This is a genomic window from Streptomyces smyrnaeus (assembly GCF_017676345.1).
Taxonomy (GTDB): Bacteria; Actinomycetota; Actinomycetes; order Streptomycetales; family Streptomycetaceae; genus Streptomyces; species Streptomyces smyrnaeus.
The window spans coordinates 1-56,615 of record NZ_JAFFZM010000035.1 but is presented as its reverse complement, the minus strand read 5'-3'; the positions used below and the strand labels follow the sequence as shown (position 1 = coordinate 56,615).

Here is a 56,615-nt window from a genome sequence, read left to right as displayed (position 1 = left end):
GTGGATTGAGGACGTACTGTGGGGCGGAGCAGGGACGCTCGTGTACGGGGCAACCCGTGTCGTACAACGATCACGTCCACGCGGTCCGGAGGCAGAACACCGACCGCCAGGTCCAGGAGCTCCGTCACCGCATGCCCGGGCCGCCAGCGGAGGGCCTCATCCCCCGGGCAGGCTGACCGAGGCAGCGATCGGTCCTCTCGATCAAGGAGGGGCCGCTACAACCCGCGCGCCTGTTCCCAACCTTCGAGTTCGAAGAGTTGCGCGATGTCGGCAGCCATCTGTGCCGGCATGTGGACTCGGCTAGCGATGCCCTTGGTGAAGAGTGCCGCAGGGGGAGCGGGAGCTTTCGCCATGCTCCGTCAACGACGATGCCGAGGCCTGCGAGTCATCCTGATGTGAGGTTCACTCATCCAGCCCATTCAGCTCTGGCGTGCCAAGGCACGCCCCTCAGGCGGTGGCAGTGACGGGAGGTGTGGGCGGCACCGCTCTCATCCGGGAACTCCGCGCCTACCACCGAGGGAGTCATGAGACACACCTCCGCCTCGCCCTCTCGGCGAACTGCTCCCGCTCTGTCACTGGCCGACGGCCCTGCTCGCTGTCGCCGCAGCCGGCCTTGGCCAAGTCCTGTCGTGTCGCTTCGGCACGGGTTACGCCGCGGCTTCCACCAGGTAGTAGCCGAGCTGAGCGGTGCCCTCCCGCCTCACTGCCTGCTGCCCAGGGCTTGCGGAGCACACCAGCCTCTCTTTACCCCGGACGAGCAACGAGCCCTCCTCGACGGCGAGCGGCTTTGGCTTAGGGGGCGTTGAGCTTGTTGACCTGGGCAGTCACCAGGTCTGGTGGGATGTGGTTGTCTTCGGGCTGGTCCGATCCCACGCGGACGACGGTGGCGACGACGTTCCCTACACGGACGTAGATGTGGAGGAAGGGGAACTCGCGGCGGCTGCCGTCGTCGGCTACCGCCTGCAGGTCGTAGGCGAGGGCCTGGTCTCCCTGCTGCGGAGCGGGCTTGCTCTTCACTCCCTTGTAGGGGTCGTTGTAGTGGGCCTTCTTGTTGGCGATACGGAAGGAAGAGGTGCAGGCTGCGGCCGCTGACTTCAGCTTGCCGACGGCGGCGGCCGCTTCCTTCTCCGAGGTGTAGGAGGCCAGTGACACGGTGAAGCGGTCATTCGGGGCCTTCGCGTAGCGCTGCTTCGCCCAGGCATGGGCGTGCTCTGGCATCCCGATGTCGAGAGCGTCGGCCAGTGGCTGGCAGCTTCCCCTGGATGCCTCCAGCTTCCCTTCGAGTGTGAGGGGTACGGGGAAGATCTTGTCATGCTGCTTGAGTGAGGGGGGAAGGTCACCCTTGGACAGCAGCATCTTCTTCAACTGCTTCCGGGACGGTGGTGGGGGAGCGGTCGAGGACTTCTCCGGGCTGTTCTGCTTATCGGGCGTCTTCTCTTCTCCGGACGAGCATGCCCCCGCCGTGACCGCCAGGACCCCTGCTGCTGCCGCAGCCACTGCGCTGCGTACCGTGCTTCTCACTGACCCCCCTTGTGACGCCTAACTCTGCCTACGCAGAGTAGGACATTGGCTACTGTTGCGTATGGCCGGGTTCGGTGCTTCCGGGACGACCACGGGCGTCGAGGCGCCGGGGCCGTCCATAGCATCGGACCATCACCGTGTCCGCCCTGTCTGACAGGAGTCCTTACACCGTGCTCGTCTACCCGCACCGCGCAGGTGCTTCGCTCGCCCTGGCCGCCGCCTGCCTGCTTGCCGCAGGCTGCGGAAGCAACGATGCCCCGGGCAGCAGCGACGACTCCAAGCAGACAGCTCTCCCTGAGTCGTCCCCCAAGCCGAAGGACTGGACCGAGCCGAAGAAGTCGGCCGCTCTGCCCCATGGCAAGCGCACCGTGGGCGGGGATCCGGTGAACTTTCCCCACACCACCAAGGGTGCGGTCGCGATGCTGAAAGAAGCTGCCGAAGTCCGCGTCGAGAAGGACCACTACTTCACCGATGTCCAGCTGCGCCTGCTGCACCGCTACCAGGTCGAGGGCGAGCAGACTGCGGAGAACGCCAGGAAGATCAAGACCAAGACGGAGAAGAAGGACGCGAAGCTGCGCCGCAAGGCGGGGGTGAAGAAGGGCGAGCCGCTGCCGCGCGAAGTGTCGTTGCACGTCGACGTCGTCGGCTACAAGATCGTCTCCGCCTCTCCGGACAGTGTCAGTGCCTGGCTGCTGACCCGTGAGGCAGCCAAGGACAAAGACCACAAGAAGGCGGTGACCTCCTGGAGCCGGCAGCTGTCGGTGGCCCGCTGGGAAAAGGGGGACTGGAAGGTCAGCATCGCCGACACCTTCCACGCGATGCAGAACCAGAAGGAGGAAGACACCCCGGCCGCCGTCGCCCTGGGCAAGCCCGGTTTCAACAAGGCAGGCTGGACCGCCATCCGCGGCGCCGCGTAACCCCACGGGTGGTGCCGGAGGCCCGATCAGGTCGACCGGGATTCGCCGCGGCCTCCACCAGGTCGTAGCAGGGTCGAGCGGTGTCCTCTGTCCGTGGCCGACGAGAGCTGCGGCTGCGGCCTCAGTTGTGCGTCCGGCTCGTACCGGAGGTGGGATTGCCGCTACGGTCGGATACATCCGCCGCGTCCGGAGCACAGGAGGAACACGATGAGTGCCCAGCCCGAGTACCCGGTGGACCCTCGGGTCCGCCCCATCCCGTGCACCATCGACGCTGTAGCAAGCGCGCTGACCGGTGCCAACCGCATGGCCTTCTTCGCAGAGGTGGGATCGGCCGAGCGCGGACAGCAGCTCGATGACGCACTGCGGAAGTGGTGGATGGAAGCCCTGTTCGAGGCGCAGCCCGGGCGCACCCGGCGTCTTGCCGACGTCGCTGCGGGGCACCGTCTCGTGGCGCTGCCCGACGAGGTCGGCGAGGGGTGAACTCTCCGGGCGGCTGGACGGTGCGCGTCACTGAGGAAGCCGCGCATGTCCTGAAGATGATGCGGGCCGGTGGCGAGTCCGAGCTGCATGACCAGCTGGTGAGGTTTCTCCGGGCTCTCGCGATCGAGGCCGGCGCCGCGATCGAGGCGGACAAGCCGTTGCCGGGCCTGCCCATGGGCGGCGGGGACCGCCGGTACAACGTCGACGTGCACCGATTGCCCGTCCTGATCAGCTACACCCCGGAAGCAGAACTGCGGGAAATACGCATCACGGATCTGCTCTGGCTCGGCTGAGCGTTGCCGTACTCCACAGGGACGCGGCGCCTCGCGCTTCAGGCTGCTACACACCTACCCGGCGCACGTCTTCCACCGCCCCGTGAACTGGCCATCCGCCTCGACCGGTTGCCGGCGCGGCGACGGTGGTCATCATGCGTACCCGCGGAGTGCTCGCGATAGTCGAGCACTGCAACCTCGTGCACGCCGCCTGGCCAAGGCCGGTGTCCCGGTGTGCTCCACCCTTCGGGAGGCGCCGACGGCTTCCGTCGGGCCTGTCCCCACCGACCTCCTGCGTGAACGGCTGCGGACCGGAAGCGTTCGCGTGTCAGACCCGGCGACCTGATTCGAAGGCCGGTTCGAGGCGGATTGCCGATGTTGACATTTACTGACCGTTAGAGTGCGTGTCTTGTGGGTGACGCTGTAGCGTGCCCGAACATAGAAGCCCCCGGGACGAATTGGACCCCGGCCCGGGGAACTTCCTCAACATGTTGTCGATCAGGGAGGTCTGATGACCGCTGACCGAAACCCGGCATTCCGCGTGCTCGCGGGACCGGGTCTTGACCGTAGCATCTCGCATTTCCGGCTGGCTCAAACCTCTTGGCGCTGTGCTCTGCGAGTCAACGTGCACCTGGGGGCCGCCTGTGCCCTGGGTGTGCTGCTGGCCGCCGCTCACACGCAGAGACCGGTCGCTGTTGCCGCTGCGCTGGCAGGAACTGCCGCCGCGATGCTGAGCGGCTCGGTCTTCTCCATCGTCGCCTTCCGGCAGGTCAGCGCACCCTGACCAGCATTTCGAGGCTGCCAGGGCCGAGGTGACGGGGACCTCGCCCTGGCCGGCACCGTCTCATGCGAGCGCTCTCACCGCCTGGCCAGATCCTGGCCCAGCGCGAGCGGCCGCGTGGGCGGCTGTAATTGCAAACCCGCCTTCACCGGGTCCGGAAACACCGGACCCGGCCCTCAAGGACATCTCCATGAACAGCAGCATCCGACCCCGGCCTCAGCACTGCGAGAATCCCGACTGCGGCAGGGAGCTCCGCCAGCTGACGCACGGCCGCCCCCGGAAGTATTGCGACGATGCGTGCGGAAAGGCCGCCCGCAGCGCGCTCGGCAGCGCCCGCACCAGCAGCCCGTCCGACGAAGAAGAACACCGCCGCCAGCTGCGTGAGATCGCCGACGACCTGGCCCGCAACGCCACCGCGCTGCGCGACCAACTCGACCACGAGGATCTGAGCTCCTCGGAGTGGATGCGCCTGCTGCACCGCACCCGGGATGTGGGACAAGACCACGAAGACCTGAGCACGGCCATGGTGCAGGTCACCCGCGACCGCGGCATACCCCTGGCTCGGCTCGCCGAGTGCTGGGATGTCACCCCCTCCCACGTCAGCCGGGCCTGGCCAGCAAGCCGGTTCGTCGGCCGCATGCAGCGCCGTGCCGAACGCAAGCGCCAGCGCGCCCGCCGCCTCACCTCACCCCCCGCAGCCGCAAACGCAGCCGACTTTCCAGACCACACCGGCTCGGCCGGGCCCCCCGAACTCCCTCCGCCACGCCCCACCCGGCCCCCCTCTCCACCGAACGCCGCTGCATGTACGCCCCCGGCGGCGAGGCAGACACCCGAGGAGGTGCAGGCACCAGCGGACCAGTTCGCCAGAGCCCTGTCCTTCCTCATGCGGGACGCCGACTGCACCGCGGTCGCCCTCTCGAAGAAGGCCGGAGTCTCCCGCTCCTATGTCTCCCGCATCCTGGCCGGTGACCGCTTCCCCTCCTGGCGGATCACCGAAGCACTCGTGCGTGCCTGCGGCGGCAGCACCGAGGACATCCGCCCGCTGTGGACCGCCGCACACGACAGCGTCTACGCCTCACCGCGCCGCACCGTGGACGGCACCCTCCATACCGTCCTGCGCGGCCTCTACCTGGCCGCCTCCCGGCCACCCACCGACAGCATCCGCTCCGCCAGCCCCGCTTTGACCCCCGCCGACATCACCGGCCTTCTCGAGGGCCAGGACGTTCCCGAGTGGCGCACCGTCGAGAACTTGGTGGTAGCCCTGCGCGGCCAGCCCGAGATGGTCCGCCCGCTGTGGGAAGACGCCGCCACCCATCAACAGCCCACGGCCAGCAGCAGCTCCCACCCGGCGCCACCATCCACCGGCCGCCTGCCGGCGGCCGCATTCGGCTGACCGCCCGGACCGATCCGAGAGGCACCGCCACGATGAACACCGCCGCCGCGCCGGTCTGTCTGGCCCGCGCCGAACCCCGGCGCGGCAGGCGCCTGCCGCCCATCACCCTTCCGCCGGCCTTCGAAGCGTTCTGCCTCCTCCACCACGACACCTACCAGCGCTACGCCCACCTCCACGGCGCCCCCGAAGCCGTTCCGCGCGCGTTCGGCGACCTGGCCACCCAGTGGCAGACCCTGCTGACCCGCCGCGACCTGACCGCACACGCCTGGCAGACCTTCGCCCGCTACATCCCCCGGCCTGTGCCGCCCATAGCCGCATGCCCGGGCCCCTACGACGCCCTGGTCCTCCACCACCAGCTGGGCTGCACCCCCGCGGGCATCGCGGAGACCCTGGGCGTCGGCCTGCACACCGTCCACTGGTGGCTCTCCCACCCCCCGTCACCAGGCACCGCACGCACTGCCCACAGCCCGCGGAGCGGCCGGCCCGTGCACACCGGCGACGCGTAAAGTTCGGCAAGTGCCCACCCCTACTCCGCAACCCCCACGGGGCTCTCTACCGCGTCACCTGCCAGTTCCACTCCGGCAGGTCGCCGCTCCTTGTGAGTGGACCGATGAGGGCACTGCTGAGGACAAGTACATCGAGTGGCTGGGACAGTGGGGCGTGCCTGGGGTGACAGTAGAGCTGACCAGGATGACCCCGGACGGCAGCTCCACCCTGCTGTGGCAATGGCCTGCGCCGACCACCAGCGAAACCAAGCCGGAATGAACTACGTGATTGTCTCCAGGCTGGCGAAAGCCACCACTTTCGGTGTGACGCCTCTGGCCTGCTGACGCAAGGCTCAGAAAGAGGTACTGGCTTGGCCTTGGACGCGTTTTGCCTCCAGTCGTCGCAGCAGTACGTCCACCTTCGGCGGGACGTACTGCTGCGACGACTGTCGCCGGCACTGCTGGCACAGGAACTGGTGCAGACCAGGGCCGGAGTCCTGTACTTCGACGTGGAGGGTGAGTCCGACGTCGGTACCGCAGGTGCCGCACCTGGCCGGCATCGGCGGCAGCTGGCCGGTGTGCACGGCGGTGAGCAGCAGGATGGCTGCCACCAACTGCTCTGCAGGGCTGGTGCGGAGACTCTTGGGGGTGACAAGGAAGGGCTCAGGCGGACTGCTGGGCTGCTCAATCGGCCAAAACCACGCCTCTTGACGTAGCCAAGTCGCAAGACGGCTGCCTGGGGTGGTGGGCGGGTGTGGCGTGTTCGCTGTCCGGGCTTCGGTGGCGAGTGCGGACAGCACTACGGCGCGGTCTTCGGCAGCGGCCTCCGTCCACCGGAACAAGAGCGCATCGGCCCTGGCCTCCGGCTTGTCGATCGCGGCGCTGATCATTCTGATCAGGCTGATATCCGTGGGGTGGGTATGCGTCACGAGTCTGCGCCCATCGCCTGCGTCGCAGGTCGATCCTCGTCTAGGGCAGGGTGGCCCTGCGGGGGGCACTGCGTTCTCGGCTGGTCCCCACGCCTCTTCGCGGTCTCGCGCAGTCGCCAGAGGTTCACCGTTGTGGGCGTACTGCACAGCACGCACCAAGCGGGCGTCGGCTCGTCGTCCCGGGGCGACGAGTCACTCATGGGCACGAACCGGCAGACCTCCAGCAGCCATGTCAACTCCTCAGCCTTCAAATGGCGGGTGATGGTGTGGTTGCACGTCTTTCTCGGCTTCCAGCCCCGGGCCCTCGTGGTGACCCGGAGGGTGTTCCGGGTCACTGTGGTGGGCGTGTTGCACAGCTCGCACAGGGCAGCGAAGCGCTCACGTGCCCGGATCGGCAACGAGCCCAGCGGCTTGTACCGGCTCAGCTCCAGCAGTTTGAGGTAGTCCTGGTCGGGAGCGCCGGCGTGGACTCCCGCTGGAGGGCGCTTGTGGCTACACGGGTTGGGTGTGTACGGGTTGACGCAGCGGATCCGGCCGCAGGTGACGCACCTGCACGGCCATGTTTCTGTGGGGTCGCCTGAGTAGGGGACCGTCGGCTCGTATCCGGCCGCTTGCACTCGCTGCAGGGCCCCCTCTGCAGACAAGCGTGCGCGGTGCTTGCAGCGATACGGCGGGGTCTGGCGCACGCGAGCGGCGGTAATGATCCGTAGCGCACCGCACGTCGGCTCCGTGCAGCGAGCGCGCCACGGTGCCCCCGTGTGCCCGGGGTAAGGCTCCTGCGGCTCGTAGCCAGCCGCGCGTGCGTCCGCTATGGCCTGTTCTGCTGAAATCGGTGTGGGCACCGATCGGTTCCTTCCTTCATCAGGCCCGGACGGGCTTGTGGTCTTCGCAGGCGCGGAGCGGCTGCTCTTGGATCGTCATGCGGCCCAGGGAGACGGGGTGCCGCAGGCGGCGCACACGGAGCCCCCCGCAGCTCAGGCGGCGAGTGCGAGTTCCGCGTCCAGGTCGACGACCGTTACGCGGTGCAGCTGCCGCAGGAGTTGTGACGCAAGGATGAAGCGGGTGGTGAGAAGCCCTCCTGGGGTGCGTGTTCCGTACTGGACGGTGGTTGCGTCCAGGCGCCGGGTCGCGGGGTGGTGCATGCCGGGCGATGCGGGGAGGTGGACGACGCCCAGCACTCCCCACAGCGGGCACTTCCGCGCGCGGACAGCGATGACGTGCTTCAGCCGTGGGCACTGTTCCAGGGCCGTCTTGGCGCATGGCCGGCACAGCGGCGGATGCGTGGTCGGCTGGCCTTCCAGCGTCGCCAGGGCGGTGGGGGTTGCCCGCCCTGGGATGAGGAAGAGCCAGCCCTTCTTCGTCCGGCTGGGGGCTGGGCGCAGACCTGGCACAGCAGGTCCGTCATCGCGTGCCGCTGCCGCAGGGGGCGGATTTGGCGCCACTCGGGGTTGCCGGTGCCGTAGTCGCCCGAGGTGCGTTCGTACAGCACACCGGACCGGTCGCGGTCCTCGGCGTCTTCCTCGATGTAGGAGAGGCGTTCGGAGGATAGGAGGAGCTGCTGGGCAGAGATGTTTCGCTCGCTGTCCCAGCGGGTGATGTACGGCACGGTCCGGCCGTCTCGCTGCACGGGCCGGAACTCAGTGATCACGAAGAGCGCTCCGAGCGGGTGTGGAGGAACATGGACAATCGCCCTGAAGGAGCAACCAGAAGTCGGTGGAGGCATCTTCAGCGGCCTGTGCTGGGGTGCTTTCGCTGATCGTCATGCGGTCCAGCGCCACGGGGCGACGGCAGCGTGCGCAGGTAGGAGCGGCTTGGGCAGGGGCGAAGCCACGGGGTGGCCGAAGAGCGGAACGCATGATGCGCTCGAGATCGGCGGGCATCATCGTCACTGGTCTGCTCCCGGGCCCGCGGTCCCGGCCGGCGGGATGTCCTTCTGCGGGCAGGTGCACAGGCCGCGCTCGTGCAGCCGGGTCACCAGGTGCGCGGGCGTGCGGGCCCCGAGCTTCGCTTGCAGGGAGCGGCAGCTCGCCTTGACGTCGTTGATGCTCCGCCCCACCTGAGGGGCGATGTCCTCGGCTGGTAGCCCCCGCAGCAGCAGGTGCACCAGCGCACCCTCTGACGGGGTGAGACGGGGAGTGGGCCCGGTCCGGGACGGATGCCCGATGGCGCCGCTGGAGAAAGCGGCAGCGACCAGTTGCGCGTCATCCTCCGTGCCCAGCTTGGACGCTGCGCCCGCCCAGGCCCCCCGGCTCATCCGCTGGGCACGTGTTCCAGCGGCGACGCCCGCCACGATGCGCTGCTCTTGCCGGGTCAGCAGACCGCGGACCGGGTCACTCATAGGTAGCCTCCAGCGCCGTCAGCAGTTCCTCTGTGGCGAGTGCCAGCCGCCGCAGGTAGCCGACGGCGGCTTCGGGCTCCTTGGGGCACTGCTCCTGGCTGAACAGGACGCGCCGGGCACGGGTCAGCGCGCCACCATCGACGGTGGAGCCTGGGGCCGATGCCGCGTGCACGACGGTGCGGAAGGCCCTGTGCAGGCGCTCGGCAACGGCCGGCGCGTCTGCAGGGCTCAAGTCGGTGTGAGCGTCCAGGACGCTTTCGAGTGCGTCCAGGATCTCGTCCAAGGTGGGCAGGTCGCTGTTGTGATAGCTGCGCAGCTTGGCCAACGTGCGGGCCATCGTTTCCGTGTCAGTCGCGAAGCCCCGCCGCTGGGGGGCCGCTGGAGTGGGGAAGGTGACGGGGGGATGCCGGAGGGTGGCAACGGGGGGTGGAGCAGACACGGTGTCCTCTTCTCGGGGGAGAAAAAAAAGGGGGAGGGCCGACCGCCACGCCTGGCCTTGGCGGCGGTCGGGGCACTCACTCCCGCGTGCGGCTCTCGCCTGCCGTACGCACGTTGAGCGGCGCCGCTTCCCGGCCCGGGACTCGCCCGCTGCATGCCAGAGCGGGGGTCGCTGCGGGTCCGGAAAGCCCCCCTTCACGGCCGCCTCCCTCATGGGGGTGAAAGCGGAGACGGCCAGCTCTCAAAGTCGGGTGAAGTCGGGCCGCGGCGGTTGAGGAAGACGGTTCCGCAGAGGGGCCAGCCGCCGGGCCAGCGCTCGCGCGTCGGTCGGCACGAAGTCTTTGAGGGCTCGCAGGTCCTCCACGTACGCACGGAGCTCCCGGCACGCCTGGCGGATGGGGGCCCGTTGTGTCTCGGGCCATCCCTCCGACGTCGCCCACAGGGCGGTGATCACACAGGCTGCTTCCGCGGTGAGCACCAGCACGTCGGCCATCGGGTCCTCGGACGGCTCGCCGGCCAGAAGCCGGGCCAGGACATCACCCGGGGCCGGGACGGAGTGCAGGCTGGAGCCGTCACCGGACGCCTCCCACTCCTGCCCGCCGTGCAGGGGCCGCAGATAGTAGAGCGGAGTCGAGGTCACGTCGTCCGGCGTCTGTGTGACGACTCCTACGCGTCGGCGTGCTGTGTCCAGGACAACCGCACCAATCCTGGAGCGTTCCTTCGCCACCACGGCGCTCACCGGATACCCGCCCTGGAGGGAGCCGTCGCCCACAGCAGCGAGCTGGTGGCGGCCGTGGATGCTCGATGCACGGAGAGGGACATGAGTCCTCCGGTAGGACGGTTGCGTCAGGGGATGTGAGGTTGGGCGTGCTCCTGGTCCTCCAGCACGGCGCCGTCTCAGCCGGCCGGAGGAAGGGGCACGCACTCAGGTAACCGAGCAACTGCATACGGGGGACAGGCAATTGTGGGCCCGATCCACTGACGTACGACCGGAAATTTTTACCTTCGAGGTGTCACGCAATGGAGTTGCGCCGCTACCGTTGCCGTATGACGGGGAACCCGCACCTCGCAGCTCGGCTTGAGAGAGCAGGCATGGGCCAGGCCGACCTGGCCGACCGACTCAACCATCGGATCGGTGTGCTGACGGGACAGCCTGGCAAGCTCACCGACCGGCACATCCGGAACTGGCTGACCGGAAAAACTCGCTGGCCGCAGGAGAGACAGCGCAAGGTTCTCGAAGAAGAATTTGGTGCGACGGCAGAGGAGTTGGGCTTCACCCCTCCGGCTGCACGAGAGCGATCACCATCGGAGGACCCAGTGCGGCGTCGGACCATCACCGCGGCTACAGCTTCCCTCACAGCCGCTGCTCTTCTCCCCGTGTCTTCGGCGAACGGCACGGCGCGGGTGGGCATGAGCGACGCGGACCGGCTGGAGCGAAATTTCGCGGAGCTGATTCAAGCTGACAACCAGGGGGCGGGCGGAATCAAGCTGGAGACCCGCGCCCTGGCACACATGCAGCATGCCAAAGACCTGCTGGCCGTGGGGCATGCCACCGAACGCGTCCGCCGACGGCTGTACTACCTGGCCGCGGCGTTCACAGGCACAGCGCTGTGGGCCGCCGTCGAGGCCCAGAAGCCAGAGCGTGCCCAAAGCCACCTGCAATCCGCGATGACACTGGCCGGCTACTCGCGCAGCAGCGAAATGCACCTCCGTCTATGGGGCCACGCAGCGCTGCTGTCCTTCCAGCAACAGAACATGCACGACGCCCTGGCCGCAGCCGAGGCCGGGAAGAGCGCGGCCGTGTGCCGGAAGGACGCCCTCTTTCGATCCCTGGCCAGTGCCCGCTTGGCAGGCGTCCTCTCTGCCGTGGGGGAAGACGCCGCAGCCCTGCGCACCCTGTACCGCGCGGAGAAGGCGTATGAGAGGGCCCAACTGGACGACGAACGGCCGGCATGGATGTCCTTCTTCGACGATGCCGAGCTGGACGGCCTGGCCGCGCTCGTCATGGGGCGTCTCGGACGGCATGACGAATCAGAAGCCCGCCTTCACAGGACGTTGTCCCGGCTGCGGCCCGAGTTCCGGCGCAACCGCGCCTACTACAGCATCCACCTTGCCCTCTCCCAGCTCGCACAGGGCGAGGCTGAGCAAGCTGTCGCCACCGCCTTGCCGCTCCTCCCCGCGAAGGGCGGGCCACCACCGCCCGGCCGCAACCTCAAACTTCTCCGTACGTTCGATCACAGGCTGACCCATCTGGCCGCAGGCAGCCCCGTCGTGATCGAGTGGACCGACCGCTACGTCGAAGGAATGAGGGGCTTGTGAGCACTGTCGATGTGAAGCACTGCGTTGCAGCGGATCTGCCAGAGATCCGACAGCAGATTCTCGACATTCACGTCGAGGTGCGGCACCACGACTTCGGGCTGACCGGCCCCTTCTACGACGTGGAGCGCTTCGATGAACGGCTGTCCGCATACGCGTCCCGCCCTGGCTGGACTGCGGTGCTCGGATACGACAACGGCGAACCGGTCGGCTTCTGCTTCGGCACGGCCCTCGGTCCCGACACCAAGTGGTGGAACAGCATGCTCACGCCGCTCCCCCAAGAGAGGACAGCAGAGGACGGCAAGCGCACGGTCGCGTTGAACGAGATCGTTGTCCGCAAGCCGTGGAGAGGCCGGAGTGTGGCCTGGCAGCTTCATGAGGCATGGCTCAGTTGTCGCAACGAAGAGCGCGTCACGCTCTTGGTGAACCCGGCCAACGGGGATGGCGCGGTCCAAGCCGTCTACGAGGCATGGGGCTACCGCAAGATCGGAGACCAGAAGCCGTTCCCCGACTCACCAGTGTTCTCCGTGATGCTCCGCCCCGTCCGACCGGATAGCAGCACGTAGTAATGGGCGGGGGAGCGCACAGGGGCTGCCACCGTGACGTCGGGAGCAGGACCTACAGCAGTATGGCGCGACGGCCAGTCCGGCCGGGCGCGAAGGCTGAGCATCGCGCCCGGCCGGCCAAGGCGACCATCTGCGGTTGACCTCACTCTGCCGACGGCCCGGAGGCACCAAGGGTCAGAAGCCGTCTTCTCGCTCACAGCCGATGAGGCTGTACTCGCTGCCCAGGAGTGTGGGCTTGCCACTGGCCGGGATGAGCGCGACGGACTGGTGCAGGTAATAGGTCAAAAACCCCTGCGCTCCGGACTCCCCGACATAGACCTGCTCGACCTCGTTCGGGTTCACGGTGTACCCGGGTTCGGTGACGCGGACAGTCCGGTCCACGGGCGTGGCGAAGACAGCGAGCGTCTGCCCCGAGCGGGTCTTCATCGCGTAGGTCTTCGTGTGCCGCGTACCCCCGCTCATCCAGTGCATCCGACCTCCCTCCCCGACTCCGTCGGCAGCGTCCCGGGCCGACTTGTTGATCGCCCGTGCCAGCTTGTTCGGCTTGAACCCCGAAGCGGCCACCTCGCGCTTCGTATACAGCCGAGTGAGCGCCGCTTTGAGCTGATCGGGCGCCATGTCGCCTTGCCGAGCAGAGGCCGGGACAGACCGCAGAAAGCTCTCCTCGTCCGTGGCCGGCGCTAGGTTGCGGCCCTTCGGGGCCTGCACGCTCGCCACGAGCTTCCAGGGCTCCTTCTCTTCCCGGTCAAAGACCAAAAGGACGGGACGCCGGCTCTTTCCGTCGTCATCCTTGATACGCGCCGAGACGGCAAACCAGCTCGCCTTTCCCTTGCGTGGAATGAAATAACGGCGGTCCACGTAGTAGAACGGCTCGCCGTACTCGGCCTTCTCCTTCGTGGACGCCAGGGCGGACTGCTTGTAGTCGGCCTTGCTCTGTTCGAGGAGGGCGCCGCCCTCGACCGTTGAAAGCAGTTTGCCGTCCCGGGACTTGTTCGCCCGGTTGTTGACCGAGACGTACCGGTCCAGGAGCCCTGTCGCATGTTCCCTGCTGACGACGCCCGCCGCGGCATGCCGCGAGGCTTGTTCCTCTCCGGCCTTGGACTCGCTTCCTTCCATGGAGCCGCTGCAGGCCGCCGTGAGGGCAATCAGCGCGAGAGCACAGGAAAGCGGGGCGTAGCGGCGCGGAGCCAAACGAGGGGCCATGTGGTTCTCCGGAGCACATTTGAAGGAAACACGGACGGTGGGAAGCCAGAGCACAGCGCCCTGGATGCGGAAAGGGGAGCTCGGCGGCCCTGGCCTCTTTCGCCGAAAGCAGCCGACCAGCACAGGCGGTTCACACGCGGGTGCAGACCTTGCGGGTGACCAACTTGGCGCACACCAGCGTCTTGTGCGGCACCCGCTTGTCGGTGAACGTGTAGGCGGCGGCGATGCCGCGGTGGTTCCACACCGGAAGGTTCTTGCTCTTGTGCGTGCGGCCGCCGGGCTTGCGGTAGCTCCACCAAGCGCGGCCGTGCACGCGCTTGTGCCGAGGCTTGCGGATATCGATGGCGACGATCCTCGTGCCTGGCCCCCTGTTGTCGACCGAGACGGTCAAACAGGTGCGGTGTTTGCACGCACGGTGATGGCTGCTCTTGGCCTCGGCAGCAGGTGTGCCACCCAGGAGACTGGCCAGGAGCACCCCGGCCATGACAGTGAGGATCCGCGGAGACGTCTTACGCGCCATGGGCTCTGCCTTCCGTCCTTGTCGGCCGCACGGGCCGCTGAACCGGTTGATCAGTGCCTTACTCTTCGGCGCGGTACTTACCGCCTTGCTTTCCAGCAGAGGGCTGGTGGGATCACGACTGCGTCACAGACGCCCGTGGTAAGCGGTGTGGTATGCGAACGGCGTCATGGTGAGTGGGCGGACATGCGGCCTGCACGCCGAGATCGTCTGCCGAGCCTTGGCCGCGCTTGTACGTCCTGGTGTGGCCAGTGGCCGTCTGGTAGGCGCCGGTGCGTTGGCGCGGCTCAGCGGCCCGCTGCGCGGCGAGCGCGCTGCAGGTACAGCAGCGCAGTCAGGTCAGCCAGCAACTGGACGATCTGCTCCTGAGTGAGCCGGTGCTCGGCCGAGCCGACCCGCAGCCGCACTTTCTCAGGGGTGACCGTGTAGCCCACGGGAGCCCCGCGGCCGCACTCGATCAGCCGACCTGCGGCCAGCTGACGGTACGGACGTGCCAGGTGCGGAGACGTGGAGGCGGGGGCCAGCGTGTACCCGGAAGTCGTACGACGGCGCGGCGCACCGATGGCCGCGTAGAAGTCGGTGATGGCCTCCTCCAGCTCGCGTGCACCAGCAGGCGCGGCGCCGACAAACGCCTCGACCAGCGCCCGGTGTGGACCGGGGGCGCCGGGCCCGTAGGGGTGGTCGGCCAGCGGCGGCTCGTCCACCTCCAGACGCACGCAAGCAGGCGGAATCAGAACACGGGTGAAACCGCGGCGCATCAGGTCGGCGTGCACCTGTCGCAGCCGAGCGATCTGAGCATGAACCGGATGCTGTCCAAAGGGCGGCGAGGGCCGGCAGACGGTACCTGGTTTTCCGTACCGGCCGTGCGCGGCGTGCCGCAGGCCGTTGTGCGTCACGATGAGCGTCTGCTGGCGGCCGGTCTCGTCATGACCGAGCCGGAACCCCAGGACTGTCGTCGGCATCCGCCCCTCCCCACTGCGTCGCGCGGCATGAGGCTACTGCTTGCCGCCGCGCAGGGTGAGTGACTTGGGCACGCTGACACCCGTGAAACCGGAACAGCCACCCCGTGCGGGCCCCTCAGCCGCACCGCAGTCACGAGGGCGATTTTTCCGAGCGTGGCGAGCGGCTGAGGTCGGGGGACGGCCGCAGGCGGGGTACTGCTCATCGGCGTATCGTGCCAGGCAGTGGCGCACGGACCGTCAGTTGCCCATGCCGTGATCGGTGATCAGGCGCGGATCCGATCTACGCATTTGTAGTAGGACCCCATGTCCAGGCACGGCTGAAAGTAGGTGATGTATGTGCCCGCGGGGGCGGTCTGAACATCGCAGCCGGGGTCACTACTGTCCCTATTCTTCCCGTTGACACCGTCGCTGCGCGTCCACCTGACCTCGAACACGATACCGTCCCTAGTCATGTCACAGGACGCGACTTTTCGGTGATTCTTGTAGATCCTCGCTTCTCCGCAGTCCTGCACACCGGCGACTCCGCACCCGATGGACCAGTAGTACGTTTTGTCGTGAGCCATGGCGGTGCCTGCGCTGATTGTGAGTCCTCCGGCCGCGATCAACACGACGGCCATCGCGCGTGCAATCACTTTCTTTACCAGCATGCTTTTCCCCTTGTTGTCGGGTGCGGGGCCTGTTGTCCCAATCCTGGGCCCGGCACACGGACCCGGCCCAGGTGTTTCGGACCAGCCCGAAACACCAGACCCGGCTCACGTGGGCATCAAAATCAGCGTCTGAGCTTTTCGTTTATCTGGACCCTGCTGTTCGGGCACGAGCGGTTTGAGGGTTGTTTGAGGCAGGTCATGCAACGAAGGGCTTCCTCAAAAGGACGGCGCGTCACCCGGGTGAAAGCGCAGTTCTGCGGCGGTTTGTCCTCTCCTTGTGATGGGTGGGGCGTGCGTGTGCCTGTCCGGTGGCGAGGACGCGACCCACGCCTTGACGGGCTGCTCCGTGACGGTTCTTTGAGCCCGGCGGTCGTCCGGGGCCGGACCGGGAGGTTGCGGTGCACGCGCCCGCAAGGTGACCTCCGCGTGGAGGTTCCGGGACCCCCTGCGGACGCAAGCCGGGGTGAGCTTGTTTGGCTCCGTCCTTCGCTCCCAGGGCCGACGCAGGTCGATGGCGAGGGGACGCGCCAGCCAGAGCTGGTATGGGTGGCGATGACCAGTCACATCCACCGATCCGCCACGGCCGAGCTGCGCAGACGCGGTTTCACAGCCGAGCGTCTGCTTGAGCATGCGGAAGGTGTGCTCGACGTAGAAGTAGCGGAGGAAGGACTGCCAGCAGCGGGCAGCCGGTGCTGATGTTGTACTCAACGACCTCACCGGCACGGAGGCTCTCCTTCGCCCGATCACTGCTGACAGCCTCGACCCTGCTTAAACGACTCAGCGCATGCGGACGCATCCGTGCGCTCTTGTGGCGCTGTCGCCCTCTTCGCCATCCTCGAACGTGACTGGACAGCTGACGGAAGGAGCACCGTCGTGGACCGGCACAGGGGCGAACCCTCGGACAAGCCCTACGAGCCACCGGACCCCAGCCCGGACGGCTCCGGGCCCAGTCAGCCCGACGACAGCGATGACAGCGACTGATGACCGGAGCCGAACGCAACCGCGCCCTCCTGGACCACCTTCAGCACGCCGGACACCTCTCCAGCCTGTGGCGCCCGCCCCTGGAGGCGCTGCCGCGCCACCGGTTCATCCCCGCCCAGGTGTGGCGTCACGGCGACCGCACCCCCGTGGACAGAGAGACGGACCCGGGCGACTGGTGGGACCTGGTGTACAGCGACGAGCCCGTCATCACCCAACGCGCCCCCGACGGGACGCCCACCTCCTCCAACTCGAAGCCGTCGATGGTCACCGCGATGCTCCACCACCTCGACCCGCAGCTGGGCGACGCGGTACTGGAGATCGGCACCGGCACCGGGTGGAACGCCGCCCTGCTCACCCACCGCGCCGGCCCCGACCGCGTCACCACCCTCGAAGTCGACCCCGCTGTCGCACGCTCCGCCGAGCAGGCGCTGCGCCAGGCCGGCCAGACGGCCCGGGTCGTGTGCGCGGACGGTGAACGCGGCTGGCCGGACGCCGCCCCGTACCAGCGCATCGTCCTCACCTGCTCGGTACGGGCCGTCCCCGCTACGCTCCTTGCGCAGAGCGCACCGGGAGCTGTGATCGTTGCCCCGATCTGGGGTGCGGGCCTGGCCCGGCTCACCGCCAACGGAATGGGAGCTGCGCAGGGCCGGTTCGTGGCAGGTGCCGACTTCATGCCCTCCCGCACACTCGGGAGCGCCTTCGCCCGCCCCACAGGGCCGAGCTGGAAGTCTCCGACCGAGCTGGATACCCGCTGCGTAGCCGATGTCGGCTGCCAGGTACACGTCCATATGCGGATGCCGGGCGTGCATCTGTCCGGCGAACAGCGGGACGGGACCTACCAGGCGTGGCTGGACGACGGCGCCGGGTCGGCCGCGCACGCCGATGGCACGGGTGCGGTGTGGGAGTGGGGTGAGCGGCCTCTGTGGGAGGAGTTGGAGAAGGCCCACGCCGACTGGGAGCGTGAGGGTCGGCCCGGGCCTGACCGCTACTGGGTCACTGCGGACTCGGACGGACACCGCGTGCGGCTGGCGAAGTAGCTGTCAGACAGGCGCCCTACCGTAGCGTCGTGACCCCCCTGTCCTGGGCCCACAGCTCTGGGACGCCGCAGTGAACGAAGCAATCCGACACCTGGTGCAGCAGCCCGCGTACCAGCGGATGGGTGAGACGACCCAGGCGGGCGCGCCCGGCCAGCAAGGGGATCGGCCAGGAGCTCCTTTCTCAGCCCTCACAGCAGCGTCACGGGGACGGTCCCGGCCAGCAGACGGCCTTCGCGCAGTGCTTGTTGGTAGGACGACCACGGCGGCTCGGCTGCGTACAGCGTCTCGAGGTCGAGCTGCCCCATCAGCAGCATCACCTCTCCGGCCGTGGCGACCAGAGACCGCCAGGTCGTCGGTGCGGTCATGCGACCGTCCTCGAGATGCCGGTTTCCGGGCCCGTCGACCTGGAGCGCCTCCCCGGGGCCCTGGCGCACGAGCCATCCGGGACATGGGGGAGGCGTCTTGCCCAGGGCCGAGAGCCGGTGCAGGCCTTGGTTGAGCAGGTACTGGAGCACCGGCGCGGCAGCCTCCCCCTCGGCAGGCAACAGCATGACGGTCTCTTCCCAGGCCAGCAGGAGGCCGGGCCGGGTCCCGTCGGGGGAGGGGATGCCGATGGCGCGGGGGATGAGGTCGGTGCGTGTGGCGGGCTTCAGGTGGCCGCTCGGGTAGTGGCGGATCACCTCCGTGGGTGCGCACCGTTGGTGGGCGATGCCCAAGTGGGAGAGTTCGGGGCTGACGGCGAGTGTGGCGATGGCCGGCTCGCGGCTCGCGTCACCAGCTGTCCCGCATTGAGTGCAGGTGTAGATGCGTGAACGGGCGAACCGGTCGGCCTCGGCCTCGCCGATGTGTTCGCGGATGTCGCTGCTGATGTGAACAGGCATGTCGATTCTTCCTGAAGACGGCTGCCGCGATCCGCCTGCGGCCCGGTGGCCGCAGGGCGGACGTGTCATGCGGTGCGGGCGGGGGAACTGAGGACGTCCTCGATCACCGCCTCGGTCTCGGGCAGCATCTCCACATCCAGGCGGCGGCAGACGGCGTTGATCTGCTCGACGGCCTGGTAGACACCGGCACGGTTGCCCGCGGCAGCTTCTACCCGGATCCAGTCCTGATACAGGACGTCCGCAGTGTCGTCGACGGCGAGTGCGGTGGTAAGCGCCTGCCGGGCCGCATCCAGGTCGGGGCGCGGCCCTGTGCGGTGCCAAGTGGCGATGGTGTGGGCGACGTCGATGATGCGCGAGAGCATCTCCTGGATGAGCGGGGTGGCCCAGGGCAGATCGGCACCGGACGGGCCGGTCAGCGGACGGCCGCGCACCAGCGCCAGCGCCGCCGCCAGGTCCGGCAGTCCCGCCGGAGGCCCGGCTTCCAGACCGCGGCGGGCCAGGCGCTGGAAGTGCGCCCAGTCGCACTGCACCTGGGGGGCGAAGCGGTACGGGCGCTGCCTATCGCGTGGCAGGTAGGCGGTGCCGTCCGGGGCGGTGCCCAGCCGGGCGCGCAGCTCGCTGACCCGGGACTGCAAGGTGGCTTTGCTCCACGGCTTGTTCGGGTCCATGGCCTCACACAGCTCCATGGCACTGCGGCCGGGGCGCAGGTAGAGCAGGGCAGCCAGCGCGGCGATCTTGTATCCGTGGCCGGAGGCCGCCACACCGCTGACCTCCACCGGCCCCAGCACGTTGATCTGCGGTCCGTCTGCGTCCTCCTCCAGGCTTGGCCCGCTGTCGGTGTCCGAGCCGGGCCCGACCGGCTCCTGAGCGGCTTGGCCGGACTGGCGGCCCTGGTGCAGCGGCTGCTCGGCGCCGGCCCCAGCCTCCTCCTCTCCGTGCGTCTGTGCCGTGGCAGGGACGCGCCCGGGATCCTTCACCGCGGCCAACAGAGCGGGGAAGGGTGAGGCCTCGCCCGCGTCACTGTCGCGGGCTGCGGTGGACGTGCTGTTCGCCTGCACCTGGACGGCGACCGCCGGTTCCGGGGCGTGCTGACCGGACACGGCGACGGGGGCCAGGGAGGCGGCGGCCTCGCTTTGTTGCGGGACGGCGGCGGGGACATGCTGCCACTCAGCCCGGGCTGGCTGAGCGGGCCGATCGGCGATCCGAAGGCCGGCGACGAGATCGTCGTACTCGTCGTCGGTGACGCGGCCCAGACGCAGGGACTGCCCGGCCAGCGCGCAGGGCTGGGCCTCGTCCTGGGCGGCGTCCAACCGTTCGGCCTGCGGGAAGACGGCAGCCACCGCCTCGGCGGGCAGCACCAGAGCCACAGGTGCGCTCCGGGCGGCTGCCAGGGCATCGGCCAGGGCCCAGGCCTGGTCGGGCTCGGCTTCGGCCGCACACACCAGCAGCCACGGCAAGAGCGCGTCCGCGTCGTCGTCGGCGGCCTGCTGGTGGGCTTCGAGGAGGATCTCGCCCAAGTCCCGGGCAGCGGCGGCCAGGTGGGGCACGGCACGTACGCGGCCCTTGGGCAGCAGCGCAGGCAGCTCCTGGCCGAGGCCCACGGTGAGGATCTCGGAATGGTCGCTCCACGCGCAGGTGGCCGCATCCAGCGCCACGGCGCGGGCCACCTCCCGCACCCGCTCCGGCGGTCCGTCCAACAACAGCACCTGAGCGTGGGGCAGGTTCAGCAGCACATGCTCCCCTTCAGCGCCGCTGCCGATAGCGACCAGTCCGGGGTAGGGGGCGGGGACCTGCTCCAGCCCCTCGGCCGGCACGTCGGCGCCCACAGCCGCCTCCCACCAGCCTTCCGTCAGCGGAACGAAGGGTGCCATCAGCTCGGCAGCGAGGGACTCGCTGGCGTCGTCGAGGAGGATCTGGACGCTGCGAGCCGTGACCCGGGCTGCGCGCAGCGGCGGCAGGGGCGCCCGTGCGGCGGCGTGGTTGTGGCCCAGCGCCCGCAGGGCGGCATCCAGGCGCTCCACGCTGCCGGGCTCGGCAGCAGCGGTCATGCGCTGCTCGGTCACGGTGGGCTCCTCGACGGCGATCGTCTCGCCCGGGCGACGGCGCCGCTGCTGGAGGATGCGCTTGACGCCGAGCGCACCGCACATCCCCGCGGCCAGCAGTGCACCCGCGCCCAAGACCCGGGGAGCGGTGACCACGGAGTCTGCGACGGGCCCGGCCTCCTTCGCTGCGCCCGGGGTGCTTTCCTGGGGCGGCTGCTTGGAGGGTGTGAGCGTCGCCTGGTCGCCGGGGCGGTCCTCGCGCTTGTTGTCCTCGCGCCCATCAGCGCCGCCGCGGTCGCCTTCGCGCTCCGGATTGCCCGATCCGCCCTTCTGCTCCTGGCCGCCCGCCTCCTTGGGCTTGTCGTTGCTGGTCTCGGCCGGTGAGTGGTCCGGGCGGGTGGGAGAGGGCGTCTTTGCGTCTCCCGCGTGCGGGAGGGTCAGCTTCTGCCCTGGGTAGATCAGGTCCGGGTCGGAGAGCTTGCCCGGATTCGCCCGCACGATCTGCGGATACCTACCGGCGTCGCCGTAGACGTCTTCAGCGATCCGGGAGAGGTTGTCGCCTGGCTGGACGGTGTAGGAGCGGTCAGCCCGTTCTGGCTCGGCTGCGGCGGCCGGACGCATCCCGGAGTCGTCGTCCTCCGAGGCAGCTTCCCTGGCCGCTTCGGGCAGCAGAAGCTTCCAGCCGGGCTGGAGGAAGCGCGCGTCGAAGACTTGCCCGTCGGTCATGACGCGGCCCTCATTGAGATCAGCGATCTCATGCCAGGCATCGAACGATCCCAGTTGCTCTTCTGCGATGCTGCCGAGCGTTTCGGCGGGCCGGGCCTCGCGCACCGTATACGTCCTGGTGCTGTGTGCGGCCTTGTCCTTCTCCTGCGCTGCGGCAGTCTGCTGCCCGCCTGAGCCCTCGTCATGGGCGGTCGCCGGCTGGTGGTGCAGCGAAACCGAAACGGACGTGGCAGTGGCCGGAGTCGCCAGCGCGCTGCTGGTGGGAAGCAGCACCAATACGCTGCCGACCAGAACGGCCGCCAACCGCTGGTTAGGGCCCAGCAGGTGCCGCCGGTGCGCGGCCCGGCCGTGCAACTGGGCAGCGGCTTCCACGATCACCGAGCATGCGAAATGGGCCCAGGCGACCCAGCCGACGGCCAACAGCAGCAGCATGAAAGCCCCGCCCCCATCCGGGCGGTCCAGCAGATGCGCCAGATCCTCCCGGCCCGTCTCCCACACCTGGGGCGTGGCCCAGCCCAGCAGAACGGGCAGGCCCGCCAGGAGAGCGGCCAGCAGCAGGACGCTTGCCAGTGCCCGGGCCACGGCCGCGCCGGAGCGCTGTGCTGGTGGGGGAGGGACCGTGGCGGGTCGGCGTTTGCTCACAGAGGGACCCTTTCGTTCATCAACGACCGTGGCTGGGTGACTAGTTTTCCGGCTCGTCGACGCCGTGCAGCAGGACCGCTTCTCCCTCGCCGGTCACGGTCCGGGAGCCCGGCATGAACCGGAAGGAGTAGGTGTCGCGCACGGTGACGTGGATGGTCTTTCCGTCGCCGGAGACCGTCACCGAGCCGCGTGTGCCCGTCGAACGCAAGTAGGCGTGCGCAGCGGCCGTCGCGTCCGCCGGCTTCACGCGCCAGGCATCGCCCTCGATGGCGGCGCCCCCGTCGATGGCCTGCCCCCCGGCCCGGGCCGCCTCCCGGGCGAGCGCCTCGGCGTTGGAGGCCGCGCGCATCGTGCCTCCGCCATCCACCACCAGGACCCCGAGCAGGGCGAGCATCGCTGCGGTGACCACCGCCACGAACACTGAGATCCCGCCCCGATCCGGGCTCCGTCCCTCTGCGGACAGACGGGGGACACGAGGCAGGAGCATCCTCGCCGTCCGCATCACGACACCGTCCTTTGCCGGAACCTGTCAACGGTGCTGGCGAACGAACCGGTCAACGTCTTACTGCCGGGCACACCAGGCATCAGCAGGTCGCCGTAGTCCACGGTGCAGCGCACTGTGACGGTGACCTTCGCAACCTGCCCCACCGGCACTTTCAGCGCCGCGGTGTCAGCTCGCACCTGGGTCGATTCGCATGCGACCTGCCCGGAGAGTGAATCTTGTGCGGCAGCGTATGCGGCCCGCTGCGCTGCGGCGGGGCTGCGGGAGATGGACGCGGCGCGGGCGGCAGCCTTGGCCGCCGCGTCCACCTCGTTGCCAGCCCGCACCACCTGCCCGGCGGCCAGCGCCAAAGAGATCAGCATCACCAACGTCGGGGTCATCAGCGCCGCTTCGACGGCCGCGCTGCCCCGATCGCCCGCAGCGCCCCGAACGGCGCGGCCCCGACGCGCCAGAAGACCGCTCACTGGTCTTCCCCTGGCTTTGTCCACCGTTCCACTGGGGCGGTGCCCGACTGGGTGATGTGCCATCCGTCCTTGCCCGGCAGGAGGGAGGGCGCGGTGCCGCTGACCACGATCCGCACGCGCTGCGGGGTGCTGCCCGCGCTGGAGACGCTCACGGCCCGCAGGTTGCCGCCGGCCAGCCGTTCGGCGAACTGCTTGGCTTTCCGCTTCCCGGCCGCGGCGGAGCCCTGGTACTCCGAGCCTTGCTGGGCTCCCTTACGGGCTGCGGTCAGCGCGGCCTCGGCGGCGAAGTGCCAGGTAATGGCCTGCAGACCGATCCAGGCCAGCGCCAGGATCAGCGGCAGCACCACTGCGGTGGTCACCACCACATCCCCCCGGTCCGAACACAGCTCCTTTCTCCACGCCCGGCGGCCGGCACCGTTTTCCCCTTCCCCTCTCACCCGTCGAAGACCGAGTCCAGCTTGCCGTTGGCCTTCAGCAGGACCGCGGTGATGGTTCCGGCGATGGCAATGGCTCCCCCGATGGCCGCGGCCCAGATGATGACCGTGGAGACCGCGATCTCCCCGGCGTCCGCACGGGCCTTCATCTCCGCGCGCGCGGTCTCCCACCGGCCTTGCAGGGTGGTGGACAGCATCGTCAGCGCGACTGCGCATCGATCGAGCATGATTCAACTCCTCCTCGGTAGACACAGTTAGCCAATGGACAGGATCCGCAGGACGGCGGGGAAGCCCATCATGAACATCAGCAGCACGGCGACGATCGAGATCGGCGCCGTCATCTTCTCGCTGTCCGCGTTGGCTTCTGCCGCCTGCTCTTCCAACAGGTGGGTACTGAGGCTGGCGGCGCGTTTCCGCAGTGTGTTGGCGACGGCCGCCCCGTCGTGACTGGACTGGCGCATGATGTCGGCGACATCATCCAGCGCGGGCAACCCCAGCTCGCGGGTGAGCTCGCGCAGCGCCTGCCACGGCGGCACCTTCTCCACCTGGGCCCTCATCAGCGCTTCGTCAACGCGGCGGAACGCCCACCCGTGGGCGACCTTGGCGGTGCGGGCCAGAGCCTCGGTCGGTCCGCTGTCGGCGCCCCGCTGCAGAGCAATCAGATCGAGGTAGGCGGCCATGGCGTAGGCGAACTCCCGCCTCGCCCGTTTGGCCTTGGCCCGCACTTCCAGGTCGGGGATCCACCAGCCGAGCGCGGCGGTGACCACGCCGACGACGCCCGGAACCGCGAACGGCATCGGCAACCCGACCAGCATCGGGGGGAGCAGGAAGACCCACGGCCACACGAAGCCCATCCCTGCCAGGGCGGCCTTCTTCAGTACGAGCTTCGCCGGGGAGCTGCCCAGCAACTCCAGGTCACGGACCGGCAGCGTGATCCCGGGAAGCCCCGACAGGCGGCGCAGCACCCACTGACCCCACACCTCGTCCCGGTCGAGCGCACCCGAGGCGCCTGCGGCACCCGTGTGCGGCCCGGGGGCACGCAAGGCCTCGCCCAGTCCCGCCCGGGCAGGCACCAGCGCCCGCACCAGCAGCGCCAGCCCCGCGCCCATGCCGCAGCCCAGCAGAAGTGCGCTGGTATTCACCGCCGCACCTCCCCGGCCGCCGCCAGGTGTCCCGCCTCGGACTCCTCCACCGCTGCGGGCGGCGTCACCGCGCTGCGTGGATCAGCGATCAGGAAACGGGGCGAGGCAGGCGGCGCCGACAGCTGCCGCACCCACAACAAGGTCGCGAACAACAGCAGCGCAACAACTCCCAGGACCAACTGTCCCAGCAGCGTGCCGTAGGGCGCGGTGTAGGAGGGGATGAGCAGCCCGATCCCCACCACACCCAGCATGATGACGATCAGAATCTTCAAGGTCGTACGCCACTTCTTCCGCTCGGCCTCGATCTTCTGACGGCTCGCAACCTCGGCACGCACGGCCGCCGCATACAGCTCCAACGAATCGGCCAGTCCCCGCCCCCGCCCCGCCGAGGTGACAGCGAGGATCAGCGCGGCAGCCACCCGGTCACCAGCGACATCATCGACGTCATCGGCGAAGGCCCGCAGCGCCGTCTCCGGCGCCACCCGCACCTCCAGCCGCTCCGCCAAGTCCTCCACCGGCCCAGCGATGGCTGCCGGACAGCCGGTACGGGAGTCCTTCATCGCCTGCAGCAGTCCCTTGCCCACGCGCAGCGCATTGCTCAGCCGCTGCGTCCACTCGGCCAGCGCCTCCAACTGGTCGATGCGCACGGCCGCCCGCCGCACCGGAGCCAGCAGCCACGGCACTCCGGCCACGGCTGCGCCGCCCGTCACGGCCAGTACGAACACCCCTGTGACCAGCCAGAGCAGCAGGAAGACACCGGCCGCGGCGGCCAGCCGCACACGGGAGCGGGCTCGCACGCTGCGCGCCGCCGCACCCTCCGGGTGCCCGGATCGCCACCGCCGCCACCAGGCAGGCCGCCCCGGGCCACTGACGCCCACCAGCGCCCACACCAGCCCGACCACACCTGCGCCGGCGCCGAGCCCGAAGACCAGACCCCACAGCATCACCGCACGCCACCCCACTTCAACGGCAGGGGCCTTTGCCACGTCGCCTGGTCGAGCGCCGTCTCTGGCATCCCCGCACGCAGCAGGTCCAAGAGGCAGGCCGGTCCCATCAGCGGTACCGCACGCACCTCCCCGGTATCAGGGGCAGGGCCGAAGACGGTATTGGTCGCAGGCTTGCCGTCCTCGTTCTCACCCCCGGTGATCTCCAGCACGTGGGAGACGAACCGGTGCCGGCCGCCCCCGCTGCGCCGCTCATTGATCATCTCGACGTGGACGATGAAGTCCAGGCCGTTGCGGATCTGCCGGTAGGCAAGCTTCTCGGAAAGGTTCTCCCGGGCCAGCGCATACAGCTCAGCGATCCGGTCGAAGACGCCGTAGGCGCTGCGGCAGTGAATGGTCGACAGGCTCCCGCCCTCGCCGCTGGTGAGCGCCTGCATCATCGCGATGATCTCCGCGCCGCGCACCTCACCCACCACGGTGCGCTGCGTGCCCATCCGCAACGAGGGGGCGATCAGGTCCTGCAGCGTGTACTCGCCGGCGGCCCGCCCGTCCGCAGTGCTCTCCCCGGTCGCCTCCCGTCCTTCGAGGGCGATGATCTGCCGAGCGTGTCCGCTCTCGTGGGCGAACAGTTCGTACTCGGTCTCCAGCGTGGCGATCCGCTCGTCCGGGTCGTACTCGCGCATCAATGCACGCAGCAGCGTCGTCTTCCCGCTGCCGGCCTTCCCGGAGATCATCAGGTTCTTCTCCGCGTGGATGGCTGCCCGCAGAAAGTCCCGCAGCGACGTATCCACGGTTCCCAGCTCGACCAGGTCGTCCAGGCTGATGTCCCGGTGCCGGTGCTTGCGGATGTTGACGCAGGTGTAGGGGGTCACACCGGTGAACGCCTGGACGCGGGAGCCGTCGTCCAACCTGAGGGACAGCTCCGGCTTGGCCTCCGGGGAGAAGATCTTCTCCTGCTGCCCGTGGCTGGTGTTGCGGGCCAGCTCCTGCAGCAGCTCGCGCAGCTCCTCATCGGAGGAGGCCACCGGCGGCAGCCGCACCAGTTCGCCGCTACCCAGGTCGCCCCACACCTGGTCGTAGCGGTTGATGTGGATGTTCTCGAACCGCGTGTCATCCAGCAACGGCTGCAGCCGTCCCGCACGGAAGAGCAGATCGAACACGTAGCGGGCGAGCGCCATCTCCTCCTCCCCGCTGGGCGGGGCTCCCCGCTGCGCAGCCTGCCGGCCGTACCACATGGCCACTTCATCGTTGATCCAGCCCAGACAGCGCTGCTCGCGGTCACTCCGCGACATACCCGGGTTGGTCTTCCGCTCCTCGGCCAGGCGCTGACTGACGCGCTGCTTGATGAACTGGGCGTCCGCCTCGGACACCAGGGCCTGCGGCAGCTCGCGCGCCCCCACGGTGCGGGGCCGCGCCGGGCCATGCCGTGTCGGGGTGGCGGCCGGCCGCTGTGCTGGAGCAGCGGCTGCCGGGGCGGGCGCGGTGGACGGAGGGGGCGGGACGGGCGCCGGTGGACGACGCAGCGTCGCGTTCGGGTCCGCTGGCCTACCGCGCATGGGACACCTCCCCTTGTCCGGTGACGTGCTGCAGTCGGCGGGTGTGCGCGGCCCGGCGCTCGGCGATCTGCCGCACCAGCGCTTCAGCAAGGCCCCGGACAGCCAGCATCAGGCGGCTGCGCTCGAAGCGCCGCTCAGGCGTGGCCCCATGGGAGTAGACCCGCGCCAGCTTGGGCGCATACGGCAGCGCGGCCACCAGCGGCACCTGCAGATCGCGCTGCTTGCGCAGCTCCGCGAGCGCATAGGCAGCGCGGTGCTCCTCCTCGATCAGCACCAAGCCCAGGTGCCGGATGTGCTCGCGTAGCCCCTCCAGCCGCACGGCAGCCGCGTGGAGCGAGGGCAGCGTGGTGCGGGCCACCAGAATCACCGCATCTGCCCGGCGCGCCAGGATTCCGGAGGGGCCGAAGGCGCCGGAGCGGCCCAAGTCCACCAGTACATCGTGCTGGTGTGACTCGATCCCGGCGAACTGCTCAGCCAACACTCCCCATACTGGACCGAAGCCGGGGGCCTCGGTCAGTGGGTTCGCGAAACCGGGCAGGACGGCACGGCCGGTGCGCTGCTGGGCCTTCTGCTCGTCCTCGATGAAGACTAGTTCGCTCCAGAACGCCTCGTGCAACTCCCGCGCGCCGCGGCGGCCGGGCAGCGTGAGGTTGCCCAGCCCGAGCCCGGTGCCCAGCCGTCCCTGCAGGGCGCCGGTCAGCACGCTCCCGCCGTCCGGGTCGCACTCGGCGGCGATCAGGGTGCGGCCCTCCTGAAGGGGCCATGCGGTCTGGAGCGCGAGCATCGTCGTGGTGGTGCCCGGGGCGCCGGGACACCCGGCCAGCGCGACCACCGTCATCGCGCACCGTCCGGCACATCCAACGCGAGCGCGGCCTTCTCGCTGGCCGACCACGACAGGACCTTGGGGCCGTCCTCCCTGAGAACAGCGACATCGACAACGCGCGTGCCGCTGCCCTCTTCGGCCTCGCCGACCTTGATGACCCGGGCCGGGACGCTTTCCTGCACCGGAGCGTCCTCCTTCTTGCCCGTGGTGGGATCGGCCTCGCCTTCCTTTTGCACCTTCACCACCTCGACCCGCTGGCCCGGGGCCAGGCCGGAGGCGTGCACAAGCGCCGGCTTGAGTCCGACGGGTACCACCTGCTCGCCCTGGCGCACGAGCGCGGTACGAGTGACCTGGGAGCGGGCCAGCAGCGAGCCGGGCTTGAGGCCGACTGCGGCCCGCCGCCCCACTACGGAGTCCTGCTCGTCGGCCGGAATGGTCTTCAGGCCGCCATCGACCGCGACCTGGGCCGTCTGCAGATCATCGGAGGTGATCTTCTCCCCGGCCTGGACCTCTTGCGCGATGATCACCACCCGCTGGCGGTCGCCCGCCGAATTCAGCATGAGCGCGAAGCCAAGACCGCACCCGGCGATCAGCGCCACCGACACGGTGGCCAGCCACGGGCTGCGGCGCCGAGCCTTGTACGCCCGGGGAACGGTCACGCCAGGGGCCTGGCCGGGCGTCTGGGTCGGGATGCCAGGTGCTGTCTGCTGCGGCGTCCCGACGGTCGTCTTGCTCAACGTGCTCTCTCCCTTGTCCCCTTCACCCCTGCGTGTACGTGGTCGTTCGTCACTGGCCGACGACCTGGCCCTCACCCACCGGAATGGACACCTGCGACGTGCGGGTCTCCACGTCCGTGCCGCTCTCGCCGCCACCCTCGACCCGCCACTCGATGCTCCATGTGGAGGTGGCGGTGACCGTGAAGCGCTTCTTGGGCTTCTTCGCGGACGAGATGCCGTAGGTGTGGCCGCAATCCGGAGACTCCTTCAGCCCCATGGACCGCTTGTAGACGGCACCCCGGGTGGTGCAGGTGACGCTCTTCCCGTCACCCATCGACCACACGACCTTCGAGACCTTCGCGGTAGCCGTCACCGTCACCCCGCCCGCCGAAGCCGTCGCAGAGTTTGGCCCCCACCGGGTCGCGCCGGAGCCGGCCCGCAGCCACAGCGGCACCCCCACGGTGTAGGTGCCGCCCGGTTTCGGGCTGATGATCTTCGGCCCGAGCAGCGTCATCTCATCGATGGCGTGACGCGCCACCTCCGCCGGATTCACCGTTACTTTCGGCGGCTCTTCCTCTGCGTAGAAGATGCCCGAGAGGGTCTGCCAGTTCATGCCGCCCTTGCAGACACGCCAGTAGAGCTGGCCCTTTTTCGGGTCCTGGCCCTTTCCCCACAGGCTGCTGTTGGCGGGTGGCTGTTCCATTTTGTGGACCTGGCACGGGGCCGGCTTGGCAGGCTTCCCCCGCTTAGCCGGGGCGGTGCCTTTGCCCGGGACACGTTTGTTCGAACCTTTGGTTCCGTGCTTGTCGGCGCAGACGGCCGTGCTGTAGGCGTCGTGGCCTTTGCACAGTCCGGTGAAGGGGGCGGCCTGGGCCGGGGTGGGCAGAAGGCTGATCAGCGCGGCGGCCGCGCCGCAGGCGGCTGGCAGCCGCCTCAGCATTTCCGTGCGGTGGGGGTGACTTCCAGCATCCTCCATCCGCGCTTCCCCCAATCTTCGGCCTTGGTGGTGACGGTAAAACGGCTCGGCACGTCAGAAGGCAGGGGCACGACTTTCCCCGAGTCCTTCTTGACTGTCTTCCACGACGAAGTGTCCAAGCAGTCGCTGATCGTCGCGGTGGCGACGCTACCGGGCTTGCGTGCGGTGAACTTGGAGACAGTGGCCTTGTGAGAAGGCTTCCCGCGTTTCCGGTTCCCCTCCTTCGCCATCGAGCGGACCCCCTCGTCGACGAACGCCAACGCCTTCGCGGTGGCGTACCTCTCGACGCCGGCGCCCTTCATGGACCCCTTCTGGTATGCCGCCACCTGTGCGTCCCAGAACTTGTCATACGCTCTCAGCACCTCGGTCTTGGCGATTTCCTCCTCGCTGCCAGCACTGGCGGACGAGCTCTTGGAGGGCGAGAGAGGCGCGGGCTCCTTCGGGGAGGAGGGGGCATCCTTCTTGTTCTCGGAACACGCGGACAGGGTGAACACTGCCAAGGACAAAGCCAGGACGCTGGCAGCCCGGATTCCCCGTGAAGTGTGCGATAGGTGACTGCGAGTCACTGATTCCTCCCCGACATGTGCCCGCCCGGCTGGGTCTCCCGGCCACGCCACCGAGGTGTTCCTGACGGTGGCTGCGGGGGGTGGTCCTGATGCGGCCAGGCAATACTCTTAGTGTCTCCATAGTCACGTTACGCAACAGTGAGGGTCTTGCGCCACCTGGCGCGACTGCAACTGACATACTCGGGCGACGCATTTGCCGCTCTGATCGCTGATCGTGACAGTTACGTCCGCAGCTCAACTGCTGCGAACAATGCCATGGTCCATCCATGGGCATCCCCTTCCGCTCCTGACGGGACTTCAGCTCAGTTCGGGCTCGACGGCGTCCCCCTCCTCTCCTGCGCTCGGCCGGGCGGACGCTGGGCGCAGAGCGTCGCTGACGGTGGCGGTGTGCTTGTTCACCGCTTCAAGCGCCTGCTCGACCAGCGCTGCCCCCAGGTTGGTGTCGGCCTGCTGGCGCAGACTGACCACGTGGTGCGGCCGCGCCAGAGAAGCAAAGGTGTCCTCGGGCTGCGGGCCCCGAATGCGAAGCGGACCCACCTTCTTGCCGTGGTGGGTGAGCGAGATGTAGTGCTCATAGCGGTCCAGGGCCATCAACTCCGTCGGCTCCACCGCCCCGTTCCACTCGCGCGCCACCAGGACGGCCGAGTCATGCGAGGCCGTCGTGGATGAGATCACCGAAGCGTTCTGCAGCAAGGAAGCCCGCGTCGAATTGTTGAGCCGCTGCAGCAGCTGCGTCATCCCGTGCAGCCTCACACCGAACTTGCGCAACTGCTCACTGACGGGAGCCAACAGCTCCACCGCCCCATCGATCGACAGCAGCTCGTCGACGAACACATGGAAGGCGCGCCGTTGCTGAGTGGGGATGGCCCGTCGTGAGAGCCCAGTGCGGTACAGATCGTTGAACAGCAGAGAGAGCATGAGACGGTCGGTCGGACCCGTCGCCGAGGGGCAGATCCACACCAGCTTCCCCTCATCCATCGCCGCCCGAAGGTAGTAGCTGGAGGCCGGCTGCCCGAGGAACGCCCGGATGGTGCTGCGACGGCCCAGCCGCTCGATCGGGTTGAGCACCGTGGGAAAGGCGTCCGGCGGAATGGTGGGGAAAGTGGTCCGCCACCAGCGCGCCGACTCCTCCGACAAGGCAGCGGCATCCAGGACCGCCTGTCGGAAGACGGCGTCAGTCAACAGCGGCTCGATCTGGAAGAGCGTCGCCTGTGCCTGGGCCCGACCGCGGCGCACCAGCGCCACGTTCAGCTCGACGAGAGCCTCGACGGCTTTGGTCATCACGGTCAGTGCTCGGGGGTGGGTGGTGTCCGCCCAGCCGAGCATGTCCGCGAACGCGTCCACCACCGCGTGCACGATCTGCTCGCTGTGCTGGCCGTGTTCGACGCCCAGGGCGTTCCATGACCCGGTCCGCGGATTGGCACCGCTTCCGGTCAGATCCAGGTACCACAGTCGCTCGGCGATGTGCGGGTGCGCCAGGAACTGCGCTGCGTCGCGCATCGCGTCACCGTGGGGATCGATGAACAGCCCGCCGGCGCCGCCGCCGTCGTGCGCGAGAGCGATCATCTGGGTGATGGCCTGCGTTGTCTTGCCGTAGGCGGTCTTCCCGGACCGGACCGAGACCAGGGTTTCCTCCAGCCGGGTGGCGATCAGCCGCTCCTTGCCGTCGGCTCCCCGGTGCCAGCCGTGCGGCATCAGCCCGGGCGTGCCCGGTGCGTAGACCGGCAGGTCCTGGTGGCGCAGCGGCACCCGGCAGTGCCGTGTCGGCGGCTTGAGCAGTCCGACGATTTCCGAGGCGTGCACCCACGAGGCTTGCGCGGCAGACACCTGCCCAGTGCGCCAGCGCTGGTCGAACGCGGCGCGCAGCCCCTTGCGGTTCGCATCCAGCCTCCAGGGCCCGAGCTGGCGGCCACGCTGGGACAACCGCACATCCCCGGCATAGACCTGCAGGGCGGAGGCGATGCGCCGCATCCGCTGGGCGGCCCGCTCCGGCCGGGTCGCGGTACACCGTGCCAGGATCTGCACTCGCAGCAGCCCGGCGCTCTCGGCCAGCTTTCCGAGAGTGCGCTCCCGGTCGACCGCCTGTGACTTGGGCGGCAACGCCAGGCGACGCATCGGCCGGTTCTTGTTCCCACTGAGCATGTCGGCGACCTCGATACGGAAAGAGTCCTCTGACAGGGAGGCCAGGGCCGATGAGCGGGCGTCCTTCTCCGCCTGCCGCTGGGCGTAGGCGCGGGCTTCGCTCAGCCGCTGCCAGCGCCGCAGCCGCAGCTGCCAGGGCGGCACCTGCTGTATGTCGATACAGATCTCCGCACTCTCACCCAGCTCTGTGCGCAGCGTTGAGACCGCGTCGACCAAGGGCTGCAAGGGGTCGGGGACCAGCGGCACCTCCCGCAAGCGGGCCACCACTGGGCCGCGCATCGTGAACTCGGCGCGCACCACATGCGGCAGCTCTTTACGCCGTGGCAGCGGCGCGGCCGGCTCGAGCCGCACTCCTTCCAGGGGCGTGGAGTCCAGCAGGTGCCGCGCTGCCGCAGGTGCCTCCAAGAAGTAGTCCAGAACCGAGTCACCGTCGGCATTCGCCCGCAGGCGGGCCCGCAGGGTCCGCGAGCGACGTGGCGCCCACCAGGGCCCCGAAGAGGCAGCCGAGGCCAGCTGCACGGTGGAGCGCCACAGATGCTCAGGGTCCGGATCGAATGTCTTGGAGGGGACCATCCGCAGCCGCACGCGCCGACGACTTGCCGCACGGGCCAAGCGGACCGCTACGGCTTCGGCCGCGACGAAGACCAGCAGCGCGATGAAGGCCAGCAGCACCAGGTGGGAGGCAGCCCAGCCCACGGACGCGAGGATGCCCGTTGCCAGGTCGTGCAGCATTTCCATCACGAGCCCATCACCGTCCACTCGTCGGGGTGGCGCGGGTCCAGGAGGATCCGCACCGTGCGGCCCTCCCGCTGCTTGCCGTCCGGTCCGGCCCCGGCCCACACCAGGTGCACCTGCACTCGGCCGCCGTCGGCGCGGCGGGCGATCGCGGCCTGCTTGCGCGCCTGCGTGTAGCGGTGGTGCGTCTGAGCGTTCGCACCGGTCACGTCCGCTCGCCAGATCTTCCAGGCCCGGGCCACCGCACGGTGGGCGTCGGCCTTGGGCAGGTCAGCGGGCCAGGCCTTCTCCAGCGCCTGTTGAATCGCTCCATCGGCCTGTGGCCCTTCGCCCGCAACGGGCAGCGCACTGCCCTGCTTCGATGGGCCGCTCGCAGTGGAGGGGGGAGCCAAGGAACGAGGCGCCGGGGAGGGCCCGCGGTCATGGCTCGCACGGGGCGGCGCGGATGCGGCCGGGGTGCTTGTCGCTGGGGACGGCCCGGCATGCCGGGCCGCGGCCTGGCGGTCGGCGGCCTGTTCATGACCGCCCGGCCCCCACAGCAGGAATCCACCCGCTGCTGCCAGGACGGCAGCGGCCAACAGCAGCCCGCCCGCCCGGCTTGGATGCAGTGTTCGTGAGTTCATAGGACGCGTGCACCTCCGGCGAAGCCGCCGCCCCACACTTGCTCGATGCGCACCTTCGTGCCCGGCCGGGGGGCGTTGATCATTTTCCCGCCGCCCACGTAGATCCCGACGTGGTAGATCGTCGCGTCCATGGAGGGGCTGTAGGCGAAGAAGACCAGATCACCGGGCCGCAGAGCGGCAACTCCCTTCGACGGAGGGATGCGCTTTCCCACGCTCGCTTGCGCGGCGGCGGTCCGGGGCAGTTGGACGCCCGCGCGGGCGTAGGCGTACTGGGTCAGGCCCGAGCAGTCGAAGCCTTTGATGGCTGCGCCGGACTTCCCGCCGGGAGAGCAGCAGATGCCCCGGCTGGGGCCACGGCGGTTGCCGCCGCCCCACGAGTAGGGGGTGCCGATCTGCTTGTGCGCCGCCTTGATCACGGTGCCTGCGTCCCCGCTGACGGACGGAAGGGCGGTGGCTTCCTTGGCGGCGGACCGGTACCGGTTGATCCAGTGGGTGACTTCCTGCACGTAGGCCTCGGAGTGGTTGTAGGACATCAACGCCGCGTGCAACTGGTCCGGCTGGGTCAGGTCCCGTCCGTCGCCGCCCAGATAGAAGGCGGCCGACAGCGCGGCGTCGTAGACGTTCTGCGGATCTTTCTCACCGTCACCATTGCCGTCCCGCCCCGTGGTGGCCCAGGTCGCGGGCAGGAACTGGAACGGACCGACGGCGCGCTCCACCTGCTTGTCGCCGTCCAGGCGTCCCTGGTCGGTGTCGTTGTGGCGGCTGGTGTTGCCGCCGGTGCCGTCCCCGACCAGGCGAGGACCGTAGATCGGCTTGGCCAGCGTGCCGTCGTCGCCGATGCGGTGGCCGGCCGCGTGGTTGGACTCGACCTTCGCGATCCCGGCCAGGATCGACCAGTCCATTCCTTTGCCCTCCGGTTGCATCTCGCCGAACTTGTTTGCGGCCTCGTGGTAGGCCAGCAGCATCGGCATCCGCACCCCGGTGATGGCCTTCAGCAATCCGCCCTGGTCCTTCGGCATCTTGTGCGCGGCCGCCGCCAGCAGCCCCAGTGGCAGGCCGACACACACCAGGCCGCTCACTACCGTCAAGCAGCCCCAGCGGCGCAGACGCTTCACGAGCCCTCACCGCCGCCGTCTTCCTCCCGGCGCCGGCGCGAGCCAGGAGCCTGATAGCCGAACTGCCCATCGCGGTAGGTGTAGACGTTCGGCCGCTGCGGCGGCGTACGCGGCGCAGGAGAAGCCAGCCATCGGTCCGCCTCGTTGACCGGAGCGGCGACACGGCGGGCCCCGTCGGCGATGCGCTGGCTGCCGGCCCGTGTGTCTCCCCACCACTGGGTGGCCTGCTGCTGGTAGTGGTCGACGTGCCGCTGCACCCGCTGCGCATACTCGCTGCTCTTGCCGCGGCTGCGCTCCACCGCAGCGGGCAGCCCCACTGTGGAATGCCACGCCACACGTCCAGCGCCCAGCATGACCCGGCCGCCTCGGGTGCGAGCCACCCGCTCGCGCAGGCGCTCCCCGACCGGCCGCCACATCTCCTGCGGCGCTTGCCCTTCGACATCCTCAGGCTCGCCGCTCTGCGAGAGGATCTCGCCGGTCCGGCCGTCGATGACGGTACGCACACCGCCCGCAGCCGCGCCGTCGTGCGGACCTGGCCTCCCTCCGCCCGGCCGGAGGGGGCCTCCGCCACCGGTGGCCGGCCCGCCCGGTGCCCCGGGCCCGGCGGGACCGCCTGGCCCGGAGTCTGGGGGTTTGCCGACCCAGGCGTTCTTGGCAGCCCGCAGGGGCACGCTCAGCGGAGCCAGGGCCCTGCGTGCCTCGGCGCGGGCCTGCCCGAGGAGTGGCCCCGGGTGTCCCGGGGTTCCTGCGCCGTCGGCCAGGGCCGCCATACCGGCGGCCAGCTTGGCCCGCCGCTGCTGGAAGGAACCCCAGGGGCCTTCGTAGCCGCGTCCCAGCCCCAGACCGCCGCCGGTCCCGGTGCCGGCGGCCGAGCCGACGCCGAGGGAGGCCAGTGCCATGCTGGTGGCGGCAGCTTGCTCGCCCAGGGTGTGGCTGCCACCCACCTTCGCGTACCGCATCCGCATCGCGAACCTCTGGCCCATCCCGGAGGCCTGACGCAGCATCCACCGGTGCCCGACCAGCCCGGCCAGCGCGAGACCGTCCAACAGGATCAGCCGCTCGACCACCACCGTGCTGTCGTTGTTGGTCAGCACCGCCTTGCAGGCGATGCCCAGGAACGGGATGAACAACGCGATGCCGAACATGGCCACCGACACTGCGGCGAAGACGCCCAGCCACTTCCAGGCAGCGCCGCGGTTAGGACCGGGCAGCACCGCCCAGGCCAGGGCAATCAGTCCCACGGCAGCCGCGCACACCGCGGTGAACTGCGCGCAGACCAGCGCGATCACCATGGCCAGGATGATCAGCGCGAAGATGAGGACTGCGATGAGCACACAGAGGGCGCCCAGCAGCCGGGACCAGGTGAGCTCTTTGTTGTAGGCCGAGGCGGCTTTTCCCTCCTCACCCTCCTTGTCCATCAGCTTGCGCTGCGGTTCGCCGCTCTCCGGGCTGCCTCCGCCGGAATTGCAGTACTCGCGGAATGGCTTGGGCACCGAGTCACAGTCGCGATCTTTCGGCTGGTAGCCGATCGTCTTCTTGTACGCGTCGTAGGCCGGGTCTTCCTTGTCGAAAGTGCGCCCCCACTGCAGCAGCTGGTACGGCTGGACCACGAGCACGTCCGTCAGGGTCTTGGTGATGGGCTTGGAGACGTCTTCGGCCGCCGGAGCCCGCTCCTCGCTGATGCACGTCTCCCGGGACGGCCCTACGACCGCTTCGCACTTCTTCGCCCGCTTCTTGGCGGCGGCTCGCTCGGCGCGCTTCTTCGCCTTCTTGGCCTCAGGGCTGTCCTGGCAGGCCTGACGCGCAGGGCCGAGGGCCGCCTCGCAGGGGTCGTTCGGGTCCGGCTTGGCCTCGCGGTCGGCCTTGGCGGTGATGACGGCGCCTTCGAGGGCCGCGCGCTGGACCTGCTGGACGGGGCCCTCGTAGCCGAGGAGGTAGTCCGGCCGTACCAGTGTCGAAGCGGACAGGGCGCAGATGAGGAGTGTCAGCAGGATCTCGCCGGCGCCGCGCCCGACCTTTCCCCGCATGATCAGAACGAGGCCGAAGACGAATGCCCACGCGAGGAAGAGGGGCACCAGGCCCAGCGGCTCGACGATGCGGTCCCGGTAGGCGTCGGAGACGTGTTGGGCGGGGGAGGTGAGGTTGTCGACGATGGGGAAGCGGTAGGCCCAGTCGACCAGCCAGCAGCAGGCCCCCACCACGGTGCGGGCCAGGGCGAACAGGCCCTCGGTCATGAACCGCATCGCCGCGTCGGTGAAGTCTGTATCGCCGCCGCCGAACAGCTCGTACTTCTCCAGCCGCACCCCTTCGCTGGACTTGACGTTCCACGGGCCCAGCAGCCCGCCGCCGCTGCTGTCCCCGGCCGCCAAAGTGCGGTCGTTGGCCTCCGCGGGCCCAGCGGCGGCCACCAGTGCGATCAGCCCGACGCCTATGACCAGGCCGCGACTGCACGCCCGCATCACCTCTGCCCCCTGCGGGCCAGCAGCAGCACCCCGCCCAGCCCCAGTGCCGAGAAGGCCAACAGAGCCACCTGGGGTCGTGAGGGCACGCTGCTCGACTCATCGCCATCCGAGGCACCGTCACGCTGCTGCGCCGGCCGGGACGTGGCAGGGGCGCCGTGGTCCCGGCACATCTCCTGCATCGGCCCGATGACCAGCTCGCACGGATCGCTCCGCTTGCCTGCGTCGGACATCGGCTGGGCTGTCCGCTGGCTGGCGAACGCCTCCCCCGTCTCCGGCAGGAGCGAGGGGCCGCAGCCTCCCAGCCATACCAGCGCGCCTGCGGCTGCGAGCGCGACCATGACGAACACGGTGCCGATCGTGCTGTGCCATCCGGCCGGGCGGGTCTTCCACGGGCGACGCCTCATGCCGTCCACCCCCCGGCCGTCGCCGGGTGCCGCTCGGTGTCGGCCAGCAACTGCCGTGCCTGCTCCCCGGAGACCGGCCTGGCCGCTGTCTTGGCCAGACGCGGCTCGGTGGCCAGGTCACCGGGGGTGGTGAAGATGCCCTGTTCGATCCGGGGGAGGGGCGGGACGACGACCTGCATGCGTCCGATCCGCATCCTTGGATCGCGCACAAGCATCTCCCCGGCCCGGCGTGCGTCCCCCGCGGGGGACAGGTCGCCGGTCACCGTGCGCAGCAGCGTCTCGCTGTCTCCGGGCAGTCCCAGGAACTCCAGCCCACGGGCGGCCAGCCGTTCATCCGCGGTCCGGGCCAGAAACCGGTGGGCCAGCAGGCCGCGGATCGTCTCGTTGCCCAGCTCCTCCACATCGTGGCCGCCCAGCGCCATGCCGGCGCCGTGCTTACGGCCGTCGTGCACCGCTTCGTGTACGAGTGCCAGCCCTTCCGCGCTGGAGGTGAGCCAATAGCACTCATCGACCGTGATCAGGCAGAACCGCTCGGGGTCCTCGAACGCCACCTGCCGGGCGAGTGCGGCCAGCAGATACAGGACGGCGCGGCCGATCAGGGCCTCGGTCGGCTGGCTGCGCATCAGCTCCGGGTTGGCCACCGCCTCCCGGGGCGGCAGCGTCAGTCCGGCGGTGGTGATCACCACCCAGTCCGCGCCCATGTCCGACTGCAGGGAGATCGGCGGCAGCTCCGGGTCGAAGACGGCCGCTGCCAGAGGCTCCTCGGAGACCATCGTCAGCAGGTCGCGCAGCATCGCGGCCTCCTGGCCCCGGCTGGCGCCGTCATCCGCCATCTCCTCCAGCGCCGCGATCACCGCCGCCATTGACGGCGCCGGAGAGGCTTGCGCCTTGTTGATCGCGCTCTTGAGAACGGCGCCCTGCGCGGTCAGCGGCCCGATTCCCAACTGGAGCGTCAGGTACGAGAGGGCGTAGTGCGCGGCAGTTGCCGGAGGAAAGACCCGCAGCGGGTCCAGGCTCATCTGCGCCTGGGCGGCGTCGACGACCTGGCAGCGGCCAGGCGCAGCCGACTGCGCGAAGTGGGCCCACTCCCGCACCGGGGTCCGGTCGATGACGATGGCCCGGCCGCCCCGGTCTACCAGTCCGGCGTTGATCAGTTTGAGCAGCACCGACTTGCCCGCGCCCAGATCACCCACCACGCCGAAGGACGCGGAGAAGTTCTCCAGCACGCTCTGCGCGATGTCCAACAAAACCGGCCGCACCGTGCCCGAGTCCTGGCTGATGCCGATCATCTGCCCGCGCCGGTCCCCGAATCCGCCCCCGACCAGGGCGCCGCCCAGCACCCAGTCCTCGCCGAGCTGGTTTTGCTCGTACTGCCGGGTGCGCGGCGGCGTGGGCGAGCCGGGCAGCGACAGCGACATCAGCTCTTCCTGCTCACCCGCCGGCCGGGCCAGCCGGTAGCTGGCACTCTGCACCCGCTTGGACAGCATCCGCGCCCGTTCGTCACACACTTGCGGAGTAGGCCCCCACACCGACAGCACGGTGACGGCCTGGACTTCGACCTCGACCGTGGACTGCGAGGCACGGGAGTCCAGCTCACCCAGATCGGCGGCCGCGTCGTGCATCTCCTCGGGCACGCCGGTGGCGGTGTGCGCCGCGTACTGGTCGGCCTGGTCGGCCAGCTCACGCTTCTTCCGCTGGACCTGTTCCTTGACCTCCTGCGTGCTGATCAGCCGCAGGTCGCACACGAAATCCGCCGGGAACGGCAACTCCTCCAGCCGTGCGAGAAGGTCCGCGCTCTCGGCGGCGACGGCCCGCGGCATCTCCGTCAGCGGCAGGTGTGCCTGATAGCCGGCGCCTTCGGCGGACTCGACCTGGAGCCACGTGCGCCGCACCGGCGACAACCGGCCCTGCCGCCGTTCACGCTTTTGTGATGGGTTCCGCTTGCTCTCCCGGCTGTACTCCAGGGTCTCTTGGCCGCCTTCCAGCAGCCGCACCTGCCCCAGGTCCTGGTAGCTGGGGGAACGCAGCACCTGGCCCAGTACCTTGCCGCCACCGCCTTCGCTGTCACTCGCCTCGACCAGCAGCGGCTCCTCCAGCCCGCGGTGGACCGCGTGCTGGTGCATCCACATGATCTCTGCGGGGCGAGCCCGGCGCATCGGCACCATCGCGGTGATCTCCGCTTCAATCTGCGCCGCCCGCTCCTTGTAGGAGACGACCTCCTCACGCGGCACCGGCGCCGGCCGCAGGCCCAGCAGAGCAGACAGGTCCGCCCACACGCCGCCCAGTGCGGCCGCGATATCCAGGCGCCGCTGCTGGGTCTCCAGAGGAACGGCCAGCCACCAGGTGCGCTGGTGCATCTCGAGGCCGTCGAGTAGTTCCAGGTCCGCACCTGCGGTCTCGGCCCAGTGCGGATACCTCTCCAGGTCAACGCCTTCCAGCATCCGTGCCACCACCTCGCCGGCATCAACCTGGGCGCACAGTCCATACAGCCGTGCCGTCTTGGGCAGGGCGCGCACCAGGCCGGTCAGCTGGCTGAGCAACTCGTCGCGCTGCTGGGCTCCCATGTAGCGGGCGCCGTGCGGCTCCAGCCGCCACACGGCCCAGACCGGACCGGCGGCGGACCACAGCAGATGGTCGGCGAGGTGACGGATCGCCACGCGCATCACGGCCTCCTGTCGTCAGAGTTCGAAAGAGAAGAAGAGATACGGACCGCCTCCTGGCGGGCCAGAAGCTGTTGCAGCGCGGTCGGCGCCGGCGCGGCTCCGGTCACCGGGGCGGTCGAGCGAGAAGCTGCGCCCTGTCTCCGCCCGGTGCGCAGCGGTGGCCGCACGGTGCGGGCAGGCCGGCTGACAGGGGCATCACCGGAGGGTGCACCGACGCCCGCAGTGGCGGTGTCCAAGAGGTGGAAGCCGCCGTGGAGTACCCGGGCCCGAGCCGGCCGCACAGGGCGGCCGTGCATCCGCCCTTCCTTGGGCTGAAGTGCGTAGGAGACCAAGCCCCACGCCACATACAGGGGAGAACGGCCATAGACGCGGGTGCGGCGCGCCGCCCACACCGCAACGCCCAGCGTCAGAGGCGGCAGCGGCCCCATCCACGACCACAATCCGAACGTCTTGATCAGGACGAAGCTGCCGACGAATGCGATCAGCAACTGGGCCGCGTTGTAGGGGCCCAGGGGAAGAGTCCAGTCGCCGATCTTCCCCAGCACCCAGGGCAGATGCCTCGCCCGCGTGTAGGAGCGGCTGACCCTCTTCCCCGCCGAGCTCACGCCCGCCCCCCGCCTTCGGCCAGAGCGCCGGTACCGTGCGGGTCGGCCTGGACCACCGCGTCGGGGCGTCCGGCGCCGTTCAGCTCGGTGCTGAAGGCGTCCGAGAGGTTCTCGCGGCTGTTGTAGATCGACAGACAGACAACAAGACCAAGCAGGGCGCCGATCCCGGCCTTGAGACTGAACCGCTTGCCGATCTGGTAGATGACTACGCCCAGCAGGATGAGCTTCAGCGCGTCTTCGGCCCAACCGGTGCCCATCCCCAGCAGGTGGTCACCGATGCTCTCGAACTCTCCAGCCAGCAGCACGGCTCACCACCCCGCCTTCGTACGGCTCGCGCCCGCCAGGTCGGTGTGGGCAGCAGAGGTAGCCGAGCTGGCCTTGGCGCCGTCGGATTCCTCCAGCCCTGATTCCAGGGCCCGGACCTCCCAGCGGCCGTCACGTGCCGCGAGCCGAAGCCCGTAGGTCAGCGGCCATTCGCGATCTTCCGTATCCCGTGCAGTCACCTCAGCTCGCACGCGGATCTCGAAACCGTCCTTGCCCACCTCTCCCTGGGTCTGCCGACCGGCCGCCATGAGCCGCTCGACCGTCACCTTCTCGTAGGGCGACGGCGCAAGGGGCGGCAACGAAGCCCCAGGGGCCAGGTACCGTTCGGCAGCTCCGCTCCCGCCCGCGTACGCGTTGAGGAAGTCCCGCACGGTCGACGCCAGCGGGGAGGTCGTCGGAACACTCTTGCGGTAAGGCGGCTCCTCGCCGCCGGACGGCGCCTTGGGCACCGCCACCTCGGCGGGCGCAGCGGTCACCGCGAACTTCTGCCCGGAGCGCGTAGCGACCGGCACGGTAAAGAACCGGACCGGCGAATCCCCGACCAGCTGCACCGCCACGGTGACCGACCACGCGCCCTTGCGCACCTGCGTACTGCGCACCGCATGCACACGCTCGACCGACGGGGCCTCCTCACCCCACTCCGGCACCGGCACATCCGGCGCCATGAGCTGCGCTGTCCCAGACCCCTGGCTCCACAGATCGACGAAGAGAGCGGCGTACCCGGCCGGGTCCGCGGTGTGTTCCGACTGTGCACCGCGCTGCGCAGTCGCCGAGGGCTCACTGCGCACAACCGCCGGGCCCGATGCGCAAGCAACTGCCAGCGCGGCCGGACCGGTCGCCAGCGCCGCGTACACCAGGACACGGCCGAGGAGAACGGACCGGAAGCGAACCTTCTGGCCCGCAGCCGTCGCCGGCGGGTCGACGGGTGGCTCGGGGCGCTCCCCCGAGGACGGACGAGTGAGTGGCATCAGGTGCTCCCTTGCGAAGCGGTGGTTCAGATGCCTTCACTCTTCGACCGGGTGCTTACCGCTCCGCTTCCCACCAGCGCCGCTCGACGGTCACGGGTCCATCACACATCCCGTGGTAAGTAGCGTGGTAAGTGGCGCTGGGGCCGTGGTAAGCGAACTCGCCACGGCCCCGGCGCCGCTTACCACCGCAGGCCAGCGCCCTGCTGCGAGCGATACTCAGCACCTGTGGACCGGACTGGGGAGGGGCGCCTCGCGGCACACAGAGAGCGCACCTTCCTGAGTGATCCACTTGTGGTCATCGAGCAGGCCCGCGTTGCAGCGCCGGCCTCGATCCGCCGGGCAGCCCGCAGGCCTATCCGCTCGCGCCCGAAGGCGCGCGCCACTGAGGACCTTGCTGCGCAGCCGGCTGCTGCCCCTCTTCGTCCTGGTGCGCCACTGCGCAACCGTCTGCACACAGGGCCGCGTCAGAACGGGCACGGCTCTGTCAGGCGGCGCCGGGAGGCTGCTTCGGCGTACGCGAGGGAAGCAAGAATCGTCTCGCGGATGCGCACCGCCTCCTGCCTGCTCCAGGCTGCTGCGCACTGCGGGGCCGCCTGCACGGCAGCCGGCACGCTGGGGTGCTCGAATCGTTCGGCAGCACGCCTGGCCACACGGACGGCCTCCCCCCATGCCTTCTGTACCTGGGAGTCGTACGGGCCGTGAGGGCACGGGTCCGCCTCCTGCCTCCTGGTGGGCTTCGCGCGGTGGTTGTCCTGCTGGGCGTTGCGGAGGCGGGCGATGATGACCGCGGCCGGCCGCCGGGGACGCCAGCCGTCCCAGCCGAGCGACCAGGACATCAGCGTGGCGACGATGTCCTCCTCTCCGAGCCCTTGGCCGATCAGAGGGCGCAGGGTGAAGGCGAGCTGCCGCAGGCCTGCGCGCTGGGTCCAGCGGACCCGGGGCCTGATCCGGCGTGCGATCTCCACGTCGACTGCGACTTGAGCGGGGGAACGGGTACTGCTCGTGGGCCGAGGTGCTGCCGTCGCACGCCTGCGTGTGTAGTTCCTCTTCCCCTCTGCCTGAGGGGAACGGTGTGTGGGGGTGGGGGCAACAGAAGGGGTCCAGCCGCAGGCGGAGTACGCGCGCGCATCCCGCACGGCCAGAGCTCTGCCCTGCTCGGTCACTCCCACCACGCGCGCGGTGTATCCCCGGCCGCGCAACCGGTGTCCGCGAGCCCGGTCCCAGACCGGCGGGGCACAGGGGGCATAGATCGTGGCCGTGCGGCGGAAGCCCATGCCGGCACGGAACTGGTCGCCGTGGCGAGTGCGCAGTGCGTTGCGCAGTGCTGAGCCGTGCTCGACCCAAGCGAGCAGCCCGAGCTCGCGCAGGATGCGCACCTGCGCAGCCACCCAGCTGCGTGAGCGGCCCAGCCGCACCGTCATCTGGTCCAGGCAGTAGGCCACGTGCCCGTGCTTGTTGCGGTGCATCCGGTCGGCGAAATCGTCGGCAACCCGGATCGTTCCCTCGCCCGCGTCCGGGTGCAGGCGGGCGCGGACCATCCAGCGCGCGGCCGCCCGCAGATCGGCCCCGTGGCGCAGCTGCCGGGACGCGGTCCGCGTGATCTCCTGGAGGGCCGGATCACGCACCAGGTGCACGCCCGTGCCGAGACCGGGCTCACGGCAGGCAGCGAGATCGGGCACAGCGGCTGTCATCGCGTCTCCGGGGAGCCCCCGACGATGGGAGCGGCGGGGCTGGGCTGGGAACGGGTGCAAGGCACCTGACCCAGCTCAACCCCCGCAGCTCACCGAGGCACTTGCCACCGTCCGCCCAGCAAGATCTCGATGCGACAACAAGCCTCGCCCACCACGCGCAAAGCCCCGCTTACCACGCTCTGACCTGAGTGGTAAGCGGGGCCCTCAGGCCGCGCACCGCCTGCGGGGTCACAACCCCATCCAGCCTCGCGACGATCCGGAGCCATCCAGCAGCGGCATCCACACCTGAGAGGAAGCGCCGGCCTCCTTCAACTCATCCAGGACGGCCGCCCCGGTTGGCACCCACCGTGCTCGACCCAGGCAAGGAGCCCGAGCTCCCGCAGAACCCGGGCCTGGGAGGTGACCCGGCTGCGGGAGCCGTCCAATCGGGTGCCTATCGACTGGAGACCGTAGGCGACGTGACCGTCCGTGCTGGCTCCCATCCGCGCAGCGAGATCGTCCGCGACAGTCCTCTCGTCAGCGGGACCCCTGCTCGACCATCCAGCGCGCAGCCGCGCGCAGTTCTTCGCCCCGGCGCCGCCGTCGTGACGCTGTCCCGCTACCTTCTGCTCCTCGCGGCTGAGTACCAGCACGAAGGTCGCAGCAGCGGTTTCGAGGTGCCCGCGCGGGCACCTCGGGCACACCTTGACCATTCGACCAGGGATGAACATCAGTACGAATCGGCGGTGCCCGTAGTGGAGCGAGGCACCACAGGTAGCTGAGCATGTGGGCCGCCTAGCAAGAGGGCGGTGTCTCGTGGGCGCCGCGAAGGTCCTCCCGGCGCCGACTGGCTCAAGACCGGGCAGCGACTGGGGAGCTCACAGGTCCATCCAACCGCAGCGCCCGCCGCTCCTGGCGAGGGGGACCCACACGTCGGCTGACGGGCCGTCCTTCTCCATCTCCTCTAGAACGGCGACACCAAGAGGCACTTCTGCGGCAAAGGTCGAGGCGAGCGGATGCTGGCGGGCCAACATCTGCAGGTCGGTGATCCGCTGGTACTGCGCCCGCGGCCCCGCGTTGCTCAGCACGAACAACACCCGGGGGAAGCGCGGATACAGCTCCTGCCATGCGGGCACACCGCAGGACTTGCTGCCCCGCTGGCTGGGCCGGTGTCGGTAGAAGCGGGCGAAGGTGAGGATTTTGGCCGCAAGGCGCTCGGGGGACTCGGTCGCGCGGTCGATTTCAACGAAGGCCCGGAGCAGCTGGCGGCTCGGAGCCGTGCGTGTGTAGCGCATCACCGCATCGGCCACCAGACTCCGCTCACCGACGGCCGCACCGTCATGCAACGGATGGCGGACCTCCGGTCGCCAGTCCAGAGGGTGGAACTCGTCTCCACGGGCCCGGGCGTCGTCGAGGAACGCCAGGCACGTACGCGTCGTAGTGAGGGCGTGTGCCGTTCGTTGATTGTCCAGGCGGGAACGCCACCGGGTGCGCTGGCTGGCGAACGGGGGCCAGGAGGAGACCAGAGCGCTCCCCTGGGCGGAGAGCGTCCACAGCGAGTGGTGGTGGGCCCGAGAGGACTCGATCACGAGACCGTCGGCGCGCAGGTTGCGCAAGCAGCGCCGAAGATGGTCCGCGCGGGGCCGCGGAGTAGGGTAGAGCAGGCGGTGCAGCTGGCCGGTGTGGGCGACCTGGTGACGGAAGAGGCAGGTCAGGATCTGCTCACGAAGAGGCGTCGCCTCTCGGTGAGCGGCCAGCGGGCGCGCTTTCGAGGGGGCAGACATCGAAGTCCAATCGACGAAGTGCTCTTGGGGGCGCTGACCGCGCCTGCCAGCACTCCACCCGGCCCCTTCACCGCTGCGCTCACCACGGCCACACGTATGGCATCTCGATGCCGTCACAGAAGGCGGCAAGTGCCGCTCACCAGCGCCTGGCAGTGTGGTGAGTGGCGCGTTCAGGAGCGTCTCCCTCTCCATCGCTGGCACTGAGGACGGGCGGACTGCGCGTTAAAGCGCTCCTGCTTTCTGGTAGGCGGAAGCGAGGGGTGGAGGGCTCTACGCCGCGGGCCGCGAGCTTCGGCGAAGGCAGTCTTCAGAGGGTGTCCGAGCTGGAGAGCTCCTGCCTGGCTTCCCGGACGGCGCGATGCCACCGGCTGACGGGCTCGTCGGTCTGCTGGGCGAGCTCGACGGCGATGCCGCGATGCCAGCCACCGAGCTGCTCCATGTACTGGCGGGCCATGGCGATCCGCCGCAGTACATCGGGAGAGCGGTGCCCCGCGGTTGGTCCCGGGGAACCCGGGGGGCGTCCGGCGACGCCGGTGTTGTCCCCGTCGCGCTTCTTGTCGAAGGCGATCAGGTCGCCGCGCCTGAACGCACGGATCATCCTCCCGCTGGGGCCCTCTACCTCTCCGGCCGGCGCGGGGAAGTAGCCGGGGTTGTGCCGCAGGTAGGAGCGGATGACGGAAGGGCTGGAGAAGCCGAACCACTTCGCCGCGGTGTTGATGTCGATCAGGTCGTCCTCGTCGCCCTGGTGAAGCTCCGGGTCGGTGGGCAGTACAGAGGCTCGCTTGGCCTTCTGCCTCTCGGCGAGGAACCTCTCCACGTCCGTAAGGTCGTAGAACTGGACGCGGTCGATGGTGGCGACAGCGCTCGGGGGAGCCACCGCCGAAGCGCTCCGGAACCAGGACTTCACCGTCTCGCTGCTGACCTCGGCGCGCTCGCCGATCCAGGCACGGTTGACCACCGGTCGGCCGTCGACGTCGCGCTGGTTCTCACTCGCGGTCACTGAATCTCCCAAGACATGAGCGGTGATGAAGCACTCACGAGTCCGGTAACCTCGGTTGTGCTCCATCTTTCTGGGTTGGGGCCAGATGGCCGGCCGGACGTTCGACCGGGGTTGCCGCCCTGGGTCGACACCCCTCGGGGTGCCTCCTGCCGGCCATCACCAATACGACGCAGGTAATCATACTCCCTTCGGGGGAGAGGTGCCCCCCGAACCCGGCTATGGCTCCGCTCCGTGACCACGCCGGGGCCGAAAAAGGTGAGCCGTGCATGTGGTTCAGCTCCTCTCCTGCGCCAGTTCCCGCCCCCCTCTGAGCCGTCCAGGCTCTGCAGCTCACCGGTAGACGGCGTGCTCGAACAGATGCTGGGGCTGTCGGCCCCGGCGTGTCGGGCCAGGCTGTTTTCGAAGTGCGGGCGTTGCTTGTCCTGCACACCCGCCGGTGCGGCGACGGCATAGGCGACGGCTGTGGGTAGCTCGCGCCGGTGTCGAGGTAGTGGGCTGGGGAGGCCGAGGCTGACCGGAGCCCGTCGCATGAGACGCGCGGCACCTGCCTGCTTGGTGGGGAAGAAGGTCAAGGTCATGTCGATGCCCTCGATCTCGCCGAGCCATCGTTCGTCCTCAGCGTGCTTGCGTCGCACGACGAGGTCCGTCTCCAACTTTGCCAGCCGAGGCAGCATCTTGGGTTGACCTGCAATATCGGGCATTAGATGCAGGCGTAGATCATTTCGTCTCATGATCAGCGACACTGGTGCAGTTAACACACCAGGTCCGATGTCCGTGAGCGATCTCGGGAACGGCTCCGGCTGCGCGCAGCTCGTCCGACAAGCGCCAGGGTCCATGGGCGAAGATGCGCTGCGCGGCACGGCTGTCGTCCAGGATTACGACACCGTCCGCATCGCGTGGGCCTCCGCGAGCGACCTGCACGCGCCGCACTCGGGTCTGCCGCAGCCGAGGCAGGACCGGTCGGTCGACGGAGTCGAGAGAGTTGGGCCACTCATCGCCGGCACCGCGTGGACGACGATCAGGTCGGAGAGGTCGCGGGCCAGGCCGTAGCGTGCGGGCGTGGCCAGGAAGGCGAGCAGAATGGCCGTGCTGTCGGCGTCCAGCCCGTAGCTGAGCACGCTCATGCCGGAAGCCGCGGCGCGCCCGGGGCGCCGCGGGACGTCGAAGAGCAGCGGCTAGAGAGAAGACATAGAGGATCGGCCTCACAACCAGGTCGGACAGGCCGGTCGGCGAAGCGCCGTGGAAGCGACAGCTCCAGCCGGCCAGGTACGAGCAGGACGGGCCGGGGGCGCGGCAGATGCTCCGCGCCCCCGGCGGGTGGGTCAGCCCCTGCGGGCCCGAGACTTCTTCTCGATCTCGACCAGTTCCCGCAGGGCGGCCGAGCGAGCAGCGGCGGCGGGACACGGGCCGAGCAACTGGGCGAGGACGGCGCGGAGCTCCTCGGCGTTCTCGGCGCGGCGGGCCGCAGCGGCCTGGTTCAGCACCTCGGGCAGTGCCTTGACCACGGTGGGGTGCTGGATCACGCACGGGCACGTGGAGACGGACCCACCAAGACCGCCACGCGCGACGCCTGCTCCTCGAACGGGATGCAGGCCTCGTGACGCCATACGAGACGGGGGAGAGTGGGGTCACCGTTCCTGCCACGCATGTGGCTCCACCACCGCTCGACGTCCTGTCCGCACAGCAGGCACCGCAGCGTCCAGGGGTTGTCGGAGCCGGGTCAGCCGTGCTGCGATTTCCAGGCGAGTTCGGCCACCCTGCTCAGTGCGATACCGCGTTGATGATGTTGTGCCGGGTCGGCTTCATCCGCGGGTGCCGCCAGGGAGAAACACCTTCTCCGGCATCCGTCTTTGGCGGCTCCGCTCCCGGGCTGGCGCCGGACTCCAGCAGGGCGGTCAGACTGGCAGCCGCACTCTCCCGGTAGTGGCAGCGCACCTCGTTGACCTGGCCGAGCAGGCAGGCATACCACTCCCCGTGTCAGCGGTAGATGTGACCAACTCCCCTTCGACCGCGACCGGATACCGGCCGTTGGGGCCCCGGTCACCGGTGAGGTGGCGTGGCTCTTGGGCGCTCATTGCGACGTTGTTCATGTGCAGGTCTGTCTGGGTTGACGTTTCGGCGCGGAGCGCTTGCCGAGGCCCCGGCCGGTGGTTCTGCTCCGGGGCCGCAGCGTCCCTGGGCGGAGTGAGTGCAGCGTGCTGCCGTGCTCGGGATGACGCCCTGTCCCGACGGGATCGCTCATTGCGTCTCGAAGCCGTTCTTCTTCGGCAGCCCCGTGGAGGCAGCTCTGATAGACAGTGCTCAGGCTGGCCGGGGAGGTGGTGGCCTGGCTGCGCAGTGCCGTGCGGGGCCGGTGGTGGAGGGGGCGGGCCTGATCTGCACGGCTGCGCAGATCAGGTTCCGGCTGGTGGATGGTCTGGTTCGGCGTGTTCTCCGCCGTGCTGGTTGATGAGTTCGCGGACGGCCTCCGCGGGGACGTTGCGGTGGAGCGTGGCGTCTGTGGCCCCGCACTCCAGAAACAGTCCGTAGGCATCTGTCTCCGCCCACGCACTCGTTGCGGGGGCTTTGAGGCCGGGGGAAAGGCAGACCTCGTCGAACACGGTAGGAGCTGTCGCCCCCTGGCCGGGTCGGGGTACGAGAGCGAGACAGTTACCGTCGGCGAGACAGATGTGGGTGGCGGTGCCGGGTGGTCCATCGGCGTGGAGACTGTCGAGTCGAGGGGAGACCGCTCGGTGCCTGCGCGGACAGTTGTCCATGTGATCCTCCTGCAGCGGGTTCTGACGGTGTTCCGGAGCCGCTTTGGGGTTCCACGGGGTTCCGGGAGGGCGGTCTGCGTGCGGGCGGTGTCCACGCAGACTGCCCCGAGGGTGCTAAGCGTCAGGCGCACGCGCCGGGCAGATGCTGGGGTGGGTGCGCTGCCCCCCGCTCACTCGTCGCAGAGCAACTGACACTCCGCGTTGTCGTTGTTCATCCGTGAGTGGTGCCAACATGTGACTTCGTTGAGCAACAGGGGCATTGAATTGCCTGGTGGGCAACCGATGCACTGCCTTAGTTCGGCCGGGCCGTGCCTGTCGGGGGTCTTCGCCCCGGGTGCCTGCTCACCCATCGGTCTGGTCCCGCTCGTCGGCGTTCCTCTCGGGTTCGGTGAGGGTGACGCCGTCCCGCGTCCGGGAGAGAACCCGATCGTAGGTGCGCTTGGGGTCGTCCCAGCCGCCGCCGGGGCCCCACATCGTCAAGGTCTTCTTATTGACCCGCTTGACGCGGAAGGTGTCGACCTGGGTCTCGAACGTGCGCGCCTGGACCACGTCGCCGGGCTGGAAGTCGGACGGCTGCCAGGGCCCGGTCCGTTCGACGGTGCGGGCGGTGATGTCAGCCTTCGCCTGCGCCTTGTCGGCCTTCCACTGCGCCTCGCGGGCTTGGCCCCGCAGTTCGATGGCGCGGCGGGTGGCATTGTCGGCCCGGTCCCGGTCGCGCAGCGCGGACCTGTAGGAGTGATGGCCGACCAAAAGCGGCTGGCCACCTGCGAACCGTCCATACATGCCGGACGCACGCTCGGACTGTTCGTCGGCCTGCTTCGCCAGAGCCTCGGCGCGGTTCTGGAGTTTGTCCGCGTACCGCTGCTCGGGGGTGTCGCGTCGGGGTGGGGGCATGGATGCCACGGGGGTCTCCTCGTCTGGGTTGGAATAATGTCTCGGTTGCCGCCGAAACGCTAGGGGTAATTATACACGCTACCGGTTTCGGGAATTGCTTCTCACTGCTGTCCGTCCTGAGCCGCAGTCAGCGGCTCCCAAGGGCCCAAACTGCAGGCCGTGCCGCATGTTCCGACGTAGACCGCCCGGCCTTCCGAGCCGCTGACCAGCCACCCATGGTGGCGGACGCCGTGCACCTCCGTGCTCTCGATCATGCGGAGGTACTGGAGCGGCCCGCGCAGCGCGAAGCCCTCTGCCGCTTCGCGCAGTTCCGCAGAATCAGCGGTCGGAAACACATCCGCCTCCAAATGATCGCGGAACGCTGAAATCAGCTTGGCCAAGGAACCGTAGAATTCATCCGGGGGTTCGGCCCCGCAGCTGCAACGCCCCGCATACCCCTCATAGGAGGGCGCCCGCACAAGCCTGTGTTCCTGAGGCTCCGTGCTCGCCGGGGTCGTTCGCCGTGCCGCTGAGGGCGCCTGCTGGCTCTGGTCGTTCGTCACGGTCCAACTCCTTGTCTTCGGTGTGATGGGAGGGCCCGTCATCTTCCGGGCCCGTTGAACTGGCAGGCTCGGCGCACGCCCCGCCGGTGCGCCCTACGAGGGCGTCCCAGGCGGCCTGCGCCGGGGAGCCGGGGTAGTAGTCGCCCAGCCATCCGGGAACATGCCCGGACGGCCTCGTGCAGGGCACGCCCTCGGGACGGCGAGTCGGGCCCTGCGGGGGAGCGGGCGGACAGGGCGCCCGCGGTTCATCTCCTGGCCTTGACGCCGTGCCCGCGCGAGCGCGGGAGCTGCGGTCGCGACCAGGCCGGGTGAGCGCCGGCGGGTAGGTGGAGCCGACGTACACCAGGCGGCTGCGGAGGCTGACGCCGATGTCCTCCACGCAGAGGTGCGGCAGCCCGTCCTTGAACTCCAGACGGCCGGTCGCCACTACCCGCACCCCGTCGGCCAGGGACTCCGCTGCATGCTCGGCCAGAGGACCCTGCGCGGTGCACAGATACCGAAACTCCTCGCCCGACGTCCATTCTGCGGCCTCCCGGTCGTACACCTGGGGCGATACAGCGACGCAGAACCGCACCGCGGCCCTGCCGCTGGGGAGATACCGCAGCTGCGGCACGCCGCTGACCTCACCGGCCACGGTGGGCCTCACCTCGCCTGTCACCGGAGACCCTCCTTTCCTGTGGGATGTCTGGGGGAGGGTGCGGGCCCTCGGCACCGCGAGGGCCCGCACCACGTGTCAGGCGTCCTGACCGGCCCCATCGGCCTCGTGCCCCTCGGGCCCGTCTTCCTCGGGCTCGTCCTCGGCAGCCGCAGGGCCGTCCTCCTCCCCGTCGTCCTGGTCCTCGCCCGCCTCTTCCTCGTCGGCCCCCCAGTCCTCGCCCTGGTCGGACTCGTCCGGGTCCCCCTCCCCGGACTGCTCCGCCTCGTCCAGCACCTGACCGCTGGTCGTCCCCTCGGCACCGCCGAGCCCGAAGTGCCCATCCTCGTGCTCCTCGTCCTGGAGCGCGAGGGCATCTGCATCCTCGTCGTCCTCCGGCGCGCCGGGGGCGGAGTCGTCCTGGTGCTCGGCGTCCTCGCCGTCCTTGTCGTCGGGGATCTCGTAGGCATCACCATCGACAATGGAGCGCTCGATCGGTGAGAGGACGTACCCGACGGATTCCAGGAAGGACAGGTACTCGCGCGCATCGGACCGGATCGCTTCGGTGTCCCAGTTGGGACGGTCACTACGCCACGTCTGGACATCCCGCATCCGGTACTCGTAGGAGGCGGCCAGGACGGCGAAGTTCAACAGGTTCAGCCGAGGCGCGGTGGGGTTCTCGGGGAAGAGCTCCGCGCGTTGAACAGAGCCGTCACCCTTCCCCATGATCCCCAGAAGTACATCGGTCCTCGCGGCATCCCCGATCCACTGCTGCACCGGCTTGGAACAGGTGAGGAGCTGACGGCTGACCCATGCTGGCATGTCCTTCGGGGCGGACTTGCGCGCCAGCAGCTCGGTACGCAGCCACTCCTTCCGCCGGTCCGCCGCCGCCCGGTACGCCTTGTTGCCTTCGACCTTCAACCGGTACGGAATACCGTCTTCCTTCTGCGGACGCGGGGGAGCCTGAGGAGCGTGCACGGAGACGACCGAGCCCGTCTCTCCGGTCCCCTCGCTCGTACTCCTCTCTGCCCGGGCCACCCCGGCGCCCTCGGCCTCCTCGGCGTCGAAGTGCCCGTACTTCTCCGGGGCGGTACACAGGTACACCACCGATCCGGGCTCCGCCGCTCCGGCAGACCAGACCGCACCCCACGTGGCGCAGTGACCGGGGCACTCGGCGTGGTCCTCCCGCTCCAGCTCCAGCTCCTCAAGGCTCCAGACGTCGGCGGGCAGGCTGTCCGACTCCTCGAACAGCTGCACACCTGAATCGCTGAGAACCTTGCGCCGCTCCTCGCGAAGGCGCCGCTCCTCGCGGTCCCTGCGTTCCCTCGTCGCCTGGTGCTCGAAGAATCCGTTGCAGTGCGCGGTGTTCAGCCGTGCGACCGCTGCTTCGTCGTCGTCGAACTCGCCCAGAATCGTCAGCTGGTCCAGCGTCCACTCATAGTTGGACTCGTCGTCCCGGGCCAGTGTGCGGCGGGTACGCGCGCCGATGGTCTTGGCCACCCTCCGGGCCTGCTTCACCTGCACCTGGGAGTACCCGGACCGCCGGGAGACCTCACCCAACTCCATGCCTTCTTCGACGGCGTGGAAGAGAGCGTCCGCGATCTCCAGCGGGGTGAACGCTTCCCGGCTGTCGGGGTCGTTCTCAATCAACTGACGGACGTAGTCCTCTCCGGCCTCCAAGGCGGCGCCGTTGATGATGAACGCGGGCCCCTCGGTCTGCCCGGTCTCCAGCCCGGCGAGGGTACGCCGCTTCCCCATGATCACCTGATACGTGCCGTCGCCCTGATCGGCAACGAGCATGGGGACCTGAATCCCGTTCTCCTTCACGGAGCGCAGGAAGTCGGGGGTCAGCTTGGTGTCCATGCGGACGTTGCGGTCAAGCCTCAGCCTCGACAGCTCGATCGTCCCCTGATGAATCGCGTCACTCGCGTGAGTCATTGGTGCTCCTTAGTCTCTGGGTTGATCGCTGATCCGGTTGCCGCCGAACCAACAAGAGTAAATGTACACCCTCAGAAGAGGGGATTCTGCCCACCACGCGCAGCGGCCCTGCGCGGGCGCGCCGCAATGCAGTAGACGGGCAGGCGCGAGCAGGGCAGCCAATGACGCACACCCCGCCCGGGGCCTTGGACAACGACCGGTGCCCCGGGCCCCATCTGAGCCACCACCACCGCCCGGGACCCTCCGGCCTCCGCCAGGGGCACCGGCCGCAGCGTCCGCCACGGAGGACACGCGTGGTCGTGCGCACCCTCAACGGCCCTCCCTTCAGCGTCCCTGCCGGACAACTCCTCGCCCTCCCAGGAACAGCGCAGACACGCCGCGCAGTAGACACTCCGGCCGCTGCCCGGTTCCGCGCGCGTGAGGACCGTGGGCAGGTGGTACTCCGGCCTCCCGGGACCGTGATCCACGCTTGCCCAGGCCCCGCCAGGGTGCCCAGGCGCGATGTGCCAGACCTCCTCTGCATTGATCCGAGCGAGCATCGGCAAACGCGCATTGCGCACCCGCCAGTAGTAGGACTGCCGCAGCCTCGCATTGCCGTGACGCGGCTGGTTCATCTCCCGCGCCGTGTCTGCCAGCAGCTTCCGTGTGCTGGGCCGCAGCCGCAGGCGATTCGAAAGGTCCGAACCCAACATCATGATCACTTCCTCTGGTGGTGGGAGCGGGAGCCGACGGCCGGAACGGCTCGCGGCCGGCCCCGGCGCGGGACCTGCTCGTCAACCTCCGGGGCCCACGGGAGCGAGCGATGCCGCACCCGACCGGCCACCTGGCTCATCACCCCGCGCTCGCGCTTCAACGTCCCGCGCGCTCATGATCAGCAACTGCTCGGCCAGAGCCACGACGTTCTGTTGCAGCTCCTCGGACTCCAGCACCGCGCGGAGCACCGCCACGGCGGCAACCTGGTTCACGTCCCTGTGCCCAGCCCTCGTGGCGGACAGGTAACCCCATACGTAGGGCGGGAACAGGTCGCAGCCGATGAACCTCCCCAACGGGATGCCGGCACGCGCCTGTACTTGGTACAGGTGATCCAAAAGGTGCCCCATGTCAGCCACCCACTCTTCCGGGCTCACCTCGAATGCCTTCCCGCCGCCTTCGAACTTGGCCTGCATGACGCCTGCTCCTTCGGACCTTGTTGGAAATCGCGAGGGGGAACGGTGGGGGCGCCGGTCACTCGCGGCGCCCCCACCCAGGAGCGACTACTGCCGCTGACGCGGCAGGTGAGCGGCGATCTTGTGAATGTCACCGGCGCGCATCGGCCGGAAACTCAAGTCACGCTCCACCGGGAACAGTCCCCGGACCTTCACCTGCTCCAATTCGGGAAGGCGGAAGTAGCCCCACTCTCCGACCTGGATACAGGCGAATCCGAAAGCCTCGTGCGAGTCGCGGTCAAACTCGGCTACGTACCAGTCGCAACCGCCCACGAAGTAGTGGAGATATACGGTCTTCTCCTTGAAAGGAGTGGCCTGGGTCTCCCGGACTCCCGGGATCTCCTTGACGTCCCTCTTACGCGGGTAGAAGTCGTGCCCTCGCTCGATCCTCAGCGTCTCTGCGGGGAAGTCCATCACGTTCTCTCTCCTTCAATCTCTCTGGGTTGGTCGCCGGGTTCAGTTGCCGCTGAAATCCGACAAGGGTAAATCTACCCTCTAAGAGGGATCACATACCGGGTCACAGGAAGAGTCACCCGAAAGGTCTCCTAACGGGTCACACGAGCCAGGCTCGAAAAACCGCCATAACCCCTGGTCAACCCCGGAATACCACGCCCCCCGTAAGGCCAACATCTCTCCGTGCTCTGCTCCTCCGTACAGCAAGAGGAGGAACGTGTAAGCAGTGCCCGGAGCGACTGCGGCCCGCCGAGGGGACCCCGGGGCGGCGGGCGCCGCCCCGGGGTCATCAGAGCCCTAGGCGTCGTCGTCCTCCCGTTCATGGGATGTGATGAGACTGAATCGCACAGCGTCAACCAACTCCGAGGGCTTCAACCCCTCGTTCAAGCCGCCGTGCAACAGCTGTGCCATCAGATACTTCGGGTCGGTCTCCAACGCCTCTTTGAGCGCGAGTCGGCCGAATACTTCCCTGCCACCCGCGAGTTCCACGAGCGCGAGAATGACCAGCGGAGCGCAGCGAAGAAACCGGTGAGGCTCAACGCACAACGGGATCAGTGATTCCCATAGGCGCCGCTGGCGCTCCCAAGATGCCGGTTCCGACAGAATACGGCTCAGCAATTCATCCCGGTTCTCCTTGACCACACACCCGACAATCAAGGTGTAGGCGGTCTCTTCGTCTGGAGAATTTCCCTCGCGCAGAGCTTGATCGGCGCACTCGAATGCACGCCAAAGCTCAGCCATGCTGCCCTCGTTGTCTGTTGGGTGCAAGCGTTCTGCTGCTGCCCGAACCAACTCGGATACCTTCTCGGCGTCGTAGTCCTCAATCGGCGACCACCGCTTGAGAACATCGCGCGTACTCTCTCCGACAACCGACTTACCAGCGAAGGCAGCTTCGGCGGTAACCCGACCGACACCGGGCATGGGATACCCGTCCGGATCGTGCGAACAATGGGGGTCCTCACAGTTGATGCACCACCAGCGTTCGCCAGAGACGCATGCTTTGAAGACCAGTTCCGCGCCATGCTGCTTGAACGCATCGGCAAACACTTCGATGAAAGGCGCTGCCTCTGCCCCGACGGAAAGCCCGTCCTTCCCTTCCTCCGGGTCGGAGTAGACGACGACGGCAGCCGAACGGACGTCACCGGAACCACACATCTTTTCCGTCGAATCCGCTGCGAACTCCAGCCACTTCCCCAGCGGGACATCCGGGCGATAGTCGCCGTTCATGATAGGGGCGCCGGGACTCATCAACGGCGTTGCCACGATGCTCTCTGTCGGCTCAATGCCGATAAGGATGGGTAGAAGTTCCACCACGTCGGATACGCATGTGACCCTGATCTTATCCGTCATCTGCTTTTCTCCGTCTCTGGGTTGAGGTCTCCGGGTTGCCGCCCGATGACAAGGGTAACTATACACTGCAACGGACTGAGGGCCAACTTCCGAGAGGGCGCGGGGGTGTGTCGTGATCCTCCAAAATAGACCCCATAATGCATACCAAGCT

54 protein-coding genes are annotated in these 56,615 nt (G+C 69.0%); 9 read left to right on the top strand and 45 right to left on the bottom strand.

Features of this window, described 5'->3' with window-relative positions; genetic code table 11:
* Positions 1 to 792 precede the first annotated feature (792 nt).
* The gene (locus JW613_RS33645; RefSeq protein WP_209214710.1) at positions 793 to 1,521 is read right to left on the bottom strand and encodes a hypothetical protein; all 729 of its coding nucleotides are present in this window, start codon (positions 1,519 to 1,521) and stop codon (positions 793 to 795) included.
* A 170-nt stretch (positions 1,522 to 1,691) separates the two neighbouring features.
* Between JW613_RS33645 and JW613_RS33640 the strand changes: the two genes are divergently transcribed.
* The 6 genes from JW613_RS33640 to JW613_RS33615 all read left to right on the top strand — a co-directional run bounded on the left by JW613_RS33640 (position 1,692) and on the right by JW613_RS33615 (position 5,870).
* The gene (locus tag JW613_RS33640; RefSeq protein ID WP_099876607.1) at positions 1,692 to 2,438 is read left to right on the top strand and encodes a hypothetical protein; all 747 of its coding nucleotides are present in this window, start codon (positions 1,692 to 1,694) and stop codon (positions 2,436 to 2,438) included.
* A 207-nt stretch (positions 2,439 to 2,645) separates the two neighbouring features.
* On the top strand, positions 2,646 to 2,918 hold the full coding sequence (locus JW613_RS33635; protein WP_099876604.1) for a hypothetical protein: 273 nt from the start codon (positions 2,646 to 2,648) through the stop codon (positions 2,916 to 2,918).
* Positions 2,915 to 3,211: a hypothetical protein gene (locus tag JW613_RS33630; protein ID WP_209214708.1), complete on the top strand. Its 297-nt coding sequence runs from the start codon at positions 2,915 to 2,917 to the stop codon at positions 3,209 to 3,211. Before JW613_RS33635 ends, JW613_RS33630 begins: the two co-directional genes overlap by 4 nt.
* A 490-nt stretch (positions 3,212 to 3,701) precedes the next feature.
* Positions 3,702 to 3,974: a hypothetical protein gene (locus JW613_RS33625; protein ID WP_209214706.1), complete on the top strand. Its 273-nt coding sequence runs from the start codon at positions 3,702 to 3,704 to the stop codon at positions 3,972 to 3,974.
* A 187-nt stretch (positions 3,975 to 4,161) separates the two neighbouring features.
* Positions 4,162 to 5,364, top strand: coding sequence for a helix-turn-helix domain-containing protein (locus tag JW613_RS33620; RefSeq protein ID WP_209214704.1), 1,203 nt, complete (start codon positions 4,162 to 4,164; stop codon positions 5,362 to 5,364).
* Positions 5,365 to 5,396: 32 nt separating this feature from the next.
* Positions 5,397 to 5,870 (top strand): hypothetical protein, encoded by a 474-nt coding sequence (locus tag JW613_RS33615; RefSeq protein ID WP_209214702.1) that lies wholly within the window; start codon positions 5,397 to 5,399, stop codon positions 5,868 to 5,870.
* 332 nt (positions 5,871 to 6,202) lie between these two features.
* Here JW613_RS33615 and JW613_RS33610 read toward each other — a convergent pair whose 3' ends face one another.
* The 5 genes from JW613_RS33610 to JW613_RS33590 all read right to left on the bottom strand — a co-directional run bounded on the left by JW613_RS33610 (position 6,203) and on the right by JW613_RS33590 (position 10,194).
* Positions 6,203 to 6,739, bottom strand: a complete 537-nt coding sequence (locus JW613_RS33610) for a hypothetical protein (RefSeq protein ID WP_209214700.1) — start codon at positions 6,737 to 6,739, stop codon at positions 6,203 to 6,205.
* Between the two features lie 1,013 nt (positions 6,740 to 7,752).
* On the bottom strand, positions 7,753 to 8,169 hold the full coding sequence (locus tag JW613_RS33605; protein ID WP_209214698.1) for a hypothetical protein: 417 nt from the start codon (positions 8,167 to 8,169) through the stop codon (positions 7,753 to 7,755).
* Between the two features lie 494 nt (positions 8,170 to 8,663).
* A complete protein-coding gene (locus JW613_RS33600) occupies positions 8,664 to 9,116 on the bottom strand; it encodes a helix-turn-helix transcriptional regulator (RefSeq protein WP_099876587.1) in 453 nt (150 codons plus the stop codon).
* Positions 9,109 to 9,453 carry a DUF6415 family natural product biosynthesis protein gene (locus JW613_RS33595; protein WP_099876584.1) on the bottom strand — a complete coding sequence of 115 codons (345 nt, stop codon included), beginning with the start codon at positions 9,451 to 9,453 and terminating at the stop codon, positions 9,109 to 9,111. Before JW613_RS33595 ends, JW613_RS33600 begins: the two co-directional genes overlap by 8 nt.
* A 342-nt stretch (positions 9,454 to 9,795) precedes the next feature.
* Entirely contained in the window at positions 9,796 to 10,194 is a 399-nt protein-coding gene (locus tag JW613_RS33590; RefSeq protein WP_099876581.1) for a hypothetical protein, read from the bottom strand.
* Between the two features lie 380 nt (positions 10,195 to 10,574).
* Between JW613_RS33590 and JW613_RS33585 the strand changes: the two genes are divergently transcribed.
* Entirely contained in the window at positions 10,575 to 11,873 is a 1,299-nt protein-coding gene (locus JW613_RS33585; protein WP_486585931.1) for an NsdA family TPR-like regulatory protein, read from the top strand.
* Positions 11,870 to 12,436 (top strand): GNAT family N-acetyltransferase, encoded by a 567-nt coding sequence (locus JW613_RS33580; RefSeq protein ID WP_307866145.1) that lies wholly within the window; start codon positions 11,870 to 11,872, stop codon positions 12,434 to 12,436. Before JW613_RS33585 ends, JW613_RS33580 begins: the two co-directional genes overlap by 4 nt.
* 174 nt (positions 12,437 to 12,610) lie before the next feature.
* Here JW613_RS33580 and JW613_RS33575 read toward each other — a convergent pair whose 3' ends face one another.
* The 4 genes from JW613_RS33575 to JW613_RS33560 form a co-directional block, all read right to left on the bottom strand.
* Positions 12,611 to 13,639, bottom strand: coding sequence for a DUF8094 domain-containing protein (locus JW613_RS33575; RefSeq protein ID WP_209214696.1), 1,029 nt, complete (start codon positions 13,637 to 13,639; stop codon positions 12,611 to 12,613).
* Between the two features lie 130 nt (positions 13,640 to 13,769).
* Positions 13,770 to 14,123: a hypothetical protein gene (locus tag JW613_RS33570; RefSeq protein WP_143674813.1), complete on the bottom strand. Its 354-nt coding sequence runs from the start codon at positions 14,121 to 14,123 to the stop codon at positions 13,770 to 13,772.
* 320 nt (positions 14,124 to 14,443) lie between these two features.
* Positions 14,444 to 15,118 (bottom strand): hypothetical protein, encoded by a 675-nt coding sequence (locus JW613_RS33565; protein WP_099876568.1) that lies wholly within the window; start codon positions 15,116 to 15,118, stop codon positions 14,444 to 14,446.
* Positions 15,119 to 15,381: 263 nt separating this feature from the next.
* Positions 15,382 to 15,765: a hypothetical protein gene (locus JW613_RS33560; protein WP_143674812.1), complete on the bottom strand. Its 384-nt coding sequence runs from the start codon at positions 15,763 to 15,765 to the stop codon at positions 15,382 to 15,384.
* A gap of 980 nt (positions 15,766 to 16,745) precedes the next feature.
* On the opposite strand from JW613_RS33560, the gene JW613_RS33555 reads away from it, so the two are divergent.
* Positions 16,746 to 17,783, top strand: coding sequence for a methyltransferase domain-containing protein (locus tag JW613_RS33555; protein WP_099876563.1), 1,038 nt, complete (start codon positions 16,746 to 16,748; stop codon positions 17,781 to 17,783).
* 188 nt (positions 17,784 to 17,971) lie between these two features.
* Here the strand turns inward: JW613_RS33555 and JW613_RS33550 are convergent, their stop codons facing one another.
* The 35 genes from JW613_RS33550 to JW613_RS33385 all read right to left on the bottom strand — a co-directional run bounded on the left by JW613_RS33550 (position 17,972) and on the right by JW613_RS33385 (position 56,464).
* Positions 17,972 to 18,664 carry a hypothetical protein gene (locus JW613_RS33550; protein ID WP_209214694.1) on the bottom strand — a complete coding sequence of 231 codons (693 nt, stop codon included), beginning with the start codon at positions 18,662 to 18,664 and terminating at the stop codon, positions 17,972 to 17,974.
* A 65-nt stretch (positions 18,665 to 18,729) separates the two neighbouring features.
* The gene (locus tag JW613_RS33545) at positions 18,730 to 22,074 is read right to left on the bottom strand and encodes a LysM peptidoglycan-binding domain-containing protein (RefSeq protein WP_209214692.1); all 3,345 of its coding nucleotides are present in this window, start codon (positions 22,072 to 22,074) and stop codon (positions 18,730 to 18,732) included.
* A gap of 40 nt (positions 22,075 to 22,114) precedes the next feature.
* Positions 22,115 to 22,489 (bottom strand): hypothetical protein, encoded by a 375-nt coding sequence (locus tag JW613_RS33540; protein ID WP_307866144.1) that lies wholly within the window; start codon positions 22,487 to 22,489, stop codon positions 22,115 to 22,117.
* Positions 22,490 to 22,575: 86 nt separating this feature from the next.
* A complete protein-coding gene (locus tag JW613_RS33535; protein WP_307866143.1) occupies positions 22,576 to 23,040 on the bottom strand; it encodes a TadE/TadG family type IV pilus assembly protein in 465 nt (154 codons plus the stop codon).
* The gene (locus tag JW613_RS33530; RefSeq protein WP_143674810.1) at positions 23,037 to 23,399 is read right to left on the bottom strand and encodes a pilus assembly protein; all 363 of its coding nucleotides are present in this window, start codon (positions 23,397 to 23,399) and stop codon (positions 23,037 to 23,039) included. The genes JW613_RS33535 and JW613_RS33530 overlap by 4 nt, the downstream gene beginning before the upstream one ends.
* Before the next feature lie 74 nt (positions 23,400 to 23,473).
* Positions 23,474 to 23,701, bottom strand: a complete 228-nt coding sequence (locus JW613_RS33525; RefSeq protein WP_245226764.1) for a hypothetical protein — start codon at positions 23,699 to 23,701, stop codon at positions 23,474 to 23,476.
* A 27-nt stretch (positions 23,702 to 23,728) separates the two neighbouring features.
* Positions 23,729 to 24,616, bottom strand: coding sequence for a type II secretion system F family protein (locus tag JW613_RS33520; RefSeq protein WP_307866142.1), 888 nt, complete (start codon positions 24,614 to 24,616; stop codon positions 23,729 to 23,731).
* A complete protein-coding gene (locus tag JW613_RS33515) occupies positions 24,613 to 25,560 on the bottom strand; it encodes a type II secretion system F family protein (protein WP_209214688.1) in 948 nt (315 codons plus the stop codon). The genes JW613_RS33520 and JW613_RS33515 overlap by 4 nt, the downstream gene beginning before the upstream one ends.
* Positions 25,560 to 27,116, bottom strand: coding sequence for a TadA family conjugal transfer-associated ATPase (locus tag JW613_RS33510; protein ID WP_245226762.1), 1,557 nt, complete (start codon positions 27,114 to 27,116; stop codon positions 25,560 to 25,562). The genes JW613_RS33515 and JW613_RS33510 overlap by 1 nt, the downstream gene beginning before the upstream one ends.
* On the bottom strand, positions 27,106 to 27,954 hold the full coding sequence (locus tag JW613_RS33505; RefSeq protein ID WP_099876549.1) for a MinD/ParA family ATP-binding protein: 849 nt from the start codon (positions 27,952 to 27,954) through the stop codon (positions 27,106 to 27,108). The genes JW613_RS33510 and JW613_RS33505 overlap by 11 nt, the downstream gene beginning before the upstream one ends.
* A complete protein-coding gene (locus JW613_RS33500; protein WP_209214686.1) occupies positions 27,951 to 28,676 on the bottom strand; it encodes an SAF domain-containing protein in 726 nt (241 codons plus the stop codon). The genes JW613_RS33505 and JW613_RS33500 overlap by 4 nt, the downstream gene beginning before the upstream one ends.
* Before the next feature lie 49 nt (positions 28,677 to 28,725).
* Entirely contained in the window at positions 28,726 to 29,358 is a 633-nt protein-coding gene (locus JW613_RS33495; RefSeq protein WP_099886212.1) for an ATP/GTP-binding protein, read from the bottom strand.
* Positions 29,359 to 29,588: 230 nt separating this feature from the next.
* On the bottom strand, positions 29,589 to 30,131 hold the full coding sequence (locus JW613_RS33490) for a hypothetical protein (RefSeq protein WP_209214684.1): 543 nt from the start codon (positions 30,129 to 30,131) through the stop codon (positions 29,589 to 29,591).
* Between the two features lie 363 nt (positions 30,132 to 30,494).
* Positions 30,495 to 33,077: an ATP/GTP-binding protein gene (locus JW613_RS33485; RefSeq protein ID WP_209214682.1), complete on the bottom strand. Its 2,583-nt coding sequence runs from the start codon at positions 33,075 to 33,077 to the stop codon at positions 30,495 to 30,497.
* Complete coding sequence (locus tag JW613_RS33480; RefSeq protein ID WP_209214675.1) at positions 33,077 to 33,283, bottom strand: hypothetical protein; 207 nt, start codon at positions 33,281 to 33,283, stop codon at positions 33,077 to 33,079. The genes JW613_RS33485 and JW613_RS33480 overlap by 1 nt, the downstream gene beginning before the upstream one ends.
* Positions 33,284 to 33,693: 410 nt before the next feature.
* On the bottom strand, positions 33,694 to 34,776 hold the full coding sequence (locus JW613_RS33475) for a C40 family peptidase (RefSeq protein WP_307866146.1): 1,083 nt from the start codon (positions 34,774 to 34,776) through the stop codon (positions 33,694 to 33,696).
* Positions 34,777 to 34,808: 32 nt separating this feature from the next.
* A complete protein-coding gene (locus tag JW613_RS33470; protein ID WP_209214673.1) occupies positions 34,809 to 37,271 on the bottom strand; it encodes a DMT family transporter in 2,463 nt (820 codons plus the stop codon).
* Complete coding sequence (locus JW613_RS33465; protein ID WP_143674806.1) at positions 37,271 to 37,678, bottom strand: hypothetical protein; 408 nt, start codon at positions 37,676 to 37,678, stop codon at positions 37,271 to 37,273. Before JW613_RS33465 ends, JW613_RS33470 begins: the two co-directional genes overlap by 1 nt.
* Complete coding sequence (locus JW613_RS33460; RefSeq protein WP_245226758.1) at positions 37,675 to 40,341, bottom strand: ATP-binding protein; 2,667 nt, start codon at positions 40,339 to 40,341, stop codon at positions 37,675 to 37,677. Before JW613_RS33460 ends, JW613_RS33465 begins: the two co-directional genes overlap by 4 nt.
* On the bottom strand, positions 40,341 to 40,886 hold the full coding sequence (locus JW613_RS33455) for a hypothetical protein (protein WP_307866141.1): 546 nt from the start codon (positions 40,884 to 40,886) through the stop codon (positions 40,341 to 40,343). The genes JW613_RS33460 and JW613_RS33455 overlap by 1 nt, the downstream gene beginning before the upstream one ends.
* 56 nt (positions 40,887 to 40,942) lie before the next feature.
* The gene (locus JW613_RS33450; RefSeq protein ID WP_099876528.1) at positions 40,943 to 41,251 is read right to left on the bottom strand and encodes a hypothetical protein; all 309 of its coding nucleotides are present in this window, start codon (positions 41,249 to 41,251) and stop codon (positions 40,943 to 40,945) included.
* Between the two features lie 3 nt (positions 41,252 to 41,254).
* Positions 41,255 to 41,935, bottom strand: coding sequence for a conjugal transfer protein (locus JW613_RS33445; RefSeq protein WP_209214668.1), 681 nt, complete (start codon positions 41,933 to 41,935; stop codon positions 41,255 to 41,257).
* Between the two features lie 767 nt (positions 41,936 to 42,702).
* On the bottom strand, positions 42,703 to 43,929 hold the full coding sequence (locus JW613_RS33440; protein ID WP_209214666.1) for a hypothetical protein: 1,227 nt from the start codon (positions 43,927 to 43,929) through the stop codon (positions 42,703 to 42,705).
* Positions 43,930 to 44,786: 857 nt separating this feature from the next.
* Positions 44,787 to 45,692 carry a replication-relaxation family protein gene (locus tag JW613_RS33435; RefSeq protein WP_209214664.1) on the bottom strand — a complete coding sequence of 302 codons (906 nt, stop codon included), beginning with the start codon at positions 45,690 to 45,692 and terminating at the stop codon, positions 44,787 to 44,789.
* 307 nt (positions 45,693 to 45,999) lie between these two features.
* Positions 46,000 to 46,692, bottom strand: coding sequence for a hypothetical protein (locus JW613_RS33430; RefSeq protein ID WP_209214662.1), 693 nt, complete (start codon positions 46,690 to 46,692; stop codon positions 46,000 to 46,002).
* Between the two features lie 875 nt (positions 46,693 to 47,567).
* Complete coding sequence (locus JW613_RS33425; protein WP_209214660.1) at positions 47,568 to 47,816, bottom strand: hypothetical protein; 249 nt, start codon at positions 47,814 to 47,816, stop codon at positions 47,568 to 47,570.
* 198 nt (positions 47,817 to 48,014) lie between these two features.
* A complete protein-coding gene (locus JW613_RS33420) occupies positions 48,015 to 48,215 on the bottom strand; it encodes a hypothetical protein (RefSeq protein WP_209214658.1) in 201 nt (66 codons plus the stop codon).
* Between the two features lie 1,575 nt (positions 48,216 to 49,790).
* The gene (locus JW613_RS33415; RefSeq protein ID WP_245226768.1) at positions 49,791 to 50,342 is read right to left on the bottom strand and encodes a DUF3560 domain-containing protein; all 552 of its coding nucleotides are present in this window, start codon (positions 50,340 to 50,342) and stop codon (positions 49,791 to 49,793) included.
* 101 nt (positions 50,343 to 50,443) lie between these two features.
* Positions 50,444 to 50,722, bottom strand: coding sequence for a hypothetical protein (locus tag JW613_RS33410; RefSeq protein ID WP_209214654.1), 279 nt, complete (start codon positions 50,720 to 50,722; stop codon positions 50,444 to 50,446).
* A 58-nt stretch (positions 50,723 to 50,780) separates the two neighbouring features.
* Positions 50,781 to 51,542 carry a single-stranded DNA-binding protein gene (locus JW613_RS33405; RefSeq protein ID WP_209214652.1) on the bottom strand — a complete coding sequence of 254 codons (762 nt, stop codon included), beginning with the start codon at positions 51,540 to 51,542 and terminating at the stop codon, positions 50,781 to 50,783.
* Between the two features lie 75 nt (positions 51,543 to 51,617).
* A complete protein-coding gene (locus tag JW613_RS33400) occupies positions 51,618 to 53,456 on the bottom strand; it encodes a ParB/RepB/Spo0J family partition protein (protein ID WP_209214644.1) in 1,839 nt (612 codons plus the stop codon).
* Positions 53,457 to 53,527: 71 nt separating this feature from the next.
* Complete coding sequence (locus JW613_RS37000; protein WP_372448039.1) at positions 53,528 to 54,070, bottom strand: DUF6349 family protein; 543 nt, start codon at positions 54,068 to 54,070, stop codon at positions 53,528 to 53,530.
* Positions 54,071 to 54,229: 159 nt separating this feature from the next.
* Complete coding sequence (locus JW613_RS33395; protein WP_209214642.1) at positions 54,230 to 54,622, bottom strand: hypothetical protein; 393 nt, start codon at positions 54,620 to 54,622, stop codon at positions 54,230 to 54,232.
* 87 nt (positions 54,623 to 54,709) lie between these two features.
* Entirely contained in the window at positions 54,710 to 55,075 is a 366-nt protein-coding gene (locus JW613_RS33390) for a DUF2958 domain-containing protein (RefSeq protein WP_209214640.1), read from the bottom strand.
* A gap of 336 nt (positions 55,076 to 55,411) precedes the next feature.
* Positions 55,412 to 56,464: a DUF4192 domain-containing protein gene (locus JW613_RS33385; protein ID WP_209214638.1), complete on the bottom strand. Its 1,053-nt coding sequence runs from the start codon at positions 56,462 to 56,464 to the stop codon at positions 55,412 to 55,414.
* Positions 56,465 to 56,615: the final 151 nt, after the last annotated feature.

What these genes read in the sequence shown, in the direction of transcription:
- JW613_RS33575 (WP_209214696.1), bottom strand. Translation starts at nt 13,639, where the DNA reads ATGGCCCCTCGTTTGGCTCCGCGCCGCTACGCCCCGCTTTCCTGTGCT.
- JW613_RS33435 (WP_209214664.1), bottom strand. Translation starts at nt 45,692, where the DNA reads ATGTCTGCCCCCTCGAAAGCGCGCCCGCTGGCCGCTCACCGAGAGGCG.
- JW613_RS33620 (WP_209214704.1), top strand. Translation starts at nt 4,162, where the DNA reads ATGAACAGCAGCATCCGACCCCGGCCTCAGCACTGCGAGAATCCCGAC.
- JW613_RS33395 (WP_209214642.1), bottom strand. Translation starts at nt 54,622, where the DNA reads ATGCAGGCCAAGTTCGAAGGCGGCGGGAAGGCATTCGAGGTGAGCCCG.
- JW613_RS33595 (WP_099876584.1), bottom strand. Translation starts at nt 9,453, where the DNA reads ATGGCCCGCACGTTGGCCAAGCTGCGCAGCTATCACAACAGCGACCTG.
- JW613_RS33495 (WP_099886212.1), bottom strand. Translation starts at nt 29,358, where the DNA reads ATGGAACAGCCACCCGCCAACAGCAGCCTGTGGGGAAAGGGCCAGGAC.
- JW613_RS33610 (WP_209214700.1), bottom strand. Translation starts at nt 6,739, where the DNA reads ATGATCAGCGCCGCGATCGACAAGCCGGAGGCCAGGGCCGATGCGCTC.
- JW613_RS33635 (WP_099876604.1), top strand. Translation starts at nt 2,646, where the DNA reads ATGAGTGCCCAGCCCGAGTACCCGGTGGACCCTCGGGTCCGCCCCATC.
- JW613_RS37000 (WP_372448039.1), bottom strand. Translation starts at nt 54,070, where the DNA reads ATGAACCAGCCGCGTCACGGCAATGCGAGGCTGCGGCAGTCCTACTAC.
- JW613_RS33390 (WP_209214640.1), bottom strand. Translation starts at nt 55,075, where the DNA reads ATGGACTTCCCCGCAGAGACGCTGAGGATCGAGCGAGGGCACGACTTC.
- JW613_RS33550 (WP_209214694.1), bottom strand. Translation starts at nt 18,664, where the DNA reads ATGCCTGTTCACATCAGCAGCGACATCCGCGAACACATCGGCGAGGCC.
- JW613_RS33585 (WP_486585931.1), top strand. Translation starts at nt 10,575, where the DNA reads ATGGAGTTGCGCCGCTACCGTTGCCGTATGACGGGGAACCCGCACCTC.
- JW613_RS33425 (WP_209214660.1), bottom strand. Translation starts at nt 47,816, where the DNA reads ATGAGCGTGCTCAGCTACGGGCTGGACGCCGACAGCACGGCCATTCTG.
- JW613_RS33415 (WP_245226768.1), bottom strand. Translation starts at nt 50,342, where the DNA reads ATGCCCCCACCCCGACGCGACACCCCCGAGCAGCGGTACGCGGACAAA.
- JW613_RS33560 (WP_143674812.1), bottom strand. Translation starts at nt 15,765, where the DNA reads ATGCTGGTAAAGAAAGTGATTGCACGCGCGATGGCCGTCGTGTTGATC.
- JW613_RS33600 (WP_099876587.1), bottom strand. Translation starts at nt 9,116, where the DNA reads ATGAGTGACCCGGTCCGCGGTCTGCTGACCCGGCAAGAGCAGCGCATC.
- JW613_RS33515 (WP_209214688.1), bottom strand. Translation starts at nt 25,560, where the DNA reads ATGCTGTGGGGTCTGGTCTTCGGGCTCGGCGCCGGCGCAGGTGTGGTC.
- JW613_RS33505 (WP_099876549.1), bottom strand. Translation starts at nt 27,954, where the DNA reads ATGACGGTGGTCGCGCTGGCCGGGTGTCCCGGCGCCCCGGGCACCACC.
- JW613_RS33385 (WP_209214638.1), bottom strand. Translation starts at nt 56,464, where the DNA reads ATGACGGATAAGATCAGGGTCACATGCGTATCCGACGTGGTGGAACTT.
- JW613_RS33510 (WP_245226762.1), bottom strand. Translation starts at nt 27,116, where the DNA reads ATGCGCGGTAGGCCAGCGGACCCGAACGCGACGCTGCGTCGTCCACCG.
- JW613_RS33615 (WP_209214702.1), top strand. Translation starts at nt 5,397, where the DNA reads ATGAACACCGCCGCCGCGCCGGTCTGTCTGGCCCGCGCCGAACCCCGG.
- JW613_RS33555 (WP_099876563.1), top strand. Translation starts at nt 16,746, where the DNA reads ATGACCGGAGCCGAACGCAACCGCGCCCTCCTGGACCACCTTCAGCAC.
- JW613_RS33445 (WP_209214668.1), bottom strand. Translation starts at nt 41,935, where the DNA reads ATGGCGCCGGATGTGCCGGTGCCGGAGTGGGGTGAGGAGGCCCCGTCG.
- JW613_RS33625 (WP_209214706.1), top strand. Translation starts at nt 3,702, where the DNA reads ATGACCGCTGACCGAAACCCGGCATTCCGCGTGCTCGCGGGACCGGGT.
- JW613_RS33485 (WP_209214682.1), bottom strand. Translation starts at nt 33,077, where the DNA reads ATGGAAATGCTGCACGACCTGGCAACGGGCATCCTCGCGTCCGTGGGC.
- JW613_RS33565 (WP_099876568.1), bottom strand. Translation starts at nt 15,118, where the DNA reads ATGCCGACGACAGTCCTGGGGTTCCGGCTCGGTCATGACGAGACCGGC.
- JW613_RS33460 (WP_245226758.1), bottom strand. Translation starts at nt 40,341, where the DNA reads ATGCGCGTGGCGATCCGTCACCTCGCCGACCATCTGCTGTGGTCCGCC.
- JW613_RS33440 (WP_209214666.1), bottom strand. Translation starts at nt 43,929, where the DNA reads ATGACAGCCGCTGTGCCCGATCTCGCTGCCTGCCGTGAGCCCGGTCTC.
- JW613_RS33400 (WP_209214644.1), bottom strand. Translation starts at nt 53,456, where the DNA reads ATGACTCACGCGAGTGACGCGATTCATCAGGGGACGATCGAGCTGTCG.
- JW613_RS33525 (WP_245226764.1), bottom strand. Translation starts at nt 23,701, where the DNA reads ATGCTCGATCGATGCGCAGTCGCGCTGACGATGCTGTCCACCACCCTG.
- JW613_RS33570 (WP_143674813.1), bottom strand. Translation starts at nt 14,123, where the DNA reads ATGGCCGGGGTGCTCCTGGCCAGTCTCCTGGGTGGCACACCTGCTGCC.
- JW613_RS33465 (WP_143674806.1), bottom strand. Translation starts at nt 37,678, where the DNA reads ATGAGGCGTCGCCCGTGGAAGACCCGCCCGGCCGGATGGCACAGCACG.
- JW613_RS33470 (WP_209214673.1), bottom strand. Translation starts at nt 37,271, where the DNA reads ATGCGGGCGTGCAGTCGCGGCCTGGTCATAGGCGTCGGGCTGATCGCA.